Consider the following 57671-nt stretch of genomic DNA (forward strand, 5'->3'; position numbering starts at 1 on the left):
CGATACTCAGGCACGAACCGGGAAAGGTAAGACGGATGAGTATAGTTAATGCGCTGAAAGTGCTGGGAAAAGAGTACAGTAATCTGGTCCTGAATAAATGACCAGATTACTGGGGATCCCTCAGCCCCCTGGGAGAGGGTTAGGGTGAGGGAAGAAATCAACCCTGCTCCGCCAGCCATACCAGCATTTTCAGACTCGCCGAATAATAATCTTCCTGCGCATCAATCTGCGGCTCGCCGTGCTTCACGCCAAGCGCTAAATCCCGTACCGCCAGCAATCCACCGCTCATATTATAGGGCGCGGTTTCATTGGTCGTGACATTCACCCACGCCGGATTTTTATCGCGGCTGAACTGCCCGAACCAGTTGCGCCATGGCGCCAGCAGTGGGCTTTGCGGATTTTGCCAGGCCACGTACAGCGGAATGCGGATCGCATCGTAGCTCATGCGCGGCGGCCATTCGCTGGCGGGCTGCATTTTGCCATCGGCCTGCAACGCCACCCAGTCAGTGGGCAGCTTCGACTCGCCCCAGCCCATTTTGCCGGTCAGCGTGTTCGCATCACGCATCAAATCACGCCAGACCACAAGGTGGCTGCGATCGGCAAACGCCTGCCAGGCCGGGAAAATAAAATAGGCCGGATTGAGGTTCACGTAGCTGTTACGGTTAAAGCCTTGCGCGCCCGGCAACATCACGCGGTAGCCCGCGAAGTTAATCACCGTATGGGCAACCAGCGCTTTAGTGATCGCGTCCGACGCGGCGCTGTAACGCGCATCGTGCCAGCGCGCGTCGGCCTTGAGCAGCGCCCAGGCGATCAGCGCATCGCCGTCGGAGGCGTTGTTCTTATCCGCAATCGGATCCGGCTCTACCGGGTTATAGCGCCAGTAGAAAAGGCCGGTTTGCTTGTCCTTCAGCGTTTTATCGGTCCAGCCCCAGATCTTGTCGAAGCTGGCGCGGTCATTACTGGCGACCGCCATCAGCATCGCGTAACCCTGGCCTTCGGTATGGGAAACGTTGTTATTGCCGGTATCGACAATGCGTCCATCCGGCATTAAAAACCGGGCTTTATAACTGTCCCAGGCAGGGCCTGCCTGAGCGCAGACGGTAAATAACAGACTCACCGTCATGACTATCGCGGTAGATACGCGCTTGACCATAATTCGACTCATTGTGGGTTGTGATAACGGAACAGAACGTCTGACAGCGAGTTCAGCCGTTCGCGTTGCAACGCAACATGCGCCTCGCCGCCCTGGCCCTGTAACCAGCCGGCGTAAAGACCTTCAAGTATTGCACAAAAAGCATGGCACCAGCGCGTTTGCTGCTCCTCGTGGCGGGAGATCGGCATTGCCTGATGGCGCAACGTCATTCCGGTGTCGCTGGCATCAATGTCAATAAATCCCCAGCCAAAGTGGCGCAGTTGCGCATTGATATTCGCCTCCAGCTCGCCCACGGTTTCAGCGGGCGGCAGCGGGAACTGTGCGGCCAGGGTTTCCCCCATCTGACGCAGGAACGGCTGGCTTTCCACCTGCCCGACATTACGCACCATGCCGTCGATCATAATGGTCAGCAGATCAAACCAGCCCGGTGGCGTTTGTTGTTGCTGGAACCAGCCGATCAGCGGCGCGTGTTGACTGTTCACTGTCATGGTTACTTGTCTCCCAACAAATAGCGGAAATAGAGTCCGGCGGTGCTTTCGTTATAGTTGCCGAAGGTGTCATAGCCGACTTTCCCGCCGACGGTCATATTCTTGTTGACGTTGTAGTCCACGCCCGCGCGCATGGTGTAGCCGATACCACTCTCCGATCCGCCGTTGTAGCGATAGTCGCGGGCAAAGCCCAGGTCATACAGATCTTTCATCAGATCCTGCTTCGCGGCGTCGGTCGGGAAGTAGTCGCTGCTGTCCTGGGTATAGGACTGATAGCCCACCGAGCCGCCGAGACTTAACTTCCAGTTGTCGATTTTCTGCGTCAAATCAACCGGTAAAGAGACGCTGACGTAGTTCTGCGGGCTGAAATAACCGCCCTGGCCGTAGGTGTAGTAACTGAGGTTTTTCGAGAAATCCATCCAGCTGACGTTAAGCCCGGTCTGCAACTGGCGGAAATCGTCGTGGAACGGACGCAGGTAGACCCCGGCGCTGGCGTTCATGCTGGTGTTGCTGGCCACGTTTTCACCAAGATAGCTGTAACCGCCGCCACCCACATAGAAGCCCGCATCGCCGTCGTCATAACCGATCTGCACGTTGCCGCCGTTTTTCGTCACCCGGCCCCAGGTCTTACCCGAGTATGTGTCTTTCATGCCGACATAGGAGAGCAGACTGTCGGTCACCGCGCGGCGCTCACCTTTGATGATCAGCGACAGGTAGTCGGTCAGCTTCGGTGACCACTGCACGCCGCCCACCAGCGTACTGAGATCCTGGCCCAGCGGCGTGGTGCCAATATCGAGCTTGTAACTTTCGCCGCTCAGCGCCATCGCCAGCTCAACGCCACTGGCTTTCTGCGAATCGGTGGACGAGGCGATCGGATTATCCAGGCTGGATTTGAAGTTCGACGCGCTAAGTTCCTTCAGGCGACCGGTTCTGTACAGCTGGCTTAAATTCGCAAGACCCGTAGTGGTCAGCGGCGTCAGGTTTTGCGCATCATACTCCTGCAAATCATCAAAAGCGGCTGCCGTTGGATCGACAGAATTCTGCGCATTCTCAATCGATGACGCGATATTGCTGATGGCGTTATCAATCGGATTGGTGCCATAACGCCGCCAGGTATCCCCCGACGCGCTGCCCGCACTGAGCGTGATCGGCGTGGCGGTGAATTCAAAGCGGGATTCGCCAAACGGCGAACTGGACCAGGTTAACGGCGCTTTGACTTCGGTCAGTTTGCTGGTGCCGGATTCCCCGTCGCGCCCGCGCACTTCCACGCCGCCCTGCATCCACATGCCGGTTTTCTGCTCCATGCTTTGCATCATGTCGTCCACCTGACGCAGCGTGCGCGCCTGAGCGGTTTCCAGCGGCAGATCGGTGCGGGTGGTGCCCGGCAGCGTGCTGCCCGGTTCACGAGCCACCTGCGCCACCTGCCACGGCAGCGTCTGACCGTAGATCGACGCCGAGGCGGTTTGCCCCGCCGTCGTGCTGGTGCGCACAAACGGATTATCCGCCACCAGCACGCCGCCGATGGTTGGCGTCGCAGCGCCGTTCGTGCTATCCAGCCCCACCAGTTTGCCGCGCGCGCTGCGCAGATAGGTCATGGCCTGCTGGTGGTTGCCCTTCGCCTCTTCCAGACGCGCCAGCAGCAACAGGCGATCGGCAGAGTTATCCGCGCGCAGGCCGCGCGCCAGTGTGTCGGCTTTCTCGACGTTATCTTCCGCCAGCGCCACATCAATCGCGCCGACGCGCGCATCCTGGCTGTCGGTATCGCGGGTCATCAGGTAGTCATAGACCACCCCGGCCTCTTTGTTCATTTTGCCGGTCTGATAGAGGCGGCCCATGGCGAACATCAGATCGGTATTTTGCGGATCGCTTTGCAGGGCGCGCATCAGCTTGTCATAGGCAGCCGCATAGTTGCCCTGCTCACGCAGCGCATCGGCTTCATTGATCACAACACCGGTCTGTAAGCCCGCCAGCTGCGTCGGCGTGCTGCGCGCCTGAATTTCAGGCCGCGCGAGGAAGCTCTGGGCTTCGCTGTTCAGGCCAGCGTTGTTGAGCACGGTGATCTGATCGGCATAATCCCCGGCGTTGCCCTGCACGCCTGCGCGCATGTTTTGCCGCACCAGCGCCACTGCGCCAGTGACATCGCCGCTTTGCGCCAGAAGACGCGCAAGTTTACCGGCGTCTGCCGGGCTTTCAGGCGGCGTGGCGGTCAGGGTTTTTAGCGTGTTGGCCGCAGCATTGGTATTGCCCTGCGCCAGATAGCGCTCGGCGGTCGCCAGTTGCAGGTTGTAGTTCACCCGCTTCGCCAGATCGCGCATCTGCCCGTTCTGATTCGCCGGGGAAATCCGCGACAGCAGCGTTTGCGACTGCTGCCAGGCGCCGTTTTCACTGGCAAACAGCGCCGCCGCGTACAGTGAGCTGGCACCTGCGCCCGGACGCGATGCTGGCGCGATCACATTGCTGGCTTCGCTGTCGTTGCCATTTTTTTGCAGCAGACGCGCTAAATCGAGGCGCAGCCAGGGATCGTCCGGCAGACGGGACACGCCCTGTTGCAGCACCGCAATCGCCTGTCCGGTATTACCGCTGGCGGCGAACTGTTGTGCCTGACGACGGATCGGATCGCCCGGCAGACCGGTGACGACGCGCGGTTGCAGCTTCGCCTGTAATCCGGCGGGCAGCGTGCGTAATACGGTTTGCGCTTCCTCGGCTTTGTTCTGATCGCGCAGCACATAGTAGAGGTTTTCCCGCGCAGCGGCGTTTTGCGGCTGGTCGTTCAGCACGTCGCGCAGCGTCTGCTCCGCCTGCGGATAATCTTTGTTGTGCCGCAGCACATCGGCGCGGAACAGCTTCGCCGCCGTGCCGCGTTCGCCGCTTTGTTGCGCCAGCGGCGCGGATAACGCCAGCGCCTGGCTGACATTCCCCTCTTTCAGCGCCTGTTGCGCCTGGGCCAGTTGACCATAGAACGCCGCGTCTTCCGCCTGCACTTTACGTTCAGCGGACGCCTCGCCGCCCTGACTGGCCGCACGGTTCAGGTATTGCGCCGCGGCCTGGTAGTCGCCGGAACGCTGGGCGATGTAACCCAGCCCGGCCAGCGCATCCGCGTCTTCCGGGTTGGTTTGCAGCACCTGTTCGAACTGGCGACGGGCATCGCGGGTGTTGCCGCTGTTCAGCGCGGTAAAACCTTCGCCTTTCGCCGCACCGCCGATGTTTTTGCGGTAATACGCCTGCACGTCGCTGTCCTTCGGATGGCGTTGCAGGTAGTTATCGTAAAATTGCTCGTCACCTGATTGCGGCCCCAGCCACAGCAGCGCCTGGCGCAGGCCCGCGTCGGCTTCTTTGTTGCCGCTCGCCATCTGTTCAAGCTGCATGATGCCGTCGCGGCGCGTCTCTTCCCGCCACGTCAGCATTTTGCCAAGCGCCACGCGGGCGGCGTTATCCTGCGGATTTTGCGCCACGAAACGCTGGATCTCACTGAGCGCCTGCGGGTACATGGCTTTATCGCTCGCCATGGTCAGGTAATATTCCGGGGCGAGGCTCGGCGGCGGGGAATCACCGTTAAACATGCTGCGCCAGGTGGCGAGCGCGGCGGGAATGTTGCCGCTGCGCGCCTGCTGACGGGCCAGCGTCAGTTGTCCCTGCGGCACCTGCGCCAGCTGTTTGGCGTTATCCAGCGCCTGGAGTCCACCGTCGCCTGGCGAGACGGCTGCCAGCCGGGCGCGCCACTGCGCAGCGGCTTTCAGATCGCCACTCTGCTGCGCCCATAGCGCCATCAGGTACAGCGCCTGGGTGTTGTTGGCATCCACCATCAGCACTTTTTTCAGCGATTCGTTCGCCAGATCGTCATGGGATTTTTCATGCCAGTAATTGGCCTGGTCGAACAACGCTTTCAGCACCGCATCGTTTGGCGCGGCCTGCGCTATCCCTGCCGTTCCCAGCGCCAGCACGCCTGACATATACAGGGTGGATAACGCGCGGGCCGTTTTTATCGTCATTATTTTCACTCGTTGTCCCCAGGGTTCAGGCGTTTATGCGCACGTCTTTTCAGCAGCGCATACAGCGCCAGACCCATCACTATGCTAAAGCACAGCCCGAGCACGGCCAGCAGGCCGGAGTGCTGATTGGCGTACCAGATCACCAGCAGGTGCGGCGGCATTTCGCCCCGCGGATACTGCGGCCCGACGCGGAAACTGCGCACGCCGTTTTCATTGGTAATGATCGCGGCATCGCCACGGATCCCGGCGTTGATACGCGCAGAAGCCAGGTCGCCATGCAGACGGGCCAGTTGATCGTCATTGCTGCCGAGCGCCGTCACCACGGTGCGTTCGCTGTTCCACGGCGAGCGGAAGCTGATAAACCCACGCCAGGATTCGTTTGAAGAGAAGTAACGATCGGCTTCTACGCCCTCGGCGTTCCAGTCTCCCGCCATCCAGCGTTGAACGTTTTCCCACTGCGTTGGTTCGCGGACGCTGAGCAGATTGTCATGGGCGACAAAGGGCGAGGACCTGAGCAGTTCGCCGTTAAATTCATGCTGATTCAGACCGGTCACCGCCAGCACGTCGCGATCGCGCAGCAGTTGCAGATTGGTGCCCGCCGTCGGAATTCCCAGCACCACGCGGTTCTGACTGAGGGCAGTGCCAGTGGCATTACCGGAACGCGCCGCCATATCCAGCAGCGTCGCCACCTGGGTTTCGGTCGGTTTTTCCGGCAGCAGCAGCACGGTTTCGGCATAGTCGGCCAGTCGCGTGAACGGGAAGGACGCGCCGACGAAATAGGAGAGATTCGGCAGCAGCGCGAAATGACGCGTGTGGCTCAAGTCGATCCAGGAGTCGTCGTCAATGCGGCTCTTGATGTTGTTGTTGAGCAGCACGCTGCACGGCGCGGTGGCTTTCGGCACGATGTTGAAGTAGAGCGACAGCTGGTTATCGCCATAAATCATGTACGGCTCCAGCGGCATGTCGAACTGCTCCTGACGCGCATCGCCGCCAATTTTATGCCACAACGTTTCCAGCGCGCCCTGCTTGTTGACCGGCAGATTGTGCAGGAAGGTGTTGTTCATACTCATGCTCAGCCACGAGCGATCTTCATCAATCCAGCTTTCCGACGGGAAACGGTAGCCAATGCGCAGCGGAATGGTTTCGCCATCCCACAGGAACAGATCGGGTGCTGCGCGGAAGGCGACACGCAGGGCGTCATGCCAGATGCCGTTTACGGTCAGGCTCTGATCTTTACGGATCAGTTCTGACAGCTTCACCGGACGATCGGTGGGGATCCAGCGCGGCGCGTCATAAGGTTTACTGGGCGGGATCGTCTGGGCCGCCACCGGCAGACTGGCGGTTTGCAGATCAAAGTTGCCGCGCGTCAGACGCCAGGCCGCCGCACGCAGCGCGCTGTCGTCTTTCCCCACGATCAGCAGCAGCTTGTAGGTGGGGTTCGCCGGATTGTCGATAATACTCAGCATCGGCTGCGCGGTCTGCGGCAGGGTGACGCCGCCGATCTGCTCGCCCGGATGACCAATCAGAATGCCGTTCTGTTCCGGCAGACGATTGGTCAGCGCCGCAAAAGCGACGCCGCGATAATCCGCCTGAATGCCCATCCACGACGACACCAGCGCCGCGGCGCTGATAGCATCCGCCGTCAGCTTCGCCGGAAACGCAAAGGTGATGGTGGCAGGCGTCATCTGCATGTTGTCGAAGAACGGGCGCGGAAAGTGGCTCAAATCCGAACCAATATCCAGCTGTTGCCCTTCAAGATTAAACGCGGAGTCCGGCAGGATGGTGACGCGATATTTATCGGTCAGATCGCGCTGGCACATCATGGCGTCGCCGTCGTTGATTTTAAAGCTGATGGTATTGCTGGAGACCATCAGCGCTGCCGGAACATCCAGCTGAAAGCGGGAGACATCGGACTCCGCCGCGCCCAGCGGCACCGTGCCGAGCGGCTGGCCGTTGAGCATCAGCTGCATGGTGGCGTTGCGGGTCGCCATCGCCGGGGACACTTTCAGATTCAGCGCCAGCTGGGCGTTGGTCATCACCTGCCCGACCGGCAGAGTGAAGTTCACCCCGCCCTGTAACTGGCCACCGCTTAGCACGATGCCCTGCGGCTGGCCCATCTGCGCCACGGAAACAGAGGTCACTACCGTCGGCACAAACACTGACGGCGCGGCGGGCGCGGTTTCCATCACCGGCGCGGGCAGATCCAGCGGCGGCAGCATATCCGGCAGCATTTCTTCTGCGCAAAGCGGCGTTATAAAGAGTGCGCTGACGACAATCGCCAGTCGGGTTAAACGTTTCATACGCTGCCGTCCTCCGGTGAGGCGTTGAGAACGGCGCGCTGCCGCCGGGTTTCACGGCGCGTTTTCCACGTCAGCCAGAACAGATCGAACACACAGCGCATAATGGTCAGCATGGAGCGGAACGGGTTGTCCTGCGGCTTCGGCGGGTTGATCCACGCATCAGCGCGGGACAGCACCACGCGCACCAGCTCGCGGCGGCGGGCGAGCGGAATGTCTTCGGCAAACATCAGACGGATGAATTCACCGTCCACGCCCATGGTTTTCACCGGAATGCTGATCGCGCCAGACTGCAACAGCAGCTCCACTTCTTCGATTTCATCAGTCAAATGGCGCTCATCCGGGGCGACGATACGACAGCCGCCCATCGACATATCCAGGGTTTCGCTGCGGGACGAGATCCCGCTGGCATAGTGGATCAGCACCGGGATGGTCACGTCGATACGAATGGTTTTGCGCGTCTGCCGGGTTTCCCGCGCCACGGCAATCGCCGCCAGCAGGAAGATCAGGCTGTATAGCCCCCAGAAAACGTTGAGGGCGATAACTTTGGGATCGACGCCGAAATGGTCATGCGCGAAGGCGCGGATAATCCCCCAGATCACGGCGATGCCCAGCAGGATCGCCACCACCAGATGCGGGCGCACCACCCGGAAGTCAAAGTAACCCACGTTCAGCAGCGCGCCTTTATCGGTGACGTTAAACTTGCCGCGTTTCGGGAACAGCATAGTGACCGCTGTCGGCAGCACCAGATGGAACGCCAGCACCAGGTCATAAATTTCGCCCCAGAAGCTGTAACGGTAGCGGCCATTCATGCGTGAGTTGAGATAAATCGCGAGGAACAGGTGCGGCAGCGCATAGGCAAATACCAGGCTGGCAGAGGAATAAATAATGTTGAGGTTAAACAGCAGGTACGCCAGCGGCGCGGTCAGAAACGCAATGCGCGGCAGGGCGAACTGGTAATACATCATGGCGCTGAGATAACACAGGCGTTGCTGAATGGTCAGGCCGCGTCCGAACAGCGGATTATCGATGCGGAAAATCTGCGTCATGCCGCGCGCCCAGCGGGTGCGCTGAATAACGTGCAGGACCAGACGCTCGGTCGCCAGACCTGCGGCCAGCGGAATATCCAGAAAGGCGGATTTCCAGCCCAGACGCTGCATTTTCAGCGCGGTATGCGCATCTTCGGTGACGGTTTCCACGGCGAAGCCGCCGATTTCTTCCAGCGCACTGCGACGGATCACCGCACAGGAGCCGCAGAAAAAGGTGGCGTTCCAGTTGTCGTTACCCTGCTGGATCGGGCCGTAGAACAGCTGGCCTTCGTTAGGAATATTGCGTCCCACGGAGAGGTTACGCTCAAAGGGGTCAGGCGAGTAGAAGTAGTGCGGCGTCTGTACCAGCGCCAGCTTCGGATCGTTAAGAAAGCCGCCTACCGTGGCCTGCAGGAAAATACGCGTCGCCACGTGGTCGCAGTCAAATACGGTGATCAGCTCGCCGTGGGTCAGTTTCATGGCGTGGTTGAGGTTGCCCGCTTTGGCGTGTGAATGCTCATTACGCGTGATGTAGCCGACGCCGACATCGGCGGCAAACACGGCAAATTCACGACGTTTGCCATCATCCAGAATATAAATTTTCATTTTATCTTTTGGATAATCGATGCACTGCGCCGCCAGTACGGTATCACGCACCACGTCGAGGGATTCGTTATAGGTCGGGATATAAACGTCAACGGTTGGCCACAGGTTCATATCATCCGGCAGCGGCACAATTTCGCGTTTCAGCGGCCAGATGGTCTGCAAGTAGTTCAGCAGCAGCATGATCCAGATATAGACTTCCGCCAGAAATAAACCCATGCCGAGGATCGTCTCAATCTCGGAATTAAAATGCAGGGTTTGCGTCACGCGGAAATACATATAGCGGGTCGACATTAATATCGACATGACGATCATGATCACTGAAATACTGCGTTTTTTGGAAAAGCCCATCAGGAATAAAATCCCGATGCTGATCAATCCAAAAATATATTGTTTCTGGCTGTCCATGGGCGTGATGATGACCAGCACGGCAGCAGGCGCCAGTGCCAGCGCGAGCAGGTAAAACAGGAACTTTTTCATAAATCGCTCTGCGGAGAATTAGAAACCGGACATCTTCGGAAGGCTGTGAACGGTGCCATCACCGACTTTCACATCCAGAATATTGGCGATCTTTTTGGCTATCAGCTCAATATCAAACGCTGCCGCAGAAGTCGGGCTGAAATCGAAGACCGACTGTTGCGAGGCGTTAGCTTCCCCGACGCTTTCATCACGATGCACGATACCGATCAGGCGCTCGCCCAGCCGCTGCTCCATAAACGCCGTGACGTCGCGGCTAATTTGCCGACGGCTGTCACTCTGGTTCAGCACAATGTAATGCCCCGCTTTGCGGTTCAGCACATCGCCGGTAAGACGGTGATTTTCTACCTGCGGTAATAAAGAGAGCGAGGCGGTATCGGCCAGCAATGTCACCAGATGCAGATCCGCAAGGCGTGACATCGCTTTTAATGCCGGAGAGGGACCGGGCGGGAAATCCGCGATAATAATTAACCCTGGATAATTCAGCAGCGTGTTCAGACCGCGCGTCAGAAAATGCGCGTCGTGCGTCAGGCGATCCTCAAAAACTTCGCGCTGGGCTTCGGTGGCATCGCCATAGGGCAGCACGAACATGTTGCTTCCTGCGGAGAGCACAAACTGGCTCCAGTCGGCCAGCTCCGCCGCGCGGGCAACAAAACCACGGCCATCGGCAAGGGGCACGCCGAAATGCAGGCGTAGCGCGTTCTGCACGTCAAAATCGAGCGCCAGCACTTTGCTTCCCGTCCGCGCCAGCGCGTAGGCGAGATTTGCCGTCATGGTTGTTTTTCCGACACCGCCCTTGGGCGAACAGACACAGATCAACGGCATGAAGCGATCCTTTCTAACAGCGATTTGAGGGGCTGATTTTTTTCGGCGGCCGGTTTCGTCTCTGCGACTTTCGGCGCGAACAGCTGTGCAAAGTTAACGGGTGCGGCGGCAGGCGCAGGCGCAACGGGCCGTTGAGGGACCGCGGCAACCGCAAGCGGTTCAGGTGCAGGTGGCACCACTGGCGTGACGGCAGCAGGCGCTGATACGGGTTCAGGCGCGGCAGAGAGCTGCGAGGCGACGTCCTGGAATAGCGAGCTGGCCGTAGAGACAGAGGCGGGTGTTGATGCCGGCAGCGCATGACTGACGTTATCAGCTGGCGGCGTGGTGGCGTTTACCGCGAAGATCTCAGGATTAACCGCCTGGGGAATGGCTGCCGATACGTGACCGCCCATCGCCAGCGTCGATTCCTCTGTCGCTGGCGACAGTTGATTGATAATTGCCCAATTTCCCTGCTCGCTTCCATGATGTTGAGAGGACAGATCCTTAAAATCGAGATGTTGGGTGCGGGTCTTATCCTTAAACCTCTGCAAATCATCATAATGATTCATAGTTATACTCATGATTTACAAATAGAAAATGTAACCATCACCGTTTAATGCTTCTTAAAAGCATTTCACTGATAAGGTGGCGTAATTAATAATAACGTGCGGATATAATAACTGGGTAAAGCGTTAAGCTATTTTAGCGGGTGGTTTTATAGGGGCTTTTTTACCCCGCTATTCAACGGCAGCAAATATATAAACTTTGCCCGCCAGGACGCTATCTTTTTTTAATGTCAGAATAAGTAAAGTCTTATGCACTCATGAAAAACATATTCCTGGTGCAAAGTATTATCTTATCTGAAATGGTCAGTCTTTTGCATTAATAACATAGCGTAAAGGAGAGTTTTAAGCAGCCCTGCGGGTAGGTAAGTGCCGGGCGGCGCATGCTGCCCGGCAATAAAGCATTTAAATCGGGGGTTCATCGATCAGGCTCAAACGGCCCAGGCGCTGGCGGAAACAGCCGAGAACGGCATTAACATGCGCCTCAGACATAAAAGAATCCCTGTACGTGCGCTCAACGAGCGCTTCCTCTTTTTTTAATTTATCGAACAGGCTGAGAATGAGCTTTTTAGCCAGACCCATCGACTCCCCCAGCAGCAGGAAATCGTCTCCCAGATACTCCCCGTACTGGGTTTTAAACCCCGGCGCTAACTCGGCTTCACCTTCTTCACAGGCTAACAGCGGCAAGGCCAGATAACCGGATGCAAAAGCCTCTGCGTAAGGCGTGACCGACACAAAATCATACACCGGTGCGAGAAGTGGCTGACCGCCGGGCGGCAGGATCAGCCCGAAATTACGCAGGTGCATATCGTTGTTGCCCAACAGATACGCATACAGGATGCGGCGGAAGAGATCGATTTTAAACGCGAGGTTATCGTTAACGTTTTTCGTTATAAAATGGGCGATCTGTTGATAGCTGACGTACTGCTTACCATCATCGCCTGTTTTACCGTATTTCTCGTGAATGCCCATTGCCCCGTCGAGCTGTTCCTGGTGCAACGGTGCGCCTGCCTCATCGCGGTCAAAGCGGCGGATCACAAACGCATATTCCGGCACATCTCTCTCATTTTCCGGGGCGAATTTCACCAGCCCGTGCGGGGGAACGGCGAAGCCCAGCCGCGACATCAGCGTCATGGTGGCATGTTCATTTTCCGCAAGGTCCGGAAATTCAGCCGGCGAGGGTTTAAGAATGAACTCGCCCTGATGATCCACTACCTGAAAAATATCGTCCTGCAACACCATCTGTAATTTCGGCTGATAGCCTGAGATGCTCATTCCCTTCTGCACACCGGGCAATTCCTGCACAAACTGGCTACGGGTAAAAGGAAGCTGCGGATCGGTTTTTGACGAGCCGCTCAGGTGTTTTAATCCGCGGGCGGAATAGCCCGATACCTGATCTTTTACCGCCAGTGGAGTAAGTAAAATGCGGCAAAATGACATCACGCCTCCGTACCTTTCAGTTGCACTGCGCCAATCAGGTTTTTTCCGTTATCGATCAGCATTCCCAGCAGATCGTTTTCATCGCGCTTTAATAACTGGCTGTAGCGGTTTTTGAGCCAGCCTTCTGGCGCGAGGGAGGTAAAATAGGGATGCAACGTGGCGCTGAAAAACTGGCGCTGGCTGACGGGCAGGCTTAACGACAAGGGTGGCCCGCTGTATTCCGGGTAATAGCTGAACAGATAGCCCTGCTCATCCTGCACCAGCTCGCCAATAGCCACGCCATAGAGCAAAACAGTTACACGTCGGTGCATAGTTTGACTCCCAGCGTTTTCGCGATGAGAAAAACAGTGCCAAATTTGACCCCTTCGGGATCTTTAAACAGCCGTTTTAGCGTGGAGGTAGAGACGCCGGTCTGCAGCTCAAGCGTATCCAAATCGATCCCCAGCGCTTTGCGCCTCGCGTTCAGGCGCTGCCCAAGATCAGGGATCTCATCAACGGGCTGGACAGACATCGACGCATCAAATACCTGCTGCCGGATGACATCCTGTTGAAGTTCATCCAGTGCGTGGCGCAAAGACTGAAGCTTTTCAACAAGGTTTTTTCCGCTAATAGAGTTCATATAAGACCTATATTTTATTAATTAACCTTTTATAGTTTAAAAAAGAAACAAAATCAATAAATAGGATCTTTAATAACCCTTTTCGCTTCATTCTCGATAATAAAAGGCCATAAAAAAACCGAAGCACGATGGCTCCGGTTTGATTTTCGCCGTGTAGCGCTGCGCTTACACCGGCCTGGGGTTTGGTGGGGCTGTAGGCCCGGCAAGCAAGCGCCGCCGGGCAGGGTTGATTACCCGTGGACGATCGGCTTTTCGCCGTTCTCATCCTGGTCCACCGCGAAGCAGGCGACCAGCTGGCCGCCGTACTCTTTCAACTGCGGCTGCAACTGGGTGCAGGGGCCGAAGCGACGAACACAACGGGCGTTAAAGGCACAGCCCGGCGGCGGATTCAGCGGGCTTGGCAGCTCACCGGTCAGCTTGATACGTTCGCGACGGTCGTCCGGGTTCAGACGCGGTGTGGCAGAAAGCAACGCCTGGGTGTACGGATGACGCGGGTTGGAGAAAATCTGCTCTTTGGTGCCCTTCTCCACGCAGCGGCCGAGGTACATCACCATGACTTCATCGGCGATGTGTTCGACCACAGAGAGATCGTGAGAGATAAACACATAAGACAGCCCCAGATCCTGCTGCAAATCCATCATCAGGTTCAGCACCTGCGCGCGCACGGATACGTCCAGCGCCGACACCGGTTCATCGGCGATGACCACGTCCGGATCGAGCATCAGCCCGCGGGCAATGGCGATACGCTGACGCTGACCGCCAGAGAACATATGCGGGTAGCGGTCGTAATGTTCGGTTTTCAGGCCGACTTTCGCCATCATCGCCAGCGCTTTTTCACGGCGCTCGGCCTTGCTCAGCGTGGTGTTGATTTGCAGCGGCTCTTCCAGGATCTGCCCCACTTTTTTACGCGGGTTCAGGGAACCGTACGGGTTCTGGAAGACGATCTGAATTTTTTGACGACGCAGTTTTTCGGCGCTCACATCGGGCTTGAGCAGATCCTGGCCCTGATAGTAAAGCTCGCCGCCGGTCGGCACTTCGATCATCGTCAGCAGACGACCGAGCGTGGATTTCCCACAGCCGGATTCGCCCACCACCGCCAGCGTTTTACCGCGCTCCAGTGAAAAAGAGACGCCGTCCAGCGCTTTTACCAGGCGTTCCGGGGCAAACAGCCCTTTCTTCACCGGGTAGTGTTTTTTCAGGTCGATAGCCTGCAACAGCGGTTGTTGCAGGGTGGCCTCATGCGTACTCATAGTTCGGCCTCCCGGCATCATCGAGTGGGTAGTGACATTTAGACTGACGGCCATCGCTCAGCGTATTCAGATCCGGCTCGTCAACGCGGCAGCGATCGGTGGCATACGGGCAGCGCGGGTTCAGCAGACAGCCGTTCGGACGGTCGTATTTGCCCGGCACCACGCCTGGCAGCGAGGCCAGACGCGCTTTGTCCTGCGCAAACTCAGGCAGTGCGCGCAGCAACGCCTGGGTGTACGGATGACGCGGCGCGCGGAAAATATCCGTAGCCTTGCCGGTTTCCACCACCTGACCGGCGTACATCACAATAATTTTATGCGCGGCTTCCGCCACCAGCGCCAGATCGTGGGTGATGAGGATCAGCGCCATGTTTTCCCTTTGCTGAAGTTCCAGCAAAAGTTCGATGATCTGCGCCTGAATAGTCACATCCAGCGCGGTGGTCGGTTCGTCGGCAATCAGCAGCTTCGGACGACAGGCGATAGCCATCGCAATCATCACGCGCTGGCTCATGCCGCCGGAGAGCTGGTGCGGGTAAACGTCCAGACGCGAGGCCGGATCGGGAATACCCACCTGGTTTAACAGGTCGATGGCCCGCTGGCGGCGGGTTTTCTTGTTGCCGCCCTGATGCACCTTGATAGCTTCCATGATCTGGAAACCGACCGTGTAGCACGGGTTAAGGCTGGTCATCGGATCCTGGAAAATCATCGCCACTTCCGCGCCCACCAGACTGCGGCGCTCTCTCTCGGAGATGCGCTTTAAGTCCTGGCCGTTGAATTCCAGCTTATCGGCCATTACGCGGCCTGGGAAATCAATCAGTCCCATGATCGCCAGCGAGCTGACGGATTTACCGGAGCCGGATTCGCCCACGATGCCAACCACTTCACCCTGCTCAACGCTGTAGCTTATGCGGTCTACGGCACGGAACGGTGTCCCTTCGTCGCCGAAGTGCACCGATAATTTATCTATATTTAATAACGCCATTTCGTAGCCCTTTACTGCTTGAGTTTGGGGTCGAGCGCATCACGCAAGCCGTCACCCATCAGGTTAAATGCCAGCACCGTCAGCAGGATCGCCAGACCCGGGAAGGTCACGACCCACCAGGCGCTTTGTGCGAACTGCAACACGTCAGAGAGCATGGTGCCCCACTCTGGTGTTGGCGGTTGCGCACCCATGCCGAGGAAGCCAAGGGCGGCCATATCGAGAATGGCGTTCGAGAAGCCAAGCGATGCCTGAACAATCAGCGGCGCAAGGCAGTTAGGGAAGATGTTAACGAACATCTGGCGCATCGCACCGGCTCCGGCGACGCGGGAGGCGGTGACGTAATCACGGTTCACTTCCACCATCACGGCGGCGCGGGTTAAGCGCACGTAGTGAGGTAGCGCCACGAAGGTCAGCGCCAGCGAGGCGTTGACTATCGATGGCCCGAAGACCGCCACCAGCACCAGCGCGAGCAGCAGGCTCGGCAGCGCCAGCATGATGTCGACCACGCGCATGATGATGTTATCAACCAGGCCGCCGAAATAACCGGCGATAAGGCCGAGGATAATTCCCGACACCAGCGACAGTACTACCACCAGACAGCCAACCAGCAGCGACAGGCGCGCACCGTACATCAGGCGTGACATGACATCGCGGCCTACGTCATCGGTACCCAGCAGATGCGCCCAGCTGCCGCCTTCCTGCCACACCGGCGGCGCGAGCAGGGAATCACGGAACTGGTCAGCCGGGTTATAAGGCGCGATCCAGTTGGCAAAGATGGCAATAATCAGTACCACGACGACATACGCCAGGCCGACTACTGCCCCTTTGTTGCGTTTAAAATAGTGCCAGAACTCCTGCATCGGGGTCATCGGCACCGGTGCAGACACCGCTTTATTTTCAGTAACTTGTGACATGATGGCCCCTTACTTCTTATGTCGAATACGCGGGTTCACCACGCCGTAGAGCAGATCGACCAGCAGGTTGACGAGAATAATCATCGTCGCCACCAGCAGTACGCCCCCCTGCACCACCGGATAATCGCGGCGTTGCAGCGCGTCGATCAACCAGCGTCCCAGTCCCGGCCAGGAGAAAATCGTCTCGGTCAGGATGGCCCCCGCCAGCATGGTGCCGACCTGTAAGCCAATCACCGTGACGACCGGCAGCATGGCGTTACGCAGCGCATGCACCACGATCACGCGCATCCGGGTCAGGCCTTTCGCGCGGGCGGTACGGATATAGTCTTCACCCAGCACTTCCAGCATTGATGAGCGGGTCATACGCACGATCACCGCCAGCGGGATGGTGCCGAGCACCACCGCAGGCAGGATCATATGCGCCACCGCATCAATGAAGTTGCCCTCTTCACCCCAGATGGCGGTGTCGATCAGCATAAAGCCGGTCAGCGGATTGCTGTCATCAAGGAAAACCATGTCGCTGACGCGCCCGGAGACCGGGGTCAGGTTGAGTTGCACCGACACCAGCATGATCAGCATCATGCCCCACCAGAAGATCGGCATGGAGTAACCCGCCAGCGCGATGCTCACGGCAGTGTGATCAAAGATGGAACCGCGTTTAACGGCGGCGAGAACGCCCACCGGGATACCCACGGCGACGGCAAATATCATGGCGCAGACACCGAGTTCCAGCGTCGCTTTAAAACGCGGCACGAACTCGTCCCACACCGGGAGACGGCTCTTAAGCGAAACCCCTAAATCACCATGCAACACGCCCCACACATAGTTGACGTACTGCTGCCACATCGGCTTGTCCAGGCCAAGCTCGGCCAGCAACTGCGCGTGACGCTCAGGGGAGATACCACGCTCACCCGCCATGATCATGACCGGGTCGCCCGGGATCATATGGACAAAGGCAAAAGTGAGAAGGGTGATACCGATAAACGTAGGGATGACAAGCCCCAGACGTCGGAGGATGAACTGCAACATAACCCGGATTCTCTGTAGTGACACCGTCAACGACGTGTCTGTATTGCTCACAAATCTTATCCCGCGCGAAAACCGCTCGGGTAAAGCATTATGCCGGATGGCGCTGCGCTTATCCGGCCTACGGGCGTAGACCTGGGCAAGCGTAGCGCCGCCGGGCATGGGGTGCGTGAGCACCCCTGGGTTTTAATTATTCAACTGATACGTTTTCGAAGTGGTGTTTGCCCAGTGGATCAACCACATAGCCTTTCACTTCTTTACGCACTGGCTCGTACACGGTGGAGTGCGCGATGATCAGAGCCGGAGCCTGGTCGTGCATCACTACCTGAGCCTGTTTGTACAGTTCAATACGTTTGTTGTGATCGTCAGTCGCACGTGCCGGCTGGATCAGATCTTCAAACGGCTTGTAGCACCAGCGAGAGTAGTTGGAACCTTGTTTCGCCGCGTCGCAGCTGAACAGGGTGGCGAAGAAGTTGTCCGGATCCCCATTGTCCCCGGTCCAGCCCATCATCACGGCCTGGTGTTCGCCCGCCTTCGCACGTTTCAGGTACTCGCCCCACTCGTAGGTCACGATTTTGGCCTGTACGCCGATTTTCGCCCAGTCAGACTGGATCATTTCCGCCATACGGCGTGCGTTCGGGTTGTACGGACGCTGTACAGGCATCGCCCACAGCTCGACGGTGAAACCTTTATCCTGACCGGCTTCTTTCAGCAGCGCTTTCGCTTTCTCAACGTCGTAGGTGTAATCCTTAACGTCGTCGTTATAACCCCACATGGTTGGCGGGATCAGGTTTTTCGCGGCAACGCCTGCACCCTGATAAACCGCTTTGATGATCGCTTCTTTGTTCACCGCATAGGTCAGCGCCTGGCGAACTTTCACGTCATCAAACGGTTTTTTCTCGGTGTTGAAAGAGAGGTAGCCGACGTTCAGACCGGCCTGCTCCATCAGGTTGATTTTGGTGTCTTTCTTCATGCGTGCAATGTCAGCCGGGTTCGGGAACGGCATCACCTGACACTCATTTTTCTGCAGTTTTGCATAACGTACAGAGGCGTCCGGGGTGATGGAGAACACCAGGCGGTCGATCTGCGGTTTGGTACCCCAGAAGCCTTCAAACGCTTTGTACAGAATGCGGGAGTCTTTCTGGTACTGCTGCAGCTGGAACGGACCGGTACCGATTGGGTTCAGGTCGATTTTCTCCGGCGTACCGGCTTTCAGCATGTTGTCAGCGTACTCTTTAGAGAGGATAGAAGCGAAGTCCATGGCGAGGTCAGCCAGGAACGGGGCTTCCGGACGCGCCAGTACAAACTGTACGGTTTTGTCGTCGACTTTTTTCACTTCGCTAATCAGGTCTGGCAGGCCCATCCCTTCGAAGTATTCGTAGCTGCCGCCAGACACTTTATGGTACGGGTTTTCAGCATTTTTCTGGCGATCAAAAGAGAACACCACGTCGTCGGCGTTGAAATCGCGCGTCGGTTTGAAATCTTTGTTGTCCTGCCACTTCACACCGCTACGCAGGTGGAAGGTATAGACTTTACCGTCTTCGCTGACTTCCCACTTTTCAGCGAGGCCTGGGATCACTTCGGTGGTACCAATTTTGAATTCAACCAGACGGTTGTAGATTGGCACTGAGCTTGCGTCGTAAGTGGTACCAGAGGTAAAGAGCTGTGGGTTAAAGCCTTCCGGCGAGCCTTCTGAACAGTAAACCAGGGTCTTGGCCTGTACGCTTGCTGCGACGGTCATGGCCACCAGGCTAAGACCAAGCTTCAGCATCCCTGACTTCTTCAAGGAAATACTCATTATTCTGCTCCAATGTGATTATGTGTTGTTTACCCGTTGCAGTGGGTATACACATCATTCTTCAAGCCGCGTCTTTGTTGGCTGCCTTCGCTCACCCTGTCACATAGTTCACTATGCTCCAGGGATTCGCTCAGTTGCCGCCGCGACGCGACTTGAATAATTTCGTGTATATATCCGACAGGCCTTTATTTATTTTTTACCGGTCTGGTCGGTTGTGCCCGGAGGCTATATGAGAGATGGGGAATCCTTTCACAAGGTTGACTGAGTTGCAGTGCAGATTCTCCGTGAAATGCCCCTCATGCCCTACAATCTGTCAACAGAATGTCAAAACGTCAATACAGGTAACCAGGATTTACAACGACGGTGAGAATTGGCAAACAAAGATTAAAAAAAGTACATGGACTGGTTTTCAGCAGGGAAAATTGTGCTACTGGTCGGATGCCAGAATAAACCGCTGCTTTTTACCCATGAGCCAGTGATTAACATTCACGCAGTTTATGAAAAAATTCTTACGGAATGATGAATATGTGAGCGATTAATACCGCGAACGTTAAAACGCACAGGTGAAAATGCTGAGCTTATCCATAAGCAACGCGAAAAAAGATTCAAACATATATAAAAAAATACGATGGAATATCTGGCAAATGCCGGGAATTATGGGCGATACCGACGTGGTATTCAGTAGGGTTATTTTCGCCGGGTGGCACTCAGCACAAACGTAGGCCCGGCAAGCCTGCGCCGCCGGGCATAATACCGGCACGCTGCCCTCTATCTTCGCCGGGTGGCGCTGCGCTTACCCGGCCTACGGGATCAGTGGATGCCAGATGCAAAAAGCCCGTCGTGTTTCCACGACGGGCTTTTAAATTTGGTCGGTGATAGAGGATGACTCGCCACACTGTGGCTCGCCCTGCGGGTCGTTGCTTCGCAACGTTGTCTCGCTTCGCTCGGCGCGAACCTCCTCCCCCGGAGCTTCTCATCCTCCCGAACCACAGATAGCAAAAAGCCCAACCAGAAGGTTGGGCTTTTTAAATTTGGTCGGTGATAGAGGATTCGAACCTCCGACCCCTTCGTCCCGAACGAAGTGCGCTACCAGGCTGCGCCAATCACCGAATGCGGGCGAATCTTACTGCCGGGCACCGCAACCGTCAATCCCTTAACGTAAAAAAGCCTTTTGACTGGCGATAAACTCGCCAGCCTGTTTACTTAGCCGCCGACGCCGCGCCGTCCGGGATGTGGCACCAGTTGTTGTTCTCATTGATACCGCCATTCGGCGAGGTATAACCCAGGCAGCCCATGATGGTGTCATACAGTTCAACCTGGCGACGCGGTACTTTCATCCCGGCCTGCTGCTTGAGATGAGCGAACATTTTGGCTTTGTCTGGGTTTTCCAGATACTTGTCAGACATCCATACCATCATTGGCACGCGGAACTGCTCCGGCGGAGCCATTTTGCGCGGCGTACCGTGCAGATGCTCGTTCTCGTTGATTGACTCACCATGATCGGCCGCGTAGAAAACAATCGCTTTCTTATCGCGTACCTGGTCGATAACACTGTCGATAAAGTGATCGACATAGGTCACGGAGTTATCAAACGAGTTGATCATCTCTTCTTTGGAACACTTGTCGTCCACGCTCTGACACTCAGGCGTCCACTGGGCGAAACTACGCGGATAACGCAGGGTGTAATTAAAGTGCGAGCCTTTGGTATGGAAAATAATGAGGTGCTTGCCATCAGGATTGTTTTGCAGCGAGCCCTTCATTTCGTCCAGCAGCAACGCATCATCGACATGTTTACCGCGATTACGCGGCTCAGCGCCAATCTGCTCACGGTAGGCGATGTTATCCGCCATGGTGTTGCTGTAGAACCACATTTCGCTTTGCATGGCATACAGGTCGCTGGAGAAGCCGAGCTGTTTCAGTACCGCAAAGACGTTCTGCTCTTTCAGGGTACGCTGAGGATTTTCATCCGCCCCGCCCTCACGCACAAACATACAGCGCAGTGACAGCTTGGTGGCGGTATCACAGGAATAACCGCGGAAGGCGACCAGGTTTTTCTCGGCCGCCAGCTTCGGCGTGGTATTACGCTCGTAGCCGAGCATGCCCATATGATCCCAGCGGGTCGTTTCACCGATGATAAAAACCACATAGGTATCATCGAGATCCTTCGGCGCCACGTAAGAGAATTTGGTGGCCGGATTGATCAGCGAATTGTTATCAGAAGACTCATCCACCTGCGCCCAGGCGTACAGCCCTAACGCTGACAGCCAGTTAGACGGCAGATAAGAGTTGGCGACGACGCCGCCGTAGCTTGGCATATCGACGCCAGTCGCGCGCTCCATATGCTTTTGCTGCACTTCAAGCAGGCGAATCGGCCCCCAGACCATCAGCCCGGCTAACACCACCACCGTGGCGCTGCGCATACGCAGCCCCGGTGTGCGCAACTGGCGCAGCAACGTATAGCGGCAGCGATTGCTCCAGATAAAAATCAGCGGCAGCGTGCTCACGCACACCAGCCAGAGAATAAAATGCAGACCGACGACTTCTTTTGACAGGTCAATGTCCGTTGTCATCACCGAGGCAATAATGCCGTAGCCGATCACCACGTTCAGGAAAGTCATGTAATAACTGGCACCGGCAGAAAAGAGCACCACCAGCGTCGACAGCACGCGCCAGGCACGCCGTCCAAATAGAGAAAGAACCCGAAGTAAAAAGAAGGTGACTAATACCGTTGCCACTAATTCAACAATAACAGCAACGCCTTTCCAGACCGTAAACTCTTGCGCATATCCATCAAATCGACGAATAAAAACAGCGGCGTTCATAAACAGACCGATGTACAACGCCAGCAAAAAACTCAGCCTTTGTTGCGTCATCATTTTGATATATTTCATTCAAAGCACCCTGGGAGAAGGGAATAGAGAACACCCGTGCGCAGGCGTCGTGTCTGCGTAAAGGCTTATTAAACGTCAAAGAAGTCATCCGAGAACTTCCTGAAGCGCGGGGTAGTAGACCACGCGGGTGATAAAAAGTGTCACCGCGAATGTGATCTCATTAAACATTTACAAAAATAATGCAAAACGCGGCAGAGCTTACTTTATTACCCCTGATGCGGGAAGGGAGAAAGCGTGAGAGGAGAACGGAAAAGCGCCACGCAGAGCGTGGCGCCGATCGCTTAATGGTGGGTCAGTGCCTGAGTATTGTTGAAGTATTCACGCTGCGGCTGGCGAATGGTGGTGGAGAGCGCCAGCGAAAGGATCAGCAGCGCGAAGATGACGCAGAATGTGACGTAGAAGCCGCCGAACAGCGAGGCGATAATCGAACCACAGATGCTGCCGATACCAAAGCCCAGGTAAATCACCCCGTAGTTTTTCGCCAGGTTGTTCAGCCCGAAGAACTCGCTGACCAGCGACGGGAACACGGTGATGGTACCGCCGAAGTTAAAGGCGACGCAGGCGATAGCAGCGAAGAAGCTGACTTCGTTAAGGGGCGCAAACAGCAGGCCCGCCATACCCACCAGCGAGACGACCTGGCCGAGCGTAATGACGCGAATACGGGACATTTTATCGGAGAGGATGCCGAGCACCAGACGGCCCGTCAGGTTGGCAATAGAAATCACGGTAACGGCGTTTGCCGCGGTCGCCACATCCAGATGCACCATGCCCTGGGCAATATCTTTCGCCACGCCGATCACGTACAGACCGCTCATACAGGCGGTGAGGAACATCACGGCCAGCATCCAGTACTGCGGTTTACGCATGGACTGCGCCAGCGTGAAGTCATTCTCGACCACGCCATTAACCATGCCGACTTTCTGCTGCGGCGCATCTTTCATCAGCATGGCACCGAAGACAATCATCACCAGTACCATTGCGCCCCAGATCATAAAGGTTTTTTCGAGGCCCACGGTCGCCAGCAGATGGCTGTCGATGAATTTAAAACCGAGGCTGCCCAGACCATAAGAGCCAATGGAGAAGGCGGAAATCAGCCCTTTCCGCTCCGGGAAGAATTTTACACAGTTGGAGAGCGTCAGCAGATAGCCCGCGCCATCGGCAAGGCCGACCAGCACGCCGGCGCTCAGCCACAGCATCAACAGGCTGTTGGCATGAGCGGTAAGAAAGAAACCGACGCCGAGCAGAAGACCGGACGCGATGGTGACACGTTTAACGCCAAACCGTTCCTGAAGTTTCCCGGCTACCGAGGAAGACAGCGCCAGCCCGAGGCTCAGCAGGCCAAAAGAAAATGCCACCTGGCTTACCGGCTCATCCAGCTTTTCCGCCAGCGCGCTATTAAACAGACTCCAGGTATAAACCGATCCAAGGGCAAATTGCGTAATGATGGTACCGACCAGCGTCAGCCAGCGGGTACGATTCAGTGAGGATGTATTCATGGCAGTCTTCCTGCGTAAGCAAAAGGGAAATTCTCTGCCGCTAACCATAACGAAGCGCCGCTGATGCCGGATCGAAAACGGCATGAAATGCAGTGAGGACGGAATGAAATGCCTTACAGCGGGAATGAATGACAACGGGAAAAATGGCGACCAGCGAAAATTGCACGTAAGTTAGCGCGCACTATCGCGGAGAAGCGCATGAATATTGTATAAAAAATGTAATTGATTTGTTTTAAATGCTAATTAAAAGCGCGCGCTGAAGCCCATGCTGTAGAGGTAGTTTTGCCCGGCATCCATATTTTCGGACTGCGACAGAGAGGCATAGGCAGCGAGGTGAGGATTGAGCAACATATCCGCGCCGAGGGTCACGTCCAGCCAGTTACCGTCCTGACTGGACGCCGTTAAGCGGTTGAGGCCAGACTGGGTTTTCCAGATATTGTCGCCAAACTGCTGGTTATAGCTGATTTGCGCCCACGGGCGGAGATCCCCGTGACGGCTATCTACACGCCAGCCCACCGAGCTGACGCTGGCATGCCAGAGCGGATCGCTGAATTGCAGATTGGCGGGGCTATCGCCAAATTCGTTATACATCGATGAGGCAGAGCTGTCGTAATGCCAGGCGGCCACCGGGCCGGTCGTGACATTATTCACCAGCGGAATATTCCAGCCGAGGCTCATGGTGCTGGTCGCGTCCAGCGGCGTATCATCAGGCAAATTCCAGGCCAGGCCCGGCGTATTTTGCGTCGAACGGATGCGCCCTTCGAGAATATCGTCATAACGTGGTTGGTGATCGCTGTCCCATGTATAACGATCCGCCATATTACTTTGCGGGTCGCTAACGATATATTCTTGGTGCCACGCCTGCGCCGTCTGGCAAAAAAACAGACTCACAGACACGATCGCCAGAGCGTGGCCACGGTTAATTTTTATCTTCATCAATGCGACTCCAGAAAAGAGCCAAAACCGGCGTTATCGTTATCATTTTGTGCGGATAAAACCCTGTATTAACTATTGTCTCTTTGAGAGACACGTCAAGCCCGCGGGATAATTTTCTTTTGCCTTCTACCGCAATAATGGAAAGGAGAAACATATGCAACGATGTGGTTGGGTCAGTCAGGATCCTCTGTATATCGACTACCACGACAAGGAATGGGGCGTGGCGCAGTCTAATAATCAGAAGCTGTTTGAAATGATCTGTCTTGAAGGCCAGCAGGCGGGCCTGTCCTGGATCACCGTGCTGAAGAAACGGGAAAATTATCGTCGCTGTTTTTATCAATTCGATCCGCAGCGCGTGGCAGCGATGCAGGACGAAGATGTGGAAAGGCTGTTGCAGGACGCCGGTATTATCCGCCATCGGGGAAAAATTCAGGCAATTATTGGTAACGCCAGGGCGTATCTCGCGATGCAGGAACAGGGCGAAGACTTTGCCGATTTTGTCTGGTCGTTTGTCGATCATCAGGTAAAGATGACCCAGGCCGCCAGCCTTGCCGACATCCCCACTTCAACACCGGAATCGGATGCCCTGTCAAAAGCGCTGAAAAAACGCGGCTTCAAGTTTGTCGGCACCACCATCTGTTACTCCTTTATGCAGGCCTGCGGTCTGGTCAATGACCATGTCACCACCTGTTTTTGTCATCCCGGAGGCAATGATGATCCACGAATGGCATGAAAATGACCCGACACCGCTGCTGACGCTGTGGCTTGCGAGCACCACCTTTGCCCACCCTTTTATCGACGCGCGCTACTGGCAGGAGAGCAAAAACCTGGTGCGCGATGCGTATTTACCCGCTGCCAGAACCTGGGTATGGGAAGAGAATGGGCGCATGGAAGGCTTTGTCAGCGTGATGGACAACCGCTTTGTTGGCGCGCTGTTCGTGCACCCTGACGCGATCGGTAAAGGCATCGGGCGAGCGCTGCTTGAGCACGTCAAACAGCGCTATGCCGATCTCAGTCTTGAGGTGTATCAGAAGAATGAGCGGGCGGTGAATTTCTATCATGCGCTGGGTTTTCGTATCGAAGACAGCGCCTGGCAGGAAGAAACGCACCACCCGACATGGATCATGCGCTGGCAGGGGGATCAAACGCCGTCAGCGTAAGCGCCGGGCCGGTGTATTTTTCCACCCACGCCAGCGCCGTATTCCCGGCGCAGCCGTTGCCCAGCCGCGAGCTGGGGAGATCCCTGGTCAGCACGTTTACCGCGCCATTTTTGCAGATCCCCCCGGCCGCCGGATCCAGATCCGGCCAGCCGCCCTCATGGATGCAGATGACCCCCGGACGAATGCCCTCGGTCACCACCGCACCCGCCAGCACCTGCCCGCGCCCGTTCCACACCCGCACCAGGTCACCGTCGCGAATCCCGCGCGTCTGCGCATCCTGCGGATGCAGGGTGACGGGTTCGCGCCCGGCCACCGCGTACTGCTCGCGCAGCGCGGAGTAGCTTAGCTGGCTGTGCAAACGGTGGGCCGGATGGGCAGAAAGCACCTGCAACTGCTGCGGTTCGGCATTACCGTGCCATTCATCAGGGGCCAGCCACGTGGGATGCCCCGGACAGTCGGCATAATTAAATGACGCAATGCGCTCAGAGTAGATTTCGATTTTGCCGCTGTCGGTTTTTAACGGATTGGCTTCTGGATCGGCACGGAACGCGGCAAAACGCACGAATTTCGCGTTCTCCTCGCTTTCCGGCATCTCAATAAGCTGGTTGGCCTGCCAGAATTCAGCGAACGGCGGCAACGTCACGCCCTGGCTTGCGCCGCGCGCGCTGGCGATGTCATAGAACGTCTCCAGCCATTGCAGATCGGTTTTACCTTCGGTAAAACGCGTCCGACCGCCCTGCTCCCAGCGCTCGCTGAGATCGGCAAACACCTCAAAATCGTCCCGCGCTTCATCGCGCGGCGCGACCACCTGCTTCATCGGCACCAGATGCTGGTTGCTGTAGTCGCCGGTCATGGTCAAATCGTTACGTTCAAAAGAGGTCGTGGCCGGCAGAACGATGTCGGCGTGCTTCGCCGCAGCCGTCCAGTAACATTCGGAGATCACCACCAGCTCTGGCTTTTGCCAGGCGCGGATCAGCCGGTTGGTATCCTGATGATGGGTAAAGTTGGCACCGCCCGCCCACCAGACGAATTTAATGTCCGGGAAGTGACGATCCATGCCGTTGTGCTGGTACGCGCCGCCGGGATTTTCCAGCGCTTCCACAATGCGCGCCACCGGAATTTTATCGGCCGCATCCACACCACCCTGCACGCTGCCCTGCATGGAACCGAGCACCGCCGCGCGGCGCGTCGGGTTGCCGCCGTTGGCAAAATGATAAGACAAACCAAAGCCGCCGCCCGGCAGACCGATCTGCCCCAGCATGGCGGCCAGGGTCACCAGCATCCAGTGCTTTTGCTCGCCATACTGCTGGCGCTGCATCCCCCAGCCGGACATCAGCATTGTGGTATTTTCGTGGAACAGTTGCGCCAGTTCGCGAATTTTAGGCGCATCAATGCCGCAAATGTCGGCGGCCCACTCGGCGGTTTTGGCGATGCCATCGCTAATCCCGGTTAAATAGTCGCGGAACAGGTCAAACCCGGTGGTGCAGCGGGCAAGAAATGCTTCATCTTGCCAGCCGTTTTCCACCAGCGTATGGGCGATGCCGAGCATCAGCGCCACGTCGGTGCCCATATGCGGTGCCAGCCATTCGGCGTTGTCGCCGAGGAAGTCGACAGTTTCCGATCGCATCGGATCGATGCAGATCACCCGTTTGCCGCTCTGGCGCAGCTGATCGAAATAGGGGATCCCCTGTTCATCCGAGGCATTCCAGGCAATTTTCAGGGTGTTGAGCGGGTTGGCGCTCCACAGCACCACCACATCAGAATGCTCCAGCACCAGCGGCCAGCTGGTCTGCTGCTGGTACACTTCGTTACCGCCCACAACATAGGGCATGATCGCCTGCGCCGCGCCGGTGGAATAATCCCCCAGATGGCCGGTGTAGCCTCCCGCCAGGCTCATATAGCGTTGTAATAGCGTCGCGGCCTTATGCAGTACGCCGTTGGAGCGCCAGCCGTAGGATCCGGCGAATATCGACGATGGCCCGTAGCTTTCCCGAATACGGGCGTGCTGGGCGTGGATCAGATCCAGCGCTTCATCCCAGCTGACGCGCACAAACTCGTCCTGACCACGTACGCCGGTCGGCTTTTCTGGTGACGTCAGGAAACCTTTGCGAACCATCGGGAAACGCACGCGGCTGTTGCTGTGCACCTGATCGCGCACCGCGGTTTGTAACGAATTGGGATGAGCGGTCGGCAATGCGCCGCGGGATGACAGGACGTTTTCACCGTCGGTTTCAACCAGCATCGGCCCCCAGTGGGCTGCCGTGAGGATCGTCTTTGTGGATGGATGTGCCAAAACTTGTGCTCCCTGGTCGCTGCTGCAGGTGTGACGGACGCTCATGCGCCGCTCAATGTTATTTACAAAATTCAGAATCTTTCCGGAAGTTTCTAACGATCCTCAGGTCATAATCAACCGCGATTATCGCTATGCATAGAATTAAAAATTATTAAGGAAATTCGATGAAGAAAAATGTCCTTCTCATTGTGGCTGCGGTTTGCGGCGCACTGGCTGTATCAGGCTGCACAACCAACCCTTACACCGGCGAACGCGAAGCCGGTAAATCGGGTATTGGCGCAGGTATTGGATCGCTGGTCGGCGCAGGCGTCGGCGCGCTCTCCTCCTCGAAAAAAGATCGCGGTAAAGGGGCGCTGATTGGTGCTGCTGCGGGTGCAGCCCTTGGCGGCGGCGCAGGTTATTACATGGATGTGCAGGAAGCGAAACTGCGCGACAAAATGCAGGGAACGGGCGTTAGCGTGACGCGAAACGGCGATAACATCGTGCTGAACATGCCAAATAACGTGACCTTCGACAGCAGCAGCGCGACGCTGAAACCGGCAGGTGCGAATACCCTGACCGGCGTGGCGATGGTACTGAAAGAGTATCCTAAAACCGCGGTTAACGTGGTGGGTTACACCGACAGCACCGGCGGCAAGGATCTGAATATGCGTCTGTCGCAGCAGCGTGCCGATGCGGTTGCCAGCGCGCTGATCACCCAGGGCGTGGAAGCGAACCGTCTGCGTACCACCGGCGCAGGCCCGGCGAACCCGATCGCCAGCAACAGCACGGAAGAAGGCAAAGCGCAGAACCGCCGCGTGGAAATCACCCTGAGTCCATTGCAGTAATTCCTCTGTTTACCCCCTCGCCTGCAAGCGAGGGGTATTCCCGGTAAAATATGTTAATCTCCGCAAAGTTACCCCAGGAGACGGACATGAACGCAAAGGCAGCGCGCCCGACAATCAGTGACGTCGCGAAAGCGGCAAAAACGGGTAAAACCAGCATTTCACGTTATCTGAACGGTGAAAAACATCTGCTTTCGGCTGCCCTGCTGGCCCGCATCGAAAACGCCATTGCCGAACTTAATTACCGTCCCAGCCTGATGGCCCGCGGCCTGAAACGTGGCCGTACGCGGCTGATAGGCCTCATCATTGCCGATATTACCAATCCCTATTCCGTTAATGTGCTGAGCGGTATCGAAGCGGCCTGCCGTGAAAAAGGCTTCACGCCGCTGGTGTGTAACACCAATAACGCGCTCGATCAGGAGCTGCATTATCTGGATCTGCTGCGCAGTTATCAGGTGGAGGGGATCGTGGTTAACGCCGTGGGCATGCGCGAGGAGGGGCTTAACCGCCTGCAACAGTCATCGCTGCCGATGGTGCTTATCGACCGTAAAATCCCGGATTTCGCCTGCGATGTGGTCGGGCTGGATAATACCCAGGCGGCCACCACCGCCACCGAGCATCTGGTGGAGCAGGGATTTGAAGCGCTGCTGTTTCTTAGCGAACCGCTTGGCACGGTGAATACCCGCCGCGAGCGCCTGAACGCCTTTCATGCCACCCTTGCCCGCTATCCCGGCGTGATCGCGGAAGATGCCGAAATCGTGCTGCATGAAGCCGGACAGATCGACAACACGCTGCGCCAGTTTCACACCCGTCACCGTGGCATGCGCAAAGCGGTGATCTCCGCCAACGGCGCGTTAACGCTACAGGTAGCCCGCTCAATGAAACGCCTTGGCCTGCACTGGGGCAGCGACATTGGCCTGCTCGGTTTTGACGAGCTGGAGTGGGCGGAGCTGGCAGGTGTGGGCATCACCACCCTGAAACAACCCACCTGGCAGATTGGTTATGCCGCCGTGGAGCAGGTGGTACGCCGCATCGATGGCACCGACAACACCGTGCATGAACAGGTCTTCTCCGGCGAACTTATCGTTCGCGGCTCTACCGCCCGCTAATTCCCCTTCGTGATGACGATCATGCTTTAGCGATCCTGAACTTTCAATTGGAACCGGTTCCATCTAGCTTAAACAGAAGCGAATACGCATCTGTTGTCCTGGAGTCGGGAAATGAAAAGAAAAATTATCGTCGTCACTGCCGCTTACGGCCACGAGCGCATTCAGTCGCTGGGCGGTCAGGCTGCCGTGCTGCCGTTTATTGCGGCGGCAGGCGCCGACGGCGTGGAGATCCGCCGCGAACTGTTCACGCCCGCTGAGCTGCACGCCCTGCCTGCTCTGGCCGCCACCATCGAGTCCCATAACCTGCTGGTCTGCTACTCTGCGCCGGAACCGCTGTGTCTGTTTGACGGCACGCTGAACCCGCAGCTGCCCGCCCTGCTACAGGAGGCACGCACGTTGAATGCGCTCTGGCTGAAGGTGTCCCTCGGGCATTTCCAGCATAAATCAGCGCTGGAGACGCTGCGCGGCTGGCTGGCAGACAGCGGCATGACGCTGGTGGTGGAAAACGATCAGACCGATTGCGGCCAGCTTGCGCCGATGCAGCGCTTTAAAGCCGCCTGTCGGGTGCTGGATCTGCCGGTAACGCTGACCTTTGATATGGCGAACTGGCTGTGGGTCGGTGAATCCCCGGAGGAAGCGGCCCGCCATCTGGCCCCCGCCGTCAGCTATATCCATGTGAAGGCCGCCGTGGCTCACCATTATCACTATCGCGCTATTGCGCCGGATCCGGCTGATACCCGCTGGGCTGAATTACTCAATCGACTGCCCGCTGACGTGCCGCGCGGCATTGAGTTTCCACTGGAAGGCCGCGATCTGACCGCCGTCACGCGCCGCTACGTCAATTTATTACGTGAGGAGTAACGCCATGTCAGATGCGCTGGATGTCATCACCATCGGCGAAGCCATGGCCATGTTTGTCGCCACCGAAACCGGTGACCTGGCCCAGGCGGAGCACTTTTTTAAACGCGTCGCGGGCGCTGAGCTGAACGTCGCCACCGGTCTTGCGCGACTGGGAATGAATGTCGCCTGGGTGAGCCGCGTCGGCGATGACAGCTTCGGGCAGTTCGTGCTTAATTCGCTGCAAAAAGAAGGGATTGGCACGGGTGGCGTGACGATTGACGGACGTTACGCGACCGGTTTTCAGCTGAAATCTAAGGTTGAAAATGGAACCGATCCCATTGTGGAGTATTTCCGTAAAAATTCCGCAGCCAGCCATCTGTCGCAGGCAGACTTCAACGAAGAGATGTTTAACCGCGCCCGCCATTTGCATCTGAGCGGCGTGGCGGCGGCGTTGTCATCGGATGCTTATGCCCTGCTGGATCATGCGGCGGGCGTGATGAAAGCGCGCGGCAAGACGATCTCTTTCGATCCGAATTTGCGCCCAGTGCTGTGGAAAAGCGAAGCCGAGATGGTCGAGAAACTCAATCAGCTGGCTTTCCAGGCCGACTGGGTGCTGCCGGGCCTGAAAGAGGGTGTCATTCTTACCGGACAACAGACGCCGGAAGGTATCGCCGATTTCTATCTTTCCCGCGGCGTGAAACTCGTGGTCATTAAAACCGGCAGCGACGGCGCGTGGTTCAAAACGGCCGACGGTGAACAGGGCGCGGTGGCGGCAATTAACGTGGATAACGTGGTGGATACCGTGGGCGCGGGCGATGGCTTCGCGGTCGGCCTCGTCAGCGCACTGCTGGAAGGCCGCTCGTTGACCCAGGCCATTCAACGAGGAAATAAAATCGGCTCGCTGGCCATTCAGGTCCAGGGAGACAGCGAAGGACTGCCAACGCGGGAACAGCTTAACGAGGGGTAAGACGCCCTCTTTAAAACATTCGAACCTCAGACCCCTACAATGCCAGAGGCAACCCTATGAAAAGTCCGACTAATGCAACAAAACGCTGGCTGTACATCATGCCGATTGTGTTTATCACGTACAGCCTGGCTTATCTGGATCGCGCGAACTTCAGCTTCGCCTCTGCGGCAGGCATCAATGACGATCTGGGCATCACCAAAGGCGTTTCATCGCTGCTGGGGGCGCTGTTTTTCCTCGGCTATTTCTTCTTCCAGATCCCCGGTGCGATGTACGCCGAACGCCGCAGCGTGCGCAAATTAATCTTTATCTGCCTGATCTTATGGGGTGCCTGCGCCTCGCTGACCGGGATGGTAAACAATATTCCGGCGCTGGCCGCCATCCGCTTTATTCTTGGCGTCGTGGAAGCGGCGGTGATGCCCGCGATGCTGATTTATATCAGCAACTGGTTTACTAAATCAGAACGCTCGCGGGCTAACACGTTTCTGATCCTCGGCAACCCGGTGACGGTGCTGTGGATGTCGGTGGTATCCGGCTATCTCATCCAGTCCTTCGGCTGGCGGGAAATGTTTATTATTGAAGGCGTGCCGGCGGTGATCTGGGCGTTCTGCTGGTGGGTGCTGGTGCGGGATAAACCGTCGCAGGTTGCCTGGCTGGCGGAAGACGAAAAAGCCGCGTTGCAGGCGCAGCTGGAGCAGGAACAACAGGGCATCAAAGCAGTGCGTAACTATGGCGAGGCATTCCGTTCGCGCAACGTCATCCTGCTGTGCATGCAATATTTTGCATGGAGTATCGGCGTGTACGGCTTTGTGCTGTGGCTGCCGTCGATTATTCACAGCGGCGGTGAGAACCTCGGGATGGTGGCGGTTGGCTGGCTCTCGTCGGTGCCTTATCTGGCCGCGACCATTGCGATGATCCTCGCCTCATGGGCGTCGGACAAAATGCAAAACCGTAAACTCTTTGTCTGGCCGCTGCTGTTGATCGCCGCCTTTGCGTTTATCGGCTCCTGGGCCGTGGGAGCAAACCATTTCTGGATCTCCTATACGCTGCTGGTGATCGCCGGGGCAGCAATGTATGCGCCTTATGGCCCTTTCTTCGCCATTATCCCGGAGATGTTGCCGCGTAATGTGGCGGGCGGCGCGATGGCGCTGATCAACAGTATGGGCGCGCTCGGCTCTTTCTTTGGCTCGTGGTTCGTGGGTTATCTCAACGGCTCAACGGGCAGTCCGGCGGCATCGTACATATTTATGGGGGTGGCGCTTTTTGTTTCGGTATGGCTTACTTTGATTGTTAAGCCTGCTAATAATCAACAGATTCCGGCGGGCGCACGTCACGCATGATGCGTCTGGCGACCCGCTATTACTGATTTGGGAGAACCGCATGAAGCCGTCCATTATTCTGTACAAAGCCATGCCTGATGATCTGCAAAAACGTCTGGAAGACCATTTCACCGTGACCAGGGTGCCGAATCTGCATCCTGAGACGGTGCAACAGCATGCAGAGGCATTTGCCAGTGCGGAAGGTTTGCTGGGTTCAAGCGAGAAAGTCGATGCCGCGCTGCTGGAAAAGATGCCGAAGCTGCGCGCCACCTCGACCATCTCGGTAGGCTATGACAATTTTGATGTTGACGCGCTAAACGAGCGCAAGATCCTGCTGATGCATACGCCCACCGTGCTAACTGAAACCGTGGCCGATACCATGATGGCGCTGGTGCTGAGCACCGCCCGTCGCGTAGTGGAAGTGGCAGAGCGCGTGAAAGCTGGCGAATGGACGAAAGGCATTGGCCCGGACTGGTTTGGTATCGACGTACACCACAAGACGCTGGGGATCGTGGGCATGGGCCGCATCGGGCTGGCGCTGGCGCAGCGCGCCCACTTTGGCTTCGGTATGCCGATCCTTTACAACGCCCGCCGTCATCATACAGAAGCGGAAGAGCGCTTCGGCGCGCGCTACTGTGAACTGGATACGCTGCTGGAAGAGGCGGATTTTGTCTGCCTGGTGCTGCCGTTAACGGATGAGACGCACCATATGATCGGCGCGGATCAGTTTGCGCGCATGAAATCCTCGGCGATCTTTATCAATGCCGGTCGTGGCCCGGTGGTGGACGAGAAGGCGCTGATTGCGGCGCTGAAAAACGGGGATATACATGCCGCGGGTCTGGACGTCTTCGAACAGGAGCCGCTGCCGGTGGATTCTGAACTGCTGTCGCTGCCGAACGTTGTCGCCCTGCCGCACATCGGTTCCGCCACCCATGAAACGCGCTATAACATGGCCGCCTGTGCTGTGGATAATCTGATCGACGCGCTCAATGGCAAGATAGAGAAAAACTGTGTGAATCCGCAGATTGCGAAATAGCCGGAAGCCAGAAAACAAAAAACCCCGCATTGCGGGGTTTTTTTCAGAAAGCGTGCTTTAAACGGAAGCGATTACAGGCTTACAACGTTACCAGCAGACGGGCCTTTAGCGCCGCTTTCGATGGTGAAGGACACTTTCTGACCTTCATCAAGAGATTTGTAGCCATCGTTCTGGATAGCAGAGAAGTGTACGAACACATCTTTAGAGCCATCGTCAGGAGTGATGAAGCCGAAGCCTTTGTCAGAGTTGAACCATTTTACCAGACCAGTCATTTTACCAGACATAGAGAATACCTTTTTAATTAAGTTTGCCTTCCGGCGCTATGGCGTGCTTTACAGATTTTTAAGCGATATAAGGAAAGCTCTCAACGAAGGGTATCTATGGATAACTCTTGAAGGGACTGCTTTATAAAATGCTTTAGGTCTGTACGTCAAACCGAGAATCATTAACGCATTATCGCGTGGGCTTAGCAAGATTTATTTCAGCCATCCACAAGGCCAGGGCCTCAGCGAAGCGGCGAATTCCCCCGCCTTTTCGCGGGGGAAACAGACTTATTGCGTTGCGTTAACCGCAGCGGTCCAGGCTTGTGTAAACGCCTGATGCTGCGACGCCAGCGGCCCAATCAGCGAATTATACTGGCTGGCCTGCTGCGAGGTCGGGAACTGGATCCCGTTGGCGACAAAGCTCACCTGCGTGTCCTGCTGCGCGATAAAATCACCCACCTGAACCAGTTGTTGGGTGAATATTTGTGCAGCCGGGATCAGCGGTTGCAGTGCATTTGCTGGCGCAGTGACCACTTTTTGATAAGCCTGGTCATAAACCGGTTTCAAATCGTCGGCCTGTTTCAACGACGCACGCGACGTATCCGCCTGCGTTTTCGCGTTTTGCAGCTGCTGGCTTAACACGCCCAACGACCCGTTAGCCTGACGCAGCGGTTCGCGCTGAGTCATGTAATCCTGCGGGACGCGAATGGCATTCACGCTATCAACCACCGGACGCAGACCCGCGTCCATCGCCTGATTTACCTGCTGGGAATACCCATAAAGAATGGCGTAATCCGACACAAAGGGACCAAACTGTTTTTTCTGATCAGCGGTCAGGGTAGGCAAACGCTCACCGCTGCGCATAACTGTATTTTGCAGAAAATCGATAAACGCCTTGCGCTGATCGCCTTCTTTATCAAAACACCCACTCAGGCTAACCACCATTAATAACGCCGCAAGAGGCGCAAACCAGCGAGAGCAGGACTTTCCTGTCGCCATTTTCATACTCCTTTCACCCAAAAAAGCGCACACCGGCACCCACGTGCCCGACGCTGACAAGGATAGTCCAGGTCGGCGTCGCAAGATACCCTTTCCTGACATTCTTGCAGGGAAAACACCGTGTTGGTGATGGTCTGCATCCCCCGCTACGCTTCGCCTGTTTATGCAATGCTTAGTATTTTTTTTGCTAATCCTTTACAAAAGTCTACACCAAAAAACCAGGGCTTATTGATCAAGGCATTAAAGGGAGCGCAAGCGTGAAAAGATGCATTTTAACTACATAAAACTCCATTACCTGACAATTAATCACTGCCGCAACCATCCGGATTACTATTTACCGACTACTCTTAAGTGGCTCGTTGACGTTTACGATCACGCTTTGTGATTTATGAGGAGTTCTCTATGGAATATAAAGATCCTATGTTTGAACTGCTTAGCAGTCTGGAACAAATAGTCTTTAAACACGATGTATCGCAACAAAATATCACGTTGAATCAAAAACCTAATCCTTTCAGTGAGTTTGAGCAACTGCGAAAAGGCACCGGTCTGAAAAACGATGATTTTGCCCGGGTAATGGGTGTGAGCGTGGCGATGGTTCACGAATGGGAGTCTAAAAGGGTAAAACCCTCCCCGACTGAACTGAAGTTGCTGCGTCTTCTCCAGGCTAACCCAAGATTAAGTAAGCAATTGATGGAATAATTTTTAGTACTTTTGTACCTGAGGTGTTCCGGAAAGTTTAAACCCGCCAAATGGCGGGTTTTATGTTTTTAAAGGCGCTGTTATGGTATTCCCTGTCATATTCGTCTTTTTAGACTGGAACGCTCTTGATCAATTTCGACAACTATATTCTTTCTGCGCAACGTCTGACGCTGCAACTACCTCCTGCGCTTCCCCTTCATACCGGAAGCCTGCATTACGGGATCTATCAGTCTGCGTCGGCGATCAGGCATATTGTTGTGGTCTATCACGGCGGCGGCGTTCACAGCCAGGCGGGGTACCCCATCCTGGCCCGTCAGCTCAGCGCAATACCAGGCATTGCCGTCTGTCTGGTGGATATACGTGGTCATGGCCAGTCTTCGTCGGGCAAACTTATGCATCCCCGTCAGATCTGGCAGGACGTCGATACCCTGCTTTCAACTCTCCATGCGACTTACCCGCAGGCTCGCTGCCATTTGCTCGGTCATTCCAGCGGCGGCGGTATGTTGCTTAATTACGCAACGCGCTTGCCACGAAATCCATTAGCGCACAGCCTGATCCTGCTTGCTCCGGAACTGGGGCCGTTCTCGGGGACGATGCGCCCGCTACCAGAGGCTGATAAATTCGCAACAGTGAAAAGCTGGCCGTTTATCCTCAATGCACTTAGCGCAGGCAGGTTATGCGCCCAGTATCCGGCGGTAAAACTGCATTTCCCGGCGCACGTGCTAAAAAACGATCCGCATTTTGTCTGCCATTACACTGTGAATATGGCGAACGCGTTAACGCCGCAAGCGCCGGCAAAGCAGCTGGCGGCGCTCTCCCTGCCCACGCTGATACTGGCAGCACAGCATGATGAATTATTCAGCGCGGAGGCGATAACAACCTTAGTACGTCAGCAGAATAACCCGCAGGTGCAGTGTGAGACGTTGCCCGACTGCGGGCATCTGGATTGCGTGTTCGGCGTTGCAGAGCGGGTGCGGCAATTTATTGCATAAAAAAACGGCCTCCGTTTCCGGGGGCCGTTTTTATTTTTGTGCCGGATGGCGCTGCGCTTACTGCAACAGCGAAATATCCGCGACCTGCAGGAACAGTTCACGCAGCTTCGCCAGCAACGTCAGGCGGTTGATACGCACCTGCGCGTCATCGGCATTCACCATCACGCTTTCGAAGAACTCATCCACCGGCTCGCGCAGTGACGCCAGCTCGATCAATGCATCCTGATAACGGCCTTCTGCGAAGAACGGTTGCAGCTTATCGCGCATCACCGCCACCTGCATGGCGAGGCGGATTTCCGCATCGTCTTTCAGCACCGAGGCGTGAACGTTATCGTTCAGCGGCTCGCTGGATTTCGCCAGGATGTTGGACACACGTTTGTTGGCTGCTGCCAGCGCCGCCGCTTCGGAAAGCGTACGGAAGTGGGATACCGCCTTCATACGCGCATCGAAATCTGCCGGACGGGTCGGACGACGCGCCAGCACCGCCTGAATGGTATCCACGCTGTAGCCTTCGTCCTGATACCAGGCGCGGAAACGGCCCAGCATAAAGTCGATGACGTCGTCAGTGACGTTAGCGTTAGTCAGCTTATCGCCGTACAGACGCACCGCTTCTTCGGTCAGGGTTTGCAGATCGAGGTTGAGGTTTTTCTCGACGATAATGCGCAGCACACCTAATGCAGCACGACGCAGCGCAAACGGATCTTTGTCGCCTTTCGGGTGCTGACCGATACCAAAGATACCCGCGAGGGTGTCCATTTTATCGGCAATAGCCACCGCACAGGCCACCAGATTGGACGGCAATGCATCACCGGCAAAGCGCGGCTGATACTGCTCGTTCAGCGCCACAGCAACGTCTTCCGCTTCGCCATCGTGACGCGCGTAGTGCATGCCCATCACGCCCTGGGTGTCGGTAAACTCGAACACCATATTGGTCATCAGGTCGCACTTGGAGAGCAGGCCCGCACGTTCAGCGTGGCTGACATCTGCGCCAATCTGACCGGCGATCCAGCCCGCCAGCGCGGTGATGCGGTCAGTTTTGTCGCGCAGCGTGCCGAGCTGTTGCTGGAATAGGACGGTTTGCAGGCGCGGCAAATTATCTTCCAGACGCTTTTTACGGTCGGTATTAAAGAAGAATTCTGCATCCGCCAGACGCGGGCGCACGACTTTCTCGTTACCGGAAATAATTTGCTGCGGATCGCTGGACTCGATGTTCGCCACGAAAATGAAGTTAGGCAGCAGTTTGCCGTCCGCCGCGTACACCGGGAAGTACTTCTGGTCACCCTTCATGGTGTACACCAGCGCTTCAGACGGTACCGCGAGGAATTTCTCTTCGAATTTCGCGGTCAGCACCACCGGCCATTCCACCAGCGAAGCGACTTCTTCCAGCAAGCTTTCGCTCAGATCGGCAACGCCGCCAATCTTACGCGCCGCGTCTTCAGCGTCTGCTTTGATTTTGGCTTTACGGCCTTCGTAATCCGCCATCACTTTGCCGCGCTCCAGCAGGATCTGCGGGTACTGATCGGCATTGTCGATAGTGAATTCCGGCTCGCCCATAAAGCGGTGACCACGGATCACGCGATCGGCGGTAATGCCGAGGATGGTGGCCGGGATAACTTCATCGCCCAGCAGCAGGGTCAGGGTATGCACCGGACGCACAAAGTGCACGTCGCTTGCGCCCCAGCGCATCAGTTTTGGGATCGGCAGTTTAGCAAGCGAGGTGGCAATCATGTTCGGCAGCAGCGCTTGCACGCTTTCGCCTTTCACATGGGCGCGATAGAGCAGCCATTCGCCTTTGTCGGTGGTCAGACGTTCGGCCTGATCAACGGTGATACCGCAGCCGCGCGCCCAGCCTTCTGCCGCTTTGCTCGGTTTACCTTCCGCATCAAACGCCTGGGAAATTGCCGGGCCGCGTTTTTCAACTTCGCGATCCGGTTGTGCCGCCGCGAGGCTGGCGATTTTCAGCGCCAGACGGCGCGGTGCGGCGAACCACTCCACATTACCGTGTGCGATGCCAGCCGCATCCAGTTCTGCCGTCACGTTCGCAGCAAAGGATTCCGCCAGGCTGCGCAGGGCTTTTGGTGGCAGCTCTTCAGTGCCGAGTTCCACCAGAAAAGTTTTTTCAGACATGGCCGCCTCTTATTTGTTTCGGTTGCACAGCGGGAAGCCAAGGGCTTCACGGGACGCATAGTAAGCCTCTGCAACGGCTTTGGTCAGCGTGCGAATACGCAAAATGTAACGCTGACGTTCGGTCACGGAGATGGCTTTGCGCGCATCCAGCAAGTTAAAGCTGTGGGCGGCCTTCAGAATGCGCTCGTAAGCAGGCAGCGGCAGCGGGTTTTCCAGCGCCAGCAGCTGCTGCGCTTCTTTTTCATACTGCTCAAAGCAGGTGAAAAGGAAATCGACGTCAGCGTATTCGAAGTTATAGGTGGACTGCTCCACTTCGTTCTGATGGAACACGTCGCCGTAGGTGGTTTTACCCAGCGGACCGTCGCTCCAGACCAGGTCGTAAACGCTGTCCACGCCCTGAATGTACATGGCCAGACGTTCCAGGCCGTAGGTGATCTCACCGGTAACCGGTTTGCATTCCAGACCGCCCACCTGCTGGAAGTAAGTGAACTGTGTCACTTCCATGCCGTTCAGCCACACTTCCCAGCCCAGACCCCAGGCACCCAGCGTCGGGTTTTCCCAGTTATCTTCAACGAAGCGAATGTCGTGGATGGTCGGATCCATACCCAGTTCTTTCAGTGAACCGAGGTACAGCTCCTGGATGTTGTCCGGAGACGGCTTAATGACCACCTGAAACTGGTAGTAATGCTGTAAACGGTTCGGGTTTTCGCCATAGCGACCATCGGTCGGGCGACGGGAAGGCTGCACATAGGCGGTTGCCATAGGCTCTGGCCCCAGCGCGCGCAGGCAGGTCATCGGGTGTGAGGTGCCGGCGCCCACTTCCATGTCCAATGGTTGAACAATGGTGCAGCCCTGGCGAGCCCAGTAATCCTGTAAGGTCAGGATCAGGCCCTGGAAGGTCCTGGTATCAAACTTTTGCATAGTATTTCGTGCTGGATACGGTGGATTTAAGGAAGTCGCCAGTATACCCGTTGACCGCAAGATATACAGTACGAAACGGGGTTGTTTAGGCAAAATTGGGTTTGTGGCGCGGCGTTAGCGCATGGAAAGGTGCAAAAACTGCCCGTCAGGATCGAATGCACAAACAAAACGTTCATCACGGGGCGTATAGCCGCGCACCTCATAACTCGCCTGGAATTGCACAAATCCCGTGACCGCAATATTCTGCGCCCCGGTATTATAGCGGTGCGCGGCATTCTCCTTGCAGAGTTGCTCCATCGATAACGAACGTGCCGGCGTCACTTTCGCCTGCTGCGCTTTTTGCGGACTCTGGTCGTCAGGGCTGCTACACCCGGAAAGTAAGAGTAATACTGCTGGAAACAGAGACTTCATCATCATTTTTATCGCCGCCGTGTTGTCTGGCTATTATTTTTAATAAGAGGGAGCGGGCTTTTTGCGCTGCTAAATATAGTGCAAACAGAGGACGCCCCTCACAAGCGCCAGAGAGGAAACTCAGAATTATCTAATGAGAACACGCACGCAATCGCGGGTCAGAGCCTTTTTAAGACGGAAATCGGGGAACCAATGCAGTCAAAAATTAACTGGATAGATAATCTGCGGGGCATCGCCTGCCTGATGGTGGTGATGATCCATACCACCAGTTGGTATATCACTAACTCGCAGAGCGTCAGTCCACTGTACTGGGATATGGCGAATATCCTCAATTCCGCGTCGCGTGTCAGCGTACCGCTGTTTTTTATGATTTCAGGCTATCTGTTTTTTGGTGAGCGCAGCGCGCAGCCGCGCCATTTTTTGCGTATCGGCCTTTGCCTGCTGTTCTACAGCCTGGTGGCGTTTCTCTACATTACGTTTTTCACCTCGATAAACGGCGAGCTGTCGCTGAAAAACCTGCTGCAAAAACCGGTGTTTTATCATCTGTGGTTTTTCTTTGCCATTATCGTTATTTACCTGCTGTCGCCGCTGATCCAGGTGAAAAGCGTGAGCGGCAAAATGCTGCTGGCGTTAACCGTGGTGATTGGCGTGGTCGCCAATCCCAATACACTGTCGCTGAAAACCGGCGGCGTCGAGTGGCTGCCAGTGAATCTGTATATCAATGGCGATACGTTTTACTACGTGCTGTACGGCATTCTCGGCCGCGCCCTCGGCATGATGGACACGCAACGCAAATACTTAAGCGGGCTGTGCGCGGCGCTGTTTATCGCGGCGGTGTTTGTGATTTCGCGGGGCACGCTGCATGAGCTGCGCTGGCGCGGGAATTTCGCCGATACCTGGTATCTTTACTGCGGCCCGATGGTGTTTATCTGCGCCATGAGTTTGCTGACGCTGGTGAAAAACACGCTCAATACGCGCGTTCTGCCAGGACTGGGGCTGATCTCACGCCATTCGCTGGGGATTTACGGCTTTCATGCGTTGATCATCCATGCACTGCGCACGCGCGGGGTGGAGATCAAAAGCTGGCCGCTACTGGATATGGTGTGGATTTTTGCCGCCACGCTGGCGTGCAGTTTAGTGCTGTCGATGCTGTTGCAGCGGCTCGATACCCGCCGCTTCGTCAGCTGATGGCCCGCTGGCGGGCGCGGTGCAGCTGCCGGGGGGAGGAAAATCCCGCGGCCTGCGAGGCGTGTTCGACACCGCGCCCCTGCACCAGCCACTGCTCCGCCACCGCCAGCCGCAGCTGTTCGAGATAATCGCGCACGCTGATCCCCAGATGTTGCTGGAACAGCCGCGTCAGATGGCGCGGGCTGACGTGCGCGCAGGCGGCAATGTCTGCCAGCGACCAGGCTTTCTGCGGTTCATTCGTCAATGCATCCTGCGCCCGATGGATCGCCGGATGCAGATGATTACGGTAGCGCAGCCACGGCGACAGCTGCGGATCGTCCCCCGAACGGCGAAACCACACCACCATCTCCCGCGCTACAGCGAGCGCCACTTCTGGCCCGCACAAACGGTTAATCAGGTGCAGGGTTAAATCAATGCCCGAGGTGATACCCGCGCTGGTCCAGATGCCGCGATCTTCAATAAAAATACGGTTCTCTTTCACCTGCGCCGTCGGCGCGGCGGCCTTCAGCCGGGCGATGACGTCATGATGGGTGGTGCATGTCACCCCCTGCATCAGTCCAGCTTTGGCGGCGAGCAGCGCGCCGGAACAGACGCACATCAGGGTGATTTTCTGGCTGTGGATCAGTGGCTGCTGGCGCATCAGCCAGTGGCGCACGCGGTCGGCCTGTGGGGTAGCGAAAAAGCGTGAGGAATCTGACACGCCGGGAAGCACCAGCAGACTGCCTTCCGGCAGCGTGTCGGGCAGCGGCGCAATATTGCCCATGGTCACGCCGATAGAGGTCGGCACCTCGGCGTCCGGCCCGATGAAATGCAGGCGAAACGCATTGCCCGCCAGCGTAAAGGTTTCTGCCGGGCCGGTCATATCCAGCGCCAGCACCCCCGGCAGCATCACGAACCAGACATCCACACTCATGCAAGCGACTCCAGCGTTTGGGTTACCGTTTTAATGTCAGCAAAACGATCCACCAGCACGGTTTCCGTACGGTGACGCAGCGTTGCGCTGTCCAGCGTAATGCCATTATGCGTCATCGGGAAGGTTAACGTCGCTTCACTGACAAAGGTCACGCGGTAGCCCAGATCCGCCGCCACCCGCGCGGTGGTTTCGCAGCACTGTTCGGTGCGAATGCCACAGATAATCAGATGGTTGATGTCCCTGCTGCGCAGCCAGTGGTCAAGCCCGGTATCAGTGAAGGCATTGTGCACATGCTTATGAAAGGTCACCGCCGCCTGATGGCCTAAAAAGGGCAACGGGGTCACAAACCCACTCTCCAGCGAGAACGGGCCGCTGTCGGCGACGTGAAAAATGTCCACCACTGGAATATGGTGCGCCTCGCAGCCAGTGATCAGACGGAGGATCGCGTCCTGGAAGGCGGGGAGATCCGCGTTCTGCCAGAAATCTTTTTGCGGGAAGGATTGTTGGGTGTCGATATTGATTAGCGCGGTACGGGTCATTTCAGGACGCCTTATGCAGTGGGTGTGATCCCATTCTGACAAGGCGTCCTGTGTTTGCTAATACCAAAAAAGGACATCATCAGGCCGTTTGTGGACGGCCGGTGTTCACGACATCAGCGGCAGAAGCTGCTGATAGATCCGGCGGAAGGTTTCCCGACGCGGCGCATAGTGGGCGTGGCGCGCGGCATCCGGCTGATGCGCCTGCTCCAGCGGCAACGGCGGCAGCAGATCGGACAGCGGTCGATCCGGGTTCAGGGCAATCTGCGCCAGTCTTGCTGCGCCGAGCGCCGGGCCGACATCGCCGCCGGTGCGGTAATCCAGCTGCTGGCCGCTAATATCCGCCAGCATTTGCCGCCAGTAAGGGCTGCGCGCCCCGCCGCCAATCAGCGTGACGCTTTTCGGCGTGATGCCACAGGCATGCACCACATCCATGCCATCTGCCAGCGCATAGCCGACGCCTTCCAGCACGGCCCGCGCCAGTTCGTTCTGCCCGTGCTGATGGGTCAGGCCGAAAAAGACGCCTTTTGCCTGCGGATTATTGTGCGGCGTGCGTTCGCCTGAGAGATAAGGCAGAAACCAGAGGTCACCGGCGTTGTCATCCGCCTGCTGCGCGGCGTTAATCAGTTCTGCCACCGAAGACAGTCCGGTCAGCTTCGCCGCCCAGTCGAGGCAAGACGCGGCGCTCAACATCACGGACATCAAATGCCAGCGTTCCGGCAGCGCGTGACAGAAACTGTGCACGGCGCTTTCCGGCTTACTCAGAAAACCATCGCTGACGGCAAAATAGACGCCGGACGTACCCAGCGAGAGCATCGCCTGGCCTGCATCGATCATGCCGACACCCACCGCACCGGCGGCGTTATCGCCGCCCCCCGCCACCACCGGCACGGCAGGTAATCCCCACGCCTGTGCCACCTCGGGCAACAGGTCGCCGGTAATTGCACTGCCTTCAAACAGCGCGGGCATCTGGTCGCGGGTCAGCCCACAGGCCGCCAGCAGGGTATCGCTCCAGTCACGTCTGGCGACATCCAGCCACATGGTGCCAGCCGCATCGGACATATCACTGGCGTACTCGCCGGTCATCCGCAGACGCAGATAATCTTTTGGCAGTAATACTTTTGCCACGCGGGCGAACACTTCCGGTTCGTGGCGCTTCACCCACAGCAGTTTTGGCGCGGTAAAACCGGGCATCATCAGATTGCCGGTTATGGCGCGCGAGTCCGGCACCTGCGCTTCCAGAAGCTGGCACTCTTCACCGCAGCGGCCATCGTTCCATAAAATCGCCGGACGTAAGATAGCGTCGTGTTTATCAAGCAGAGTAGCGCCGTGCATCTGCCCGGCGATCCCCACCGCTTTTACCCCGGCCAGCGGATGCTGCTCGCCGAGACCCTTGATCGCGCGATCCGTCGCCAGCCACCACTGTTCGGGATCCTGCTCGGACCATAATGGATGCGGGCGTGAAACCGTCAGCGACTCGGTGTATGAGGCGAGCACGTTCCCCTGCTCGCCCAGCAAAATAGCTTTTACGCCCGATGTGCCGAGGTCGATACCGATGTACATAATGACTGCTCCTGTACAGGCTGTGATCAGTGCGCCACGACCGGCGTGGCGCTTACGATTTTCTATCCAAACAGATAGCGGTTAACGATGTTTTCCAGCAGTTCCTGATGACCGCTCTGATGCTGCGGTGCCAGGTTTTGCTGCTCAGCGTACTTCGCCAGCTCGGTCAGCGTCAGTTGTCCTTTCAGGATCTGCTGACCAAGTTCACCATTCCAGCCGGCATAACGCTTCGCTACACGCTTATCCAGCTCACCGCTTTCAATCATGCGCGCTGCCACTTTTAACGCCAGCGCCATGGTGTCCATCGCGCCGATATGCCCGTAGAACAGATCGTATTTATCGGTGCTCTGACGACGGATTTTGGCGTCAAAGTTCAGACCGCCGGTGGTAAAGCCGCCCGCTTTGATGATTTCATACATCACCAGCGCGTTTTCTTCGACGCTGTTCGGGAACTGGTCGGTATCCCAGCCCAGCTGCGGGTCGCCACGGTTGGCATCGACGGAGCCAAAGATGCCCAGCGCAATCGCCGACGCGATTTCATGGTGGAAGGTGTGCCCAGCCAGGGTGGCGTGGTTGGCTTCGATATTCACTTTGATCTCTTTTTCCAGACCGAACTGCTTCAGGAAGCCGTAGACCGTAGCGACGTCATAATCGTACTGGTGCTTGGTTGGCTCTTGCGGTTTTGGCTCGATCAGCAAGGTGCCCTGGAAGCCGATTTTGTGTTTGTGCTCCACGACCATCTGCATGAAGCGTCCGATTTGCTCGCGCTCCTGGCGCAGGTCGGTATTCAGCAGGGTTTCATAGCCTTCGCGACCGCCCCACAGCACGTAGTTTTCACCGCCCAGTTGATGGGTAGCGTTCATTGCGGTCACCACCTGCGTGGCTGCCCAGCTGAACACTTCCGGATCCGGGTTAGTGGCTGCGCCTGCGCCGTAGCGAGGGTTAGTAAAGCAGTTCGCGGTGCCCCACAGCAGCTTCACGCCGCTCTCCTGCTGTTTTTGCGCCAGCACGTCGGTCATTTTCGCGAAATTGTTCAGGTACTCTTTCAGCGATGCGCCTTCCGGCGAGACGTCAACATCGTGAAAGCAGTAGTACGGCACGTTCAGCTTGTGGAAGAACTCAAAGGCCACATCGGCTTTACGTTTTGCCAGCTCAAGCGCATCACCCGCCTGCTGCCACGGGCGCTCAAACGCACCCACGCCAAACATATCCGAGCCGTTCCAGCAGAATGTGTGCCAGTAGCAGGCAGCGAAACGCAGATGATCTTCCATGCGTTTGCCCAGAACCAGCTCGTCCGGATTGTAGTGGCGGAAGGCTAAAGGATTGGTGGATTGGGTACCTTCGTAGCGTACACGTTCAAGTTGGTCAAAATAGGCTTGCATAATCAGCTCCATAATCAATGTATGCGGCGAGTGTTCATTTCTGCGTTAATACTGGATCCTCTCAGCGCCCGGCTCAATTACGTTATTTCACACTGCTATTGAGATAATGCACAAACGTGCGCTGGCTCCCAAAATAAGCCCGCACCCACCCCATTGCGGCGCGCCTTCCAATTTTCTGCAAAACCTAATTCCCGCACAGATTAAAATCAGATCGCGGTCATAAATTAGCAAATAAACCAAATATCGTAATGGCAGGATAAAAATCAGTAATTGCCAGGTTTTGATTCCGCGTTAAGAATTTGCTGCGTCTGGATCCTGCATGTTTCTTTTATCTCAGACCCTATAACCCTACAAAAAGGTATTACTATTATGAAGATAAAGAACCTTTGCCTTACAGTCTGCGCTTCCCTGCTGCTCGCCACCTTTGCGGGGCAGGCGAAAGAAATCAAAATCGGTATGGCTATTGATGACCTGCGTCTGGAGCGCTGGCAGAAAGATCGCGATATTTTTGTTAAAAAAGCCGAATCCTTAGGTGCCGAAGTATTTGTGCAGTCGGCGAATGGCAACGAAGAAACCCAGATGTCGCAGATTGAAAATATGATCAACCGCGGCGTTGATGTGCTGGTCATTATTCCTTACAACGGCCAGGTATTAAGTAACGTTGTGAAAGAAGCGAAACAGGAAGGCATAAAAGTATTAGCCTACGACCGTATGATTAATAATGCCGACATCGATTTTTATATCTCTTTTGATAACGAAAAAGTCGGTGAACTTCAGGCACAAAGCCTGGTGGAAAAAGTGCCGCAGGGGAATTATTTCTTGATGGGTGGCTCGCCGGTGGATAATAACGCCAAGCTCTTCCGCGCCGGTCAGATGAAAGTATTAAAACCTTATATCGACAGCGGAAAAATTAAAATCGTTGGCGATCAGTGGGCCGATGGCTGGTTGCCGGAAAATGCGCTGAAAATCATGGAAAACGCGCTGACCGCTAACAACAACAAAATTGATGCGGTGGTCGCCTCGAATGACGCCACGGCGGGCGGCGCGATCCAGGCGCTGAGCGCGCAGGGTCTGGCGGGTAAGGTGGCGATTTCAGGGCAGGATGCGGATCTCGCCGGGGTCAAACGCATTATCAACGGTAGCCAGACAATGACCGTTTATAAACCTATCACGCAACTGGCGAATACCGCTGCGGAGATCGCCGTCGAACTGGGTAACGGCAAAGAGCCTAAGGCCGATGCCACGCTGAATAACGGTCTGAAAGATGTTCCTGCCCGCCTGCTGACGCCAATTGAAGTGAATAAAGAAAATATTGACGCCACGGTGATCAAAGACGGATTCCATCAAAAGAGCCAGCTGTAACCTTTGCACGCTTCCCCGTCTGCTACGGGGGAGCGTTTCAGGCACTGTTATTCCATAGCCTTACGCGGAGCAGGTATGCCTTATTTACTTGAGATGAAAAACATTACCAAGGCGTTTGGCGCGGTCAAAGCCGTGGATAATGTCAGCCTGCAACTAAACGCCGGAGAAGTATTGTCCCTGTGTGGCGAGAATGGGTCCGGCAAATCCACCCTGATGAAAGTGCTGTGCGGGATCTACCCCTTTGGCAGCTATGACGGTGACATCGTTTTTGCAGGCGAAACGATCGAAGCCAGCCATATTCGCGACACAGAACGCAAAGGCATCGCTATTATTCATCAGGAGCTGGCGCTGGTGAAACACCTCACCGTGCTGGAAAATATCTTCCTCGGTGCTGAAATCACCCATCGCGGCGTGATGGATTACGACACCATGACGCTGCGCTGTCAGAAATTACTGGCGCAGGTCAGCCTCGCCATCTCCCCCGATACCCGCGTGGGTGATTTGGGCCTCGGCCAGCAACAACTGGTGGAGATCGCCAAAGCGCTGAACAAACAGGTACGCCTGTTGATCCTCGACGAGCCTACCGCCTCGCTGACGGAGCAGGAAACCGCGGTGCTGCTTGATATTATTCGCGATCTGCAACATCACGGCATCGCCTGCATTTATATCTCGCACAAGCTGAATGAAGTGAAGGCGATTTCAGATGTTATCTGCGTGATCCGCGATGGGCAGCACATCGGCACCCGCGATGCCGCCGGGATGAACGAAGATGACATCATCACCATGATGGTGGGTCGTGAACTGACCGCCCTTTACCCCAACGAACCCCATACCACCGGCGATGAGATCCTGCGCGTGGAGCATCTCACCGCCTGGCATCCGGTTAACCGGCATATTAAGCGCGTCAACGACGTCTCCTTTTCCCTGAAGCGCGGCGAGATTTTAGGCATCGCCGGGCTGGTCGGCGCCGGGCGCACCGAAGCGGTCCAGTGCCTGTTTGGCGTCTGGCCGGGGCGTCATGAAGGCCAGGTGTTTATTGATGGTAAGCCGGTGCAGATCCGTAACTGCCAGGAAGCCATACGCCACGGCATTGCGATGGTGCCGGAGGACCGTAAAAAAGACGGCATCGTGCCGGTAATGGCGGTGGGTAAAAATATCACCCTCGCCGCGCTGGATCAGTTTTCCGGCCCGCTCACCAGCCTCGACGATGCCGCCGAGCAGCAATGTATTTTGCAGTCGCTGGCGCGGCTGAAGGTGAAAACCTCGTCGCCGGAACTGGCGATTGGCCGCCTGAGCGGCGGCAATCAGCAGAAGGCAATTCTGGCGCGCTGTCTGCTGCTCAACCCACGTATTTTGATCCTCGATGAACCCACACGCGGGATCGACATTGGCGCGAAATACGAGATCTACAAGCTCATCAATCAGCTTGTGCAGCAGGGCATCGCCGTCATTGTGATTTCATCAGAGCTTCCGGAAGTGCTGGGCCTCAGCGATCGGGTGCTGGTGATGCACGAAGGCAGGCTGAAGGCCAATCTCATCAATCATCATCTGACCCAGGAACAGGTTATGGAAGCGGCGCTGAGGAGCGAACATCATGTCGAAAACCAACCCATCTGAACTCAAACTGTCTGCGCCGCAGCCGGTTACCCTCGGCGGGCTAAAGTCGCTGAATTTACAGGTATTCGTGATGATCGCCGCGATTGTGGCAATCATGCTGTTTTTCACCTGGATGACCGACGGTTCGTACCTGAGCGCGCGTAACGTCTCGAACCTGCTGCGCCAGACGGCGATCACCGGCATTCTGGCGGTGGGCATGGTGTTTGTGATTATTTCGGCGGAGATCGATCTCTCGGTAGGCTCGATGATGGGTCTGCTGGGCGGCGTGGCGGCGATTTTCGACGTCTGGCTGGGCTGGCCGTTGCCGCTGACCATTGTGGTGACGCTGGTGCTGGGTCTGTTGCTCGGCACCTGGAACGGCTGGTGGGTGGCGTATCGTAAAGTACCGTCGTTTATCGTCACGCTCGCCGGGATGCTGGCCTTTCGCGGCGTGCTGATCGGCATCACCAACGGTACCACCGTGTCGCCCACCAGCGCCGCCATGTCGCAGATTGGTCAAAGCTATCTGCCGGACGTCGTGGGCTTTGGCGTGGGCGCACTGGGACTGATTGCTTTTACGCTGTGGCAGTGGCGCGGGCGGATGCGCCGCCAGGCGCTGGGACTCAGCGCCGGGGCATCCACCTCCGTGGTGGGACGCCAGGCACTGATCGCGGTGATTGTGCTGGGCGCCATCTGGCTGTTAAACGATTACCGTGGCGTGCCGACGCCGGTGCTGATCCTCACCTTCCTGTTGCTCGCCGGAATGTTTATGGCGACACGCACCGCCTTTGGCCGCCGCATCTATGCCATCGGCGGCAACATTGAGGCAGCACGCCTTTCCGGTATTAACGTGGAACGCACCAAGCTGGCAGTCTTCGCCATCAACGGCCTGATGGTCGCCATCGCCGGTTTGATCCTCAGTTCACGACTGGGGGCCGGTTCGCCTTCAGCGGGCAACATCGCAGAGCTTGATGCCATCGCCGCCTGTGTGATCGGCGGCACCAGCCTCGCCGGCGGTATTGGCAGCGTGGCGGGTGCGGTGATGGGGGCGTTCATTATGGCGTCGCTGGATAATGGTATGAGCATGATGGACGTGCCGACATTCTGGCAGTACATCGTAAAAGGCGCCATTTTGTTGCTGGCAGTCTGGATGGACTCGGCAACAAAACGTCGCGCATAAGGTAATGAAATCTCAGGGATGATCACACTGCCGGAGGAAAGTTTTCCGGCAGTGTGATGAATGTGGTAAGCAGACGTAATGTTCTACGGAATAAGAGACCAACATGTTTGAAAAGCGCCACCGCATTACGTTGTTATTCAACGCCAATAAAGCCTATGACCGTCAGGTTGTCGAAGGCGTGGGTGAATATTTGCAGGCGTCGCAGTCCGAATGGGATATTTTTATTGAGGAAGATTTTCGCACGCGCATCGACAACATCCGCGAATGGCTGGGGGATGGCGTTATCGCTGACTACGATGACGACGAGATCCAGCGGCTGCTGGCGGGGGTTAACGTGCCTATCGTGGGCGTGGGGGGGTCGTATCATCGCGCGGATAACTATCCGCCGGTACATTACATCGCCACCGATAACCATGCGCTGGTCGAAAGCGCTTTTTTGCATTTAAAAGAAAAAGGCGTCCAGCGTTTTGCGTTTTACGGCCTGCCCGCCTCCAGCGGCAAACGCTGGGCGGTGGAGCGAGAGTACGCATTCTGCCAGCTGGTGGCGCAGGAGAAATATCGCGGCGTGGTGTATCAGGGGCTGGAAACCGCCCCGGAGAACTGGCAGCACGCGCAAAACCGTCTGGCTGACTGGCTGCAAACTCTGCCGCCGCAGACCGGTATTATTGCCGTCACCGATGCCCGCGCCCGTCATGTCTTGCAGGTGTGCGAGCATCTGCATATTCCGGTGCCGGAAAAGCTGTGCGTGATCGGTATTGATAACGAAGAGCTGACGCGTTATCTGTCGCGCGTGGCGCTCTCGTCAGTGGCGCAGGGCACGCGGCAAATGGGCTATCAGGCAGCGAAACTGCTGCACCGCCTGCTGGATAACGAGCCATTGCCGTTACAGCGTTTGCTGGTGCCGCCGGTGCGCGTGGTGGAGCGGCGTTCAACGGATTACCGATCGCTGAGCGATCCCGCGGTGATCCAGGCCATGCACTATATCCGCAATCACGCCTGTAAAGGGATCAAGGTGGATCAGGTGCTGGATGCGGTTGGCATTTCCCGATCGAATCTGGAAAAGCGCTTTAAAGAGGAAGTGGGTGAAACCATTCATGCGGTGATCCACGCCGAAAAGCTGGAGAAAGCCCGCAGCCTGCTGATTTCCACTTCACTGTCGATTAACGAGATCTCGCAAATGTGCGGCTATCCGTCATTGCAGTATTTCTACTCGGTATTCAGGAAGGAGTACGACACGACGCCGAAAGATTATCGCGATCGCTACAGTGAAATACTGATGTAGTAGGTATTGCCCGACGAAAAAAAACGCCTTCCGGCTGGAAGGCGTTTTTGTTTACGGTTTTCGTTTACATGTGGGCGGCAATCAGTCGCTGATTGTCCTGATACATGGCAAACAGATAATTGTTATAGCTCTTGCCCTGCGTGGAATAGCCTTTGAGCTTATGGATCATCGTGCTCGCCGTCACTTCCTGGTCCGCTTTGCGCAGCTGCGCGCGGGACTTGCGAAACGACTTATACGCCGGGTGCGTATTCAGGTTAACCACATAGGCGTTGACTGACTCTTTCACCGAAGCAAACTGGGAGTAGCCTTTCACCTTGCCGGGCGCATTGGTACAGTGACCTTTCATGCATTTCATGCCGAACAGGTTATTGTTACTACGCGCCAGCTTAGAGGTGCCCCAGCCGCTTTCTGCGGCGGCCATCGTTGCCACCATGCTGTCCGGAATGATGTCGACGCGATCCAGCAGCGTATTCCACGGAATACGGCGGGTATTGCCCGACCAGTTCACTTTGTAGCGTTTGGCAATATCCTTCAGACGCGCGCGCTCGGCTGACGACCACTGGCTTTCGTACTGTTTGGACATCAACCAGTTACGCTCAGCGGCGATCGTTGCGTTTTGACTCGTAATATAAGGCATGACCGTCCGGAGAAACGCTTTTTTTCTTGGTGTTCCGGAAGGGTATTTTCGCAAATCAGGAAGTGAACTACTCTTTGCACTATTGCGAGAATACTCTTGTTTACTGCTAGCCTGCTTCTTACTTATCTGTTTGGTTATTAGGGGTTTATGACTCGCTGTTTTTTCGTGCGTCTTAGCAAGCACCTCACCGGAAAATATCAGGGTGAGAAACATCAGAATCGCTACCCCATATCGTCGTATGGGAGTCGTTATCATTAGGTCTCCAGGTCGGATTGTTGCATTCCAACACCTTATTTTAATCACAATTTTGAGAGCGGAATCTCAAATCATATCAAAATTACCCTCTTATTGACACACAATGAATAAGCGATTTCCGAAAGCCTGTCATCTGCTACTGCGTGTCAACGCATAAATTATGCACGAAATGCGTGGCTTATCGCAAATCCCTGGCGATTTTTGAAGCAGATCACTCACCCTTTCACCTCCCCCCTGCCGAAGCGTTCATGGGGATGAGTTATCCTCCGGCGTCTGCTGGCACACTGGATAAAATTCATGCGACAGGCACCCTGAATGAAACGTTCTGCCCTTCTATTATTGTTGCTGCCCACCGTGGCCTGGTCAGACTGGACGTCCCCCGGCTTTCCGGCGTTTACCGATGCCGGATCGGGGGTATACCGCAGCGACGCGCCGCTGAAAAAAGGCGCTTATCCGTTGACCCTGAAACTTGATCAACAGTGCTGGCAGCCGACCGACGCGCCACGGCTGAATCAGATGCTCTCTTTGCAGCCGTGTAGCGGTACGCCGCCGCAGTGGCGCGTGTTCCGTGACGGCGATTATCAGTTACAGCTGGATACCCGTTCCGGTACGCCAACGCTGATGCTCACAGTGAAAAGTGCCCCGCAAACCAGCACCGCCGCGGTGATGCGCCAGTGTCCGAAATGGGACGGTAAGCCGCTGACGCTGGACGTGAGTAAGACCTTTGCTGAAAGCAGCGTGGTGCGCGATTTTTACAGTCAGCAAACCGCCACGGTAAAACAGGGAAAAATCACCCTGCTGCCGGATGCCAACAGTGACGGACTACTGTTGCTGGAGCGCGCAGAAACCGACGCTGTCGCGCCTTTCGACTGGCATAACGCCACCTTCTATTTTGTGCTGACTGACCGCTTCGAGAACGGCGATCCGGCCAATGACAACAGTTATGGCCGCCACAAAGACGGCATGGAAGAGATCGGCACCTTTCATGGCGGCGATCTGAAAGGACTGACGCAGAAGCTTGATTATCTCTCACAGCTCGGCGTCAACGCACTGTGGATCAGCGCGCCCTTCGAGCAGATCCACGGCTGGGTGGGCGGTGGCACCAAAGGCGACTTCCCGCATTACGCCTATCACGGCTACTACATTCAGGACTGGACACGGCTTGATGCCAATATGGGCAGCGAAGCGGATCTGCGTACGCTGGTGGATGAAGCGCACCAGCGCGGGATCCGCATCCTGTTTGACGTGGTCATCAACCACACCGGTTATGCGACGCTGGCCGATATGCAGCAGTATCAGTTCGGCGCGCTCTATGTGCAGGGCGAGGAGCGCAAAAAAGTGCTCGGCGAGCACTGGACGGACTGGAAGCCCGCAGCCGGACAGAACTGGCACAGCTTTAATGATTACATCAACTTCAGCGATAAAAACGCCTGGCAGAACTGGTGGGGCAAAGCCTGGGTGCGCACCGATATTGGCGATTACGATAATCCCGGCTTCGACGATCTCACCATGTCGCTGGCGTTTTTACCGGATCTGAAAACCGAATCGACCGCCCCCTCCGGGCTGCCGGTGTTTTATCAGCACAAGTCGGATACCAACGCGAAAGCCATCGACGGCTTCACGCCGCGCGATTACCTGACTCACTGGCTGAGCGACTGGGTGCGGGTGTACGGCATTGACGGTTTCCGCGTCGATACCGCCAAGCATGTGGATATGGCGACCTTACAGCAGTTGAAAACCCAGGCGACTCAGGCGCTGGCAGAGTGGAAGCAGGCCAATCCGCAGAAAAAACGTGATGATGCGCCCTTCTGGATGACCGGCGAAGCCTGGGGCCACGGCGTGATGGAGAGCAGTTATTACCGCCATGGTTTCGATGCGATGATCAATTTTGATTATCAGGAGCAGGCGGCGAAAGCGGCAGATTGCTTCGCCAGCATCGATCTGACGTGGCAGCAGATGGCCGATAAACTGCAAAGTTTTAATGTGCTGAGCTATTTGTCGTCCCACGATACGCGGCTGTTCCGCGAAGGGGATCAGCGGGCGGCAGAACTGCTGTTGTTGACGCCCGGCGCGGTACAGATTTTTTACGGCGATGAGTCCGGGCGACCGTTCGGCCCGACCGGATCCGATCCATTACAAGGTACGCGCTCGGATATGAACTGGCAGGATGTGACCGGCAGTGCTGCGCCGCGTGTCGCCCACTGGCAGCGGCTGGGGCAGTTCCGCGCCCGCCACCCGGCCATCGGCATGGGTAAACAAAACACGCTCTCCCTGCCGCAGGGCTATGGTTTTACCCGTGAAGCGGGCGACGATAAAGTGATGGTAGTGTGGGCGGGGCAGCAATAACCGCGCGCGTGATCCCTCTGCGCAGGCCGAGGGATTATTTTGCTTTCGATTTTGCCAGCATTGCTTTGATATTGGCCAGGTTCGCCTGGCCTTTATGCATCCGCTCTTCAGCGCTCACCACTTTGCGCTCCTGCTCCCAGATTAAATCGTCCTGCGGCAGTTCAAGCAGGAAACGGCTCGGCTCCGGGCGCACCAGCTCCCCATACTGACGGCGCTCTTTGCACAGGGTGAAAATCAGCTCTTTTTGCGCACGGGTGATGCCGACATACGCCAGGCGGCGTTCTTCCTCGATATTGTCTTCGTCAATGCTGCTCTGGTGCGGCAGGAAGCCCTCTTCCATTCCGACCATAAACACATAAGGGAACTCCAGACCTTTCGAGGCGTGCAGCGTCATCAGTTGCACCTGGTCGGACTCTTCATCGCTTTCGCCGCGCTCCATCATGTCACGCAGGGTGAAGCGCGTGACCACCTGTGTCAGGGTCATCGGCTCATCAATATCGTTGCCTTCGAGCATCTCCGTCATCCAACTGAACAGCGTATTGACGTTTTTCATGCGCATTTCAGCGGCTTTCGGGCTGGGTGAAGTTTCATACAGCCAGGATTCATAGTTAATGCCGTGGATCAGATCGCGCACCGCCGCGATGGGATCGCGCTCGGACAGGCGCTGCACTTCGCCCAGCCAGTGGGTAAAGCGGGTGAGCGACTCGTACCCGCGCCCGGTCAGCGTCTGGGTCAGACCCATGTCAAAGCTGGCGGCGAACAGGCTCTTGTTACGCGTGTTGGCCCACTCGCCCAGTTTCTGCAACGTGGCGGAGCCAATTTCCCGCTTCGGCGTGTTCACAATGCGCAGGAAGGCGCTGTCGTCATCGGTATTGGTCAGCACGCGCAGGTAGGCGAGCAGATCTTTGATTTCCGGCCGCGAGAAAAACGACGTGCCGCCAGAGATGCGATACGGAATGCGGTTCTGCATGAGGAATTTTTCGAACACGCGGGACTGGTGATTACCGCGATAGAGAATGGCGTAATCTTTGTACTGCGTTTTCTGGATAAAGTGATGCGCAATCAGCTCGCCGGTCACGCGTTCCGCTTCGTGATCTTCGTTATTGGCCGTCAGCACTTTCAGCTCCGCGCCGTAACCCAGTTCGGAGAACAGCCGCTTTTCAAAGACGTGCGGGTTATTGGCGATGAGGATGTTCGCCGCTTTCAGAATGCGTCCGGATGAGCGGTAGTTCTGCTCCAGCTTGATCACCTGTAACGCCGGGAAATCCTTGCTGAGCAGCACCAGGTTTTGTGGCCGCGCGCCGCGCCAGGAGTAGATCGACTGGTCATCATCCCCCACCACCGTAAAGCGCGCCCGGCTGCCCACCAGCAGTTTCACCAGTTCATACTGGCTGGTGTTGGTGTCCTGATATTCATCCACCAGCAGATAGCGGATCTTGTTCTGCCAGCGCTCGCGCACCTCTTCATTGCGTTGCAACAGCAGGGTTGGCAGCAGGATCAGATCGTCAAAATCGAGCACGTTACAGGCTTTCATGTGCGCATCGTACAGGCCGTAGCAGTGGGCGAAAATGCGATCCCGTTCGCCTTTCGCCTGGGCCGCCGCCTGCGCGGGCGTGCAAAGATCGTTTTTCCAGTTCGAGATCGTCGAGATCAGCTGTTGCAGCACCACTTTGTCGTCATCGATCAGCCCCTCGGTCAGATCTTTGAGCAGCGCCACCTGGTCAGTATCGTCAAACAGCGAAAAGTTGGACTTCATGCCGAGCGCCGCGTATTCCCGCTTGATGATGTCCAGTCCCAGCGTATGGAAGGTGGAGATCATCAGGCCGCGCGCTTCCTGGCGTCCCAGCGTTTGCCCGACACGCTCTTTCATTTCGCGGGCGGCTTTGTTGGTAAAGGTTACCGCCGCGATGTGTCGCGCCTGGTAGCCGCAGCCACGGATCAGGTGCGCGATCTTATTGGTGATCACACGGGTTTTGCCGGAGCCGGCACCCGCCAGCACCAGACAGGGTCCGGTGACAAATTCGACGGCTTGTTGTTGTCCGGGGTTCAAACGCATAAGAAAATCACTCAATGAAAGGCGGGAGGGGATAAAAGCGCGTGGTAGTATAACGAGCGTAAACTATCTGACTCAAGGCACGATCATGGCAAAAACAGCGGCAGCAATGCATATCCTTGTTAAAGAAGAGAAACTGGCAGTAGATCTTCTGGAACAGATTAAAAACGGCGGCGATTTCGAGAAGCTGGCAAAAAAACACTCTACCTGCCCGTCAGGTAAGAAAGGCGGTCATTTAGGTGAATTCCGTCAGGGCCAGATGGTTCCGGCCTTCGATAAAGTGGTGTTCTCCTGCCCGGTGCTGGAGCCAACCGGCCCGCTGCACACCCAGTTCGGTTACCACATCATTAAAGTGCTGTACCGTAACTAATAATAAAGCCCGGTGGCGCTAACGCTTACCGGGCCTACATTTAGTGCTTAAAAAAGCCCGGTGGCGCTGGCGCTTACCGGGCCTACATTAACGCTACAGGGTGTTATTAACCGGCGACGGCAATACGCTTCATATCCGTCATATAACCGCGCAGTTTCTTACCAACCGCCTCAATGGCGTGGCTGCGGATCGCTTCGTTTACGTCGCGTAACTGGGCGTTGTCCACCGCAGAACCTTCAATCGCTTTACCCAGATCGCCCGGTTGCAGCGTGGTCATAAACTCTTTCAGCAGCGGCACAC

General features: G+C 56.4%; 48 protein-coding genes, 1 tRNA gene and 1 other RNA gene (1 of these 50 running past the window's edge). 17 read left to right on the forward strand and 33 right to left on the reverse strand.

Translation table 11 applies throughout. The features are described 5' to 3' along the window. Positions 1-157: 157 nt before the first annotated feature. The 20 genes from KW828_RS18275 to KW828_RS18370 form a co-directional block, all read right to left on the reverse strand. A complete protein-coding gene (locus tag KW828_RS18275; protein WP_218337706.1) occupies positions 158-1153 on the reverse strand; it encodes a glycosyl hydrolase family 8 in 996 nt (331 codons plus the stop codon). An 8-nt stretch (positions 1154-1161) separates the two neighbouring features. Then, positions 1162-1641 carry a cellulose biosynthesis protein BcsD gene (gene bcsD, locus KW828_RS18280; RefSeq protein ID WP_218337707.1) on the reverse strand — a complete coding sequence of 160 codons (480 nt, stop codon included), beginning with the start codon at positions 1639-1641 and terminating at the stop codon, positions 1162-1164. A gap of 2 nt (positions 1642-1643) precedes the next feature. Then, positions 1644-5630 (reverse strand): cellulose biosynthesis protein BcsC, encoded by a 3987-nt coding sequence (locus KW828_RS18285; protein WP_218337708.1) that lies wholly within the window; start codon positions 5628-5630, stop codon positions 1644-1646. A gap of 5 nt (positions 5631-5635) precedes the next feature. Continuing rightward, the gene (gene bcsB, locus KW828_RS18290) at positions 5636-7930 is read right to left on the reverse strand and encodes a cellulose biosynthesis cyclic di-GMP-binding regulatory protein BcsB (protein ID WP_218337709.1); all 2295 of its coding nucleotides are present in this window, start codon (positions 7928-7930) and stop codon (positions 5636-5638) included. Further along, positions 7927-10038, reverse strand: a complete 2112-nt coding sequence (gene bcsA / locus KW828_RS18295) for a UDP-forming cellulose synthase catalytic subunit (RefSeq protein ID WP_218337710.1) — start codon at positions 10036-10038, stop codon at positions 7927-7929. Before bcsA ends, bcsB begins: the two co-directional genes overlap by 4 nt. Before the next feature lie 18 nt (positions 10039-10056). After that, positions 10057-10860 (reverse strand): cellulose biosynthesis protein BcsQ, encoded by an 804-nt coding sequence (gene bcsQ, locus KW828_RS18300; protein ID WP_218337711.1) that lies wholly within the window; start codon positions 10858-10860, stop codon positions 10057-10059. Then, entirely contained in the window at positions 10851-11408 is a 558-nt protein-coding gene (gene bcsO / locus KW828_RS18305; protein ID WP_218337712.1) for a cellulose biosynthesis protein BcsO, read from the reverse strand. Before bcsO ends, bcsQ begins: the two co-directional genes overlap by 10 nt. A gap of 399 nt (positions 11409-11807) precedes the next feature. Next, positions 11808-12842: a type II toxin-antitoxin system HipA family toxin gene (locus tag KW828_RS18310; RefSeq protein WP_218337713.1), complete on the reverse strand. Its 1035-nt coding sequence runs from the start codon at positions 12840-12842 to the stop codon at positions 11808-11810. After that, positions 12842-13153: a HipA N-terminal domain-containing protein gene (locus KW828_RS18315; protein WP_218337714.1), complete on the reverse strand. Its 312-nt coding sequence runs from the start codon at positions 13151-13153 to the stop codon at positions 12842-12844. The genes KW828_RS18310 and KW828_RS18315 overlap by 1 nt, the downstream gene beginning before the upstream one ends. Next, positions 13138-13461, reverse strand: coding sequence for a helix-turn-helix transcriptional regulator (locus tag KW828_RS18320; RefSeq protein WP_218337715.1), 324 nt, complete (start codon positions 13459-13461; stop codon positions 13138-13140). Before KW828_RS18320 ends, KW828_RS18315 begins: the two co-directional genes overlap by 16 nt. A gap of 230 nt (positions 13462-13691) precedes the next feature. After that, the gene (dppF, locus tag KW828_RS18325) at positions 13692-14711 is read right to left on the reverse strand and encodes a dipeptide ABC transporter ATP-binding subunit DppF (protein ID WP_218337716.1); all 1020 of its coding nucleotides are present in this window, start codon (positions 14709-14711) and stop codon (positions 13692-13694) included. After that, positions 14698-15690 (reverse strand): dipeptide ABC transporter ATP-binding protein, encoded by a 993-nt coding sequence (dppD, locus tag KW828_RS18330; protein ID WP_218337717.1) that lies wholly within the window; start codon positions 15688-15690, stop codon positions 14698-14700. Before dppD ends, dppF begins: the two co-directional genes overlap by 14 nt. An 11-nt stretch (positions 15691-15701) precedes the next feature. After that, positions 15702-16604 carry a dipeptide ABC transporter permease DppC gene (dppC, locus tag KW828_RS18335; RefSeq protein WP_218337718.1) on the reverse strand — a complete coding sequence of 301 codons (903 nt, stop codon included), beginning with the start codon at positions 16602-16604 and terminating at the stop codon, positions 15702-15704. Between the two features lie 9 nt (positions 16605-16613). Then, positions 16614-17633: a dipeptide ABC transporter permease DppB gene (gene dppB, locus KW828_RS18340; RefSeq protein ID WP_218337719.1), complete on the reverse strand. Its 1020-nt coding sequence runs from the start codon at positions 17631-17633 to the stop codon at positions 16614-16616. Positions 17634-17820: 187 nt separating this feature from the next. After that, positions 17821-19428, reverse strand: coding sequence for a dipeptide ABC transporter periplasmic-binding protein DppA (gene dppA, locus KW828_RS18345; RefSeq protein ID WP_088222361.1), 1608 nt, complete (start codon positions 19426-19428; stop codon positions 17821-17823). An 866-nt stretch (positions 19429-20294) separates the two neighbouring features. Further along, positions 20295-20425, reverse strand: a non-coding RNA gene (locus KW828_RS18350) — RtT sRNA. A 35-nt stretch (positions 20426-20460) separates the two neighbouring features. Further along, positions 20461-20537 (reverse strand) — tRNA-Pro (locus KW828_RS18355). Between the two features lie 90 nt (positions 20538-20627). Then, entirely contained in the window at positions 20628-22319 is a 1692-nt protein-coding gene (eptB, locus tag KW828_RS18360; RefSeq protein ID WP_218337720.1) for a kdo(2)-lipid A phosphoethanolamine 7''-transferase, read from the reverse strand. 281 nt (positions 22320-22600) lie between these two features. Beyond that, positions 22601-23815 carry an MFS transporter gene (locus KW828_RS18365; protein ID WP_218337721.1) on the reverse strand — a complete coding sequence of 405 codons (1215 nt, stop codon included), beginning with the start codon at positions 23813-23815 and terminating at the stop codon, positions 22601-22603. Between the two features lie 243 nt (positions 23816-24058). Then, entirely contained in the window at positions 24059-24751 is a 693-nt protein-coding gene (locus KW828_RS18370) for an autotransporter domain-containing protein (protein WP_218337722.1), read from the reverse strand. Positions 24752-24905: 154 nt separating this feature from the next. Between KW828_RS18370 and tag the strand changes: the two genes are divergently transcribed. Together tag and KW828_RS18380 are read left to right on the forward strand one after the other, a co-directional pair. Further along, positions 24906-25484, forward strand: a complete 579-nt coding sequence (tag, locus tag KW828_RS18375) for a DNA-3-methyladenine glycosylase I (protein WP_218337723.1) — start codon at positions 24906-24908, stop codon at positions 25482-25484. Continuing rightward, the gene (locus KW828_RS18380; protein WP_218337757.1) at positions 25465-25911 is read left to right on the forward strand and encodes an N-acetyltransferase; all 447 of its coding nucleotides are present in this window, start codon (positions 25465-25467) and stop codon (positions 25909-25911) included. The genes tag and KW828_RS18380 overlap by 20 nt, the downstream gene beginning before the upstream one ends. Here KW828_RS18380 and KW828_RS18385 read toward each other — a convergent pair. Continuing rightward, positions 25874-28249 (reverse strand): molybdopterin guanine dinucleotide-containing S/N-oxide reductase, encoded by a 2376-nt coding sequence (locus KW828_RS18385; protein WP_218337724.1) that lies wholly within the window; start codon positions 28247-28249, stop codon positions 25874-25876. The genes KW828_RS18380 and KW828_RS18385 overlap by 38 nt on opposite strands. 119 nt (positions 28250-28368) lie before the next feature. Between KW828_RS18385 and KW828_RS18390 the strand changes: the two genes are divergently transcribed. From KW828_RS18390 to ghrB, 6 genes are all read left to right on the forward strand, one after another. Next, complete coding sequence (locus tag KW828_RS18390; protein ID WP_218337725.1) at positions 28369-29031, forward strand: OmpA family lipoprotein; 663 nt, start codon at positions 28369-28371, stop codon at positions 29029-29031. Positions 29032-29117: 86 nt separating this feature from the next. Beyond that, positions 29118-30137, forward strand: a complete 1020-nt coding sequence (locus KW828_RS18395) for a LacI family DNA-binding transcriptional regulator (protein ID WP_218337726.1) — start codon at positions 29118-29120, stop codon at positions 30135-30137. A 111-nt stretch (positions 30138-30248) separates the two neighbouring features. Continuing rightward, on the forward strand, positions 30249-30998 hold the full coding sequence (locus tag KW828_RS18400) for a sugar phosphate isomerase/epimerase (protein ID WP_218337727.1): 750 nt from the start codon (positions 30249-30251) through the stop codon (positions 30996-30998). A 4-nt stretch (positions 30999-31002) separates the two neighbouring features. Continuing rightward, entirely contained in the window at positions 31003-31944 is a 942-nt protein-coding gene (locus KW828_RS18405) for a sugar kinase (RefSeq protein ID WP_218337728.1), read from the forward strand. Positions 31945-32000: 56 nt separating this feature from the next. Then, the gene (locus tag KW828_RS18410; RefSeq protein ID WP_218337729.1) at positions 32001-33281 is read left to right on the forward strand and encodes an MFS transporter; all 1281 of its coding nucleotides are present in this window, start codon (positions 32001-32003) and stop codon (positions 33279-33281) included. Positions 33282-33321: 40 nt separating this feature from the next. Continuing rightward, positions 33322-34296, forward strand: a complete 975-nt coding sequence (ghrB, locus tag KW828_RS18415; protein ID WP_218337730.1) for a glyoxylate/hydroxypyruvate reductase GhrB — start codon at positions 33322-33324, stop codon at positions 34294-34296. Positions 34297-34367: 71 nt separating this feature from the next. Here ghrB and cspA read toward each other — a convergent pair whose 3' ends face one another. Next, a complete protein-coding gene (cspA, locus tag KW828_RS18420) occupies positions 34368-34580 on the reverse strand; it encodes an RNA chaperone/antiterminator CspA (RefSeq protein ID WP_072571448.1) in 213 nt (70 codons plus the stop codon). Between the two features lie 267 nt (positions 34581-34847). Next, a complete protein-coding gene (locus tag KW828_RS18425) occupies positions 34848-35558 on the reverse strand; it encodes a DUF3053 domain-containing protein (RefSeq protein ID WP_218337731.1) in 711 nt (236 codons plus the stop codon). A 402-nt stretch (positions 35559-35960) separates the two neighbouring features. Between KW828_RS18425 and KW828_RS18430 the strand changes: the two genes are divergently transcribed. Next, on the forward strand, positions 35961-36257 hold the full coding sequence (locus tag KW828_RS18430) for an HTH-type transcriptional regulator (RefSeq protein ID WP_218337732.1): 297 nt from the start codon (positions 35961-35963) through the stop codon (positions 36255-36257). 125 nt (positions 36258-36382) lie between these two features. Next, a complete protein-coding gene (locus KW828_RS18435) occupies positions 36383-37249 on the forward strand; it encodes an alpha/beta fold hydrolase (RefSeq protein WP_218337733.1) in 867 nt (288 codons plus the stop codon). Positions 37250-37306: 57 nt separating this feature from the next. Here the strand turns inward: KW828_RS18435 and glyS are convergent, their stop codons facing one another. The 3 genes from glyS to KW828_RS18450 form a co-directional block, all read right to left on the reverse strand. Further along, complete coding sequence (gene glyS / locus KW828_RS18440) at positions 37307-39376, reverse strand: glycine--tRNA ligase subunit beta (RefSeq protein WP_218337734.1); 2070 nt, start codon at positions 39374-39376, stop codon at positions 37307-37309. Positions 39377-39385: 9 nt separating this feature from the next. After that, positions 39386-40297, reverse strand: a complete 912-nt coding sequence (gene glyQ, locus KW828_RS18445; protein ID WP_088222377.1) for a glycine--tRNA ligase subunit alpha — start codon at positions 40295-40297, stop codon at positions 39386-39388. Between the two features lie 114 nt (positions 40298-40411). Then, positions 40412-40714 carry a YsaB family lipoprotein gene (locus tag KW828_RS18450; RefSeq protein ID WP_218337735.1) on the reverse strand — a complete coding sequence of 101 codons (303 nt, stop codon included), beginning with the start codon at positions 40712-40714 and terminating at the stop codon, positions 40412-40414. A gap of 186 nt (positions 40715-40900) precedes the next feature. On the opposite strand from KW828_RS18450, the gene KW828_RS18455 reads away from it, so the two are divergent. After that, complete coding sequence (locus KW828_RS18455; protein WP_218337736.1) at positions 40901-41896, forward strand: acyltransferase; 996 nt, start codon at positions 40901-40903, stop codon at positions 41894-41896. Here KW828_RS18455 and KW828_RS18460 read toward each other — a convergent pair. The 4 genes from KW828_RS18460 to xylA form a co-directional block, all read right to left on the reverse strand. Then, the gene (locus tag KW828_RS18460; RefSeq protein WP_218337737.1) at positions 41889-42809 is read right to left on the reverse strand and encodes a GlxA family transcriptional regulator; all 921 of its coding nucleotides are present in this window, start codon (positions 42807-42809) and stop codon (positions 41889-41891) included. The two genes, KW828_RS18455 and KW828_RS18460, sit on opposite strands and share 8 nt — an antisense overlap. Next, positions 42806-43348 carry an isochorismatase family protein gene (locus tag KW828_RS18465; RefSeq protein ID WP_218337738.1) on the reverse strand — a complete coding sequence of 181 codons (543 nt, stop codon included), beginning with the start codon at positions 43346-43348 and terminating at the stop codon, positions 42806-42808. The genes KW828_RS18460 and KW828_RS18465 overlap by 4 nt, the downstream gene beginning before the upstream one ends. A gap of 105 nt (positions 43349-43453) precedes the next feature. After that, complete coding sequence (gene xylB / locus KW828_RS18470; protein WP_218337739.1) at positions 43454-44908, reverse strand: xylulokinase; 1455 nt, start codon at positions 44906-44908, stop codon at positions 43454-43456. A gap of 62 nt (positions 44909-44970) precedes the next feature. Continuing rightward, positions 44971-46290, reverse strand: a complete 1320-nt coding sequence (gene xylA / locus KW828_RS18475) for a xylose isomerase (protein ID WP_218337740.1) — start codon at positions 46288-46290, stop codon at positions 44971-44973. Between the two features lie 369 nt (positions 46291-46659). Between xylA and xylF the strand changes: the two genes are divergently transcribed. From xylF to xylR, 4 genes are all read left to right on the forward strand, one after another. Then, positions 46660-47652 carry a D-xylose ABC transporter substrate-binding protein gene (gene xylF / locus KW828_RS18480; protein ID WP_218337741.1) on the forward strand — a complete coding sequence of 331 codons (993 nt, stop codon included), beginning with the start codon at positions 46660-46662 and terminating at the stop codon, positions 47650-47652. A 75-nt stretch (positions 47653-47727) separates the two neighbouring features. Beyond that, complete coding sequence (locus tag KW828_RS18485; RefSeq protein ID WP_218337742.1) at positions 47728-49269, forward strand: xylose ABC transporter ATP-binding protein; 1542 nt, start codon at positions 47728-47730, stop codon at positions 49267-49269. Beyond that, entirely contained in the window at positions 49247-50428 is a 1182-nt protein-coding gene (xylH, locus tag KW828_RS18490; protein ID WP_218337743.1) for a xylose ABC transporter permease XylH, read from the forward strand. The genes KW828_RS18485 and xylH overlap by 23 nt, the downstream gene beginning before the upstream one ends. Before the next feature lie 103 nt (positions 50429-50531). After that, entirely contained in the window at positions 50532-51710 is a 1179-nt protein-coding gene (gene xylR / locus KW828_RS18495) for a D-xylose utilization transcriptional activator XylR (RefSeq protein WP_218337744.1), read from the forward strand. 64 nt (positions 51711-51774) lie between these two features. Here the strand turns inward: xylR and KW828_RS18500 are convergent, their stop codons facing one another. After that, on the reverse strand, positions 51775-52602 hold the full coding sequence (locus tag KW828_RS18500) for a protein bax (protein WP_218337745.1): 828 nt from the start codon (positions 52600-52602) through the stop codon (positions 51775-51777). Between the two features lie 315 nt (positions 52603-52917). On the opposite strand from KW828_RS18500, the gene KW828_RS18505 reads away from it, so the two are divergent. Then, entirely contained in the window at positions 52918-54948 is a 2031-nt protein-coding gene (locus KW828_RS18505; protein ID WP_218337746.1) for an alpha-amylase, read from the forward strand. A 34-nt stretch (positions 54949-54982) separates the two neighbouring features. Here KW828_RS18505 and rep read toward each other — a convergent pair whose 3' ends face one another. After that, positions 54983-57004, reverse strand: coding sequence for a DNA helicase Rep (gene rep / locus KW828_RS18510; RefSeq protein ID WP_218337747.1), 2022 nt, complete (start codon positions 57002-57004; stop codon positions 54983-54985). A gap of 85 nt (positions 57005-57089) precedes the next feature. On the opposite strand from rep, the gene ppiC reads away from it, so the two are divergent. After that, the gene (gene ppiC, locus KW828_RS18515; protein ID WP_218337748.1) at positions 57090-57371 is read left to right on the forward strand and encodes a peptidylprolyl isomerase PpiC; all 282 of its coding nucleotides are present in this window, start codon (positions 57090-57092) and stop codon (positions 57369-57371) included. 106 nt (positions 57372-57477) lie between these two features. Here ppiC and ilvC read toward each other — a convergent pair whose 3' ends face one another. Further along, a protein-coding gene (gene ilvC / locus KW828_RS18520) for a ketol-acid reductoisomerase (RefSeq protein WP_218337749.1) crosses the window boundary here: on the reverse strand, positions 57478-57671 show its 3' portion. 1282 nt of this gene lie beyond the right edge of the window; the window shows 194 of its 1476 coding nt (coding positions 1283-1476); the start codon falls outside the window, past its right edge; the stop codon is at positions 57478-57480.

Source organism: Enterobacter sp. ENT03 (genome assembly GCF_019218745.1).
Taxonomy (GTDB): Bacteria; Pseudomonadota; Gammaproteobacteria; order Enterobacterales; family Enterobacteriaceae; genus Enterobacter_D.

Excerpts from the sequence above, each read along its gene's own strand:
- KW828_RS18485 (WP_218337742.1), top strand. The coding sequence starts at position 47,728 with ATGCCTTATTTACTTGAGATGAAAAACATTACCAAGGCGTTTGGCGCG.
- KW828_RS18455 (WP_218337736.1), top strand. The coding sequence starts at position 40,901 with ATGCAGTCAAAAATTAACTGGATAGATAATCTGCGGGGCATCGCCTGC.
- dppB (WP_218337719.1), bottom strand. The coding sequence starts at position 17,633 with ATGTTGCAGTTCATCCTCCGACGTCTGGGGCTTGTCATCCCTACGTTT.
- KW828_RS18310 (WP_218337713.1), bottom strand. The coding sequence starts at position 12,842 with ATGTCATTTTGCCGCATTTTACTTACTCCACTGGCGGTAAAAGATCAG.
- KW828_RS18315 (WP_218337714.1), bottom strand. The coding sequence starts at position 13,153 with ATGCACCGACGTGTAACTGTTTTGCTCTATGGCGTGGCTATTGGCGAG.
- KW828_RS18400 (WP_218337727.1), top strand. The coding sequence starts at position 30,249 with ATGAAAAGAAAAATTATCGTCGTCACTGCCGCTTACGGCCACGAGCGC.
- bcsO (WP_218337712.1), bottom strand. The coding sequence starts at position 11,408 with ATGAATCATTATGATGATTTGCAGAGGTTTAAGGATAAGACCCGCACC.
- KW828_RS18380 (WP_218337757.1), top strand. The coding sequence starts at position 25,465 with ATGATCCACGAATGGCATGAAAATGACCCGACACCGCTGCTGACGCTG.
- ppiC (WP_218337748.1), top strand. The coding sequence starts at position 57,090 with ATGGCAAAAACAGCGGCAGCAATGCATATCCTTGTTAAAGAAGAGAAA.
- rep (WP_218337747.1), bottom strand. The coding sequence starts at position 57,004 with ATGCGTTTGAACCCCGGACAACAACAAGCCGTCGAATTTGTCACCGGA.
- dppD (WP_218337717.1), bottom strand. The coding sequence starts at position 15,690 with ATGGCGTTATTAAATATAGATAAATTATCGGTGCACTTCGGCGACGAA.
- glyS (WP_218337734.1), bottom strand. The coding sequence starts at position 39,376 with ATGTCTGAAAAAACTTTTCTGGTGGAACTCGGCACTGAAGAGCTGCCA.
- bcsB (WP_218337709.1), bottom strand. The coding sequence starts at position 7,930 with ATGAAACGTTTAACCCGACTGGCGATTGTCGTCAGCGCACTCTTTATA.
- dppC (WP_218337718.1), bottom strand. The coding sequence starts at position 16,604 with ATGTCACAAGTTACTGAAAATAAAGCGGTGTCTGCACCGGTGCCGATG.
- dppF (WP_218337716.1), bottom strand. The coding sequence starts at position 14,711 with ATGAGTACGCATGAGGCCACCCTGCAACAACCGCTGTTGCAGGCTATC.
- tag (WP_218337723.1), top strand. The coding sequence starts at position 24,906 with ATGCAACGATGTGGTTGGGTCAGTCAGGATCCTCTGTATATCGACTAC.
- xylA (WP_218337740.1), bottom strand. The coding sequence starts at position 46,290 with ATGCAAGCCTATTTTGACCAACTTGAACGTGTACGCTACGAAGGTACC.
- xylF (WP_218337741.1), top strand. The coding sequence starts at position 46,660 with ATGAAGATAAAGAACCTTTGCCTTACAGTCTGCGCTTCCCTGCTGCTC.
- KW828_RS18285 (WP_218337708.1), bottom strand. The coding sequence starts at position 5,630 with ATGACGATAAAAACGGCCCGCGCGTTATCCACCCTGTATATGTCAGGC.
- bcsD (WP_218337707.1), bottom strand. The coding sequence starts at position 1,641 with ATGACAGTGAACAGTCAACACGCGCCGCTGATCGGCTGGTTCCAGCAA.
- KW828_RS18500 (WP_218337745.1), bottom strand. The coding sequence starts at position 52,602 with ATGATAACGACTCCCATACGACGATATGGGGTAGCGATTCTGATGTTT.
- bcsA (WP_218337710.1), bottom strand. The coding sequence starts at position 10,038 with ATGAAAAAGTTCCTGTTTTACCTGCTCGCGCTGGCACTGGCGCCTGCT.
- glyQ (WP_088222377.1), bottom strand. The coding sequence starts at position 40,297 with ATGCAAAAGTTTGATACCAGGACCTTCCAGGGCCTGATCCTGACCTTA.
- KW828_RS18465 (WP_218337738.1), bottom strand. The coding sequence starts at position 43,348 with ATGACCCGTACCGCGCTAATCAATATCGACACCCAACAATCCTTCCCG.
- KW828_RS18275 (WP_218337706.1), bottom strand. The coding sequence starts at position 1,153 with ATGGTCAAGCGCGTATCTACCGCGATAGTCATGACGGTGAGTCTGTTA.
- ghrB (WP_218337730.1), top strand. The coding sequence starts at position 33,322 with ATGAAGCCGTCCATTATTCTGTACAAAGCCATGCCTGATGATCTGCAA.
- eptB (WP_218337720.1), bottom strand. The coding sequence starts at position 22,319 with ATGAAATATATCAAAATGATGACGCAACAAAGGCTGAGTTTTTTGCTG.
- KW828_RS18425 (WP_218337731.1), bottom strand. The coding sequence starts at position 35,558 with ATGGCGACAGGAAAGTCCTGCTCTCGCTGGTTTGCGCCTCTTGCGGCG.
- KW828_RS18460 (WP_218337737.1), bottom strand. The coding sequence starts at position 42,809 with ATGAGTGTGGATGTCTGGTTCGTGATGCTGCCGGGGGTGCTGGCGCTG.
- KW828_RS18505 (WP_218337746.1), top strand. The coding sequence starts at position 52,918 with ATGAAACGTTCTGCCCTTCTATTATTGTTGCTGCCCACCGTGGCCTGG.
- KW828_RS18405 (WP_218337728.1), top strand. The coding sequence starts at position 31,003 with ATGTCAGATGCGCTGGATGTCATCACCATCGGCGAAGCCATGGCCATG.
- KW828_RS18370 (WP_218337722.1), bottom strand. The coding sequence starts at position 24,751 with ATGAAGATAAAAATTAACCGTGGCCACGCTCTGGCGATCGTGTCTGTG.
- xylB (WP_218337739.1), bottom strand. The coding sequence starts at position 44,908 with ATGTACATCGGTATCGACCTCGGCACATCGGGCGTAAAAGCTATTTTG.
- KW828_RS18430 (WP_218337732.1), top strand. The coding sequence starts at position 35,961 with ATGGAATATAAAGATCCTATGTTTGAACTGCTTAGCAGTCTGGAACAA.
- cspA (WP_072571448.1), bottom strand. The coding sequence starts at position 34,580 with ATGTCTGGTAAAATGACTGGTCTGGTAAAATGGTTCAACTCTGACAAA.
- KW828_RS18365 (WP_218337721.1), bottom strand. The coding sequence starts at position 23,815 with ATGAATACATCCTCACTGAATCGTACCCGCTGGCTGACGCTGGTCGGT.
- KW828_RS18395 (WP_218337726.1), top strand. The coding sequence starts at position 29,118 with ATGAACGCAAAGGCAGCGCGCCCGACAATCAGTGACGTCGCGAAAGCG.
- KW828_RS18385 (WP_218337724.1), bottom strand. The coding sequence starts at position 28,249 with ATGAGCGTCCGTCACACCTGCAGCAGCGACCAGGGAGCACAAGTTTTG.
- bcsQ (WP_218337711.1), bottom strand. The coding sequence starts at position 10,860 with ATGCCGTTGATCTGTGTCTGTTCGCCCAAGGGCGGTGTCGGAAAAACA.
- KW828_RS18320 (WP_218337715.1), bottom strand. The coding sequence starts at position 13,461 with ATGAACTCTATTAGCGGAAAAAACCTTGTTGAAAAGCTTCAGTCTTTG.
- xylH (WP_218337743.1), top strand. The coding sequence starts at position 49,247 with ATGTCGAAAACCAACCCATCTGAACTCAAACTGTCTGCGCCGCAGCCG.
- xylR (WP_218337744.1), top strand. The coding sequence starts at position 50,532 with ATGTTTGAAAAGCGCCACCGCATTACGTTGTTATTCAACGCCAATAAA.
- KW828_RS18390 (WP_218337725.1), top strand. The coding sequence starts at position 28,369 with ATGAAGAAAAATGTCCTTCTCATTGTGGCTGCGGTTTGCGGCGCACTG.
- dppA (WP_088222361.1), bottom strand. The coding sequence starts at position 19,428 with ATGAGTATTTCCTTGAAGAAGTCAGGGATGCTGAAGCTTGGTCTTAGC.
- KW828_RS18410 (WP_218337729.1), top strand. The coding sequence starts at position 32,001 with ATGAAAAGTCCGACTAATGCAACAAAACGCTGGCTGTACATCATGCCG.
- KW828_RS18450 (WP_218337735.1), bottom strand. The coding sequence starts at position 40,714 with ATGATGATGAAGTCTCTGTTTCCAGCAGTATTACTCTTACTTTCCGGG.